Here is a 57,671-nt window from a genome sequence, read left to right as displayed (position 1 = left end):
ATGCTGAATATATCGAGTAGCCAGTCGTCTTCGCGTAGTGGCTGACGTTGCAGCACAAACCACTGCTTCATCGTGACTATTGGTCGTCGTAACCGAGACTGCGTAAAGCGCGTTCGTCATCCGACCAGTTGGATTTCACTTTCACCCACATGTTAAGCATGACTTTGCAGTCGAATAGCAACTCCATATCTTTGCGAGCATCTTGGCCAATTTGCTTTAAGCGAGAACCAGCCTCGCCAATTACGATACGTTTTTGCGAGGCACGCTCAACTAAAATAAGCGCACTGATTTCGATAATACGACCGTCATGTTTGAACTCTTCAATTTCTACCGTCATGGCATAAGGAAGTTCATCACCCAACTGGCGCATAATTTTTTCACGCACCAGCTCAGCGGCTAAGAAGCGCGAACTTCTATCCGTAATTTGGTCTTCTGGATAGAAATATTGATTTTCAGGCAAATAGCTTTCAATTAAATGCTCTAAACGGTCAATGTTATGACCCGTTTTCGCACTAATAGGAATAATTTGATCGAAGGTATGACGTTTACTGACCTTCTCTAAATACGGCAGCAAATCGTTTTTATCTTGAATAAAATCGACTTTATTCACTACGAGTACAATCGGTGCACGCTGTTGCTTAACCGCTTCTAGCACCATATCGTCTTCATCGGTCCAACGTGTACGGTCGATAATCATTAGAATTAGATCAACGTCTTTCACTGCGGTAGTGGCCGCTTTATTCATATAGCGGTTAATCGCTTTTTCTTGATTCTTATGAATACCCGGCGTATCAACATAAACAACCTGAACATCTTCTTCTGTTTTAATACCCAAAATTTGATGGCGTGTTGTTTGCGGCTTGCGCGAAGTAATCGATAATTTCTGACCAAGAATGCGATTGAGTAACGTGGATTTTCCCACATTAGGACGACCAACAATGGCCACAAAACCGGTACGTTGCGGCATTATTCTTCCTCCCCGTGGATTCCAAGATTAAGCAGCATTTGCTGCGCGGCGGCTTGCTCGGCAGCACGACGGCTACCACCAATCGCCACAACGGCATCGGCTTCTTCAGGTATGACGCATTCGATAGTAAATACTTGCTCGTTAGTCGGACCTTCAACACTCAATATCGTGTATTTGGGCAGACTTGAACGCTGCGCTTGCTGATATTCTTGCAAACGCGTTTTGGGATCTTTAATAGGATCTTCGAGGGTTAATGCATCGAGGCGATCGGCGTACCACGCCAATATACGCTCGCGCACCACTTCCAATCCAGCATCTAAATACATAGCGCCGATCAGGGCTTCTACGGTATCGGCCAAAATAGAATCACGGCGATGTCCGCCACTTTTCATTTCGCCGGAACCCAGCAATAAAAAATCGCCTAATTCAAATTCGCGTGCAACAAAAGCTAAGGTCTCGCCTTTAACCATTTTTGCCCGCAAACGGCTCAACTTGCCTTCTTTCGCAGTAGGAAAACGGCGAAATAAATCTTCACCGACGACGAAATTTAAAATGGAATCACCAAGGAATTCTAGTCGTTCGTTATTATGACCGGCTTTACTACGGTGAGTTAATGCGAGCGTGGCTAATTGCTCGTCGCGAAAGGTATAACCTAATCGCTGCGATAGTTTCAGGAGCGAATTATTCACTGAGTAAAATCTTTCCGATGGGTAAAGGTGAGCACAAAATCAATGTTACTGAAAAAATCATCTCGACGGTCGTAAGTATACGTCAGCACTAATCGATGCTCAGAACGATCGAGTTCTAGTTTATCAGTAGAAATATATAAATTATTGGATTGGAAACGTTTTTCCAGTACGCGCTTGGCATCACTGGTGGACGTTTTGCCAGTAATAGCTTTAGACTCTTGAACTGAGTCTAAAATACTACCCACCATGACATCATCCCAATACATAGGTATCAATGAAATAGCAGCTCGAAGAATCATAATGGCCAATACCATCAAAGCCAAAACTCCCGGCATTGATAATCCAAGCTGCTTCTTTTTCATTAATCATCTACCCTAAGGACCGCAAGAAACGCGGATTGTGGGATTTCAACGTTACCAATCTGCTTCATACGCTTTTTACCGTCTTTCTGCTTCTGTAGCAGTTTCTTCTTACGGCTAACATCACCGCCATAACATTTGGCAATAACGTTTTTACGCAAAGCTTTTACCGTCGTACGAGCAACCACTTGATTGCCAATAGCCGCTTGAATCGCGACGTCGAACATCTGGCGCGGAATAAGCTCTTTCATTTTTTCGGTTAGAGCTGCACCACGACGACGGACGCTATCGGTATGCATAATCGTTGCTAGAGCATCAACACGCTCACCATTCACTAATACATCTAAGCGTTGTAACGACGATGCTTGAAAGCGCGTGAAGCTGTAATCTAACGAGGCAAAACCGCGGCTCGCAGACTTCAAACGATCGAAGAAGTCCATAACGACCTCACCCATCGGTATTTCGTACTTTAACGCTACTTGCGAACCGGTGTACTGCATATCAATTTGCACACCGCGCTTTTCAATACACAACGTAATCACGTTACCGAGATACTCTTGCGGTACTAAAATATTACATTCTGCAATTGGCTCGCGCATTTCTTCAATCGTACCGGGATCGGGCAATTTAGATGGGTTATCGACCATCAATACGTCACCACGACGAGTCAGTACTTCATAAATTACCGTGGGTGCAGTGGTAATTAAATCCAAGTCGTATTCGCGCTCTAAGCGTTCTTGAATAATTTCCATATGCAGCATGCCTAAGAAGCCACAACGGAAACCAAAACCTAAGGCATCTGAGCTTTCTGGTTCAAAGAACAGGGAAGCGTCGTTCAGCGATAATTTATCCAATGCATCACGGAAGCTTTCGAAGTCGTCAGCGGACACAGGGAATAAACCTGCATACACCTGAGGCTTAACCTTTTGGAAGCCAGGCAATGCATCAACATCAGGAAACTTAGCGCTAACGATGGTATCGCCTACTGGCGCGCCGTGAATTTCTTTGATGCTACCCACCATGTAACCCACTTCACCGGTGCAAAGCTCACCGGTTGCGGTCATTTTTGGGGTAAAGATACCAATGCCATCAACTAAATGGTCACGACCGGTCGATTTCATGCGAATTTTGTCACCTTTTTTGATGCTGCCGTTCTTCACACGAATTAACGAGACAACACCCAAGTAAGGATCAAACCAAGAGTCGATAATCAGGGCCTGCAGAGGACCGTCAACATTTCCCTCTGGCGGAGGCACTCGAGCCACTAAATCTTCTAAAACATCTTCAATGTTTAAGCCGCTCTTAGCGCTACAACGCACCGCTTCGGTAGCATCTAAGCCAATAATATCTTCGATTTCTTGGGCTACTTTGTCTGGATCGGCTTGTGGCAAATCCATCTTATTCAGTACCGGAATTACTTCTAGGCCTTGCTCTATCGCGGTGTAACAGTTGGCGACGGATTGGGCTTCAACGCCCTGAGCCGCATCAACAACTAATAATGCACCTTCACAGGCTGACAACGAGCGACTCACTTCATAGCTAAAGTCGACGTGCCCTGGGGTATCAATGAAGTTGAGCTGGTAGGTTTCACCATTTCGCGCTTTGTAATCTAGCGTTACGCTCTGGGCCTTGATGGTAATGCCACGTTCACGCTCGATGTCCATCGAATCCAACACCTGCGCCTGCATTTCGCGGTCGCTGAGACCACCACACACCTGAATAAAGCGATCCGATAGTGTCGACTTGCCGTGGTCAATATGGGCAATAATGGAAAAGTTACGAATGTGGTCCAGTCGGCTCACAGAATATCATCCGGTAGATTATTGAAAATGGGTGGGGATTTTACTCGAATTACAGCCCAAACGCTATGTAGAGTGCGGGACTTGGGCAATCGGCTGCGCTCAGCAGAAGGCTGAGCGCATTTCTAGTCTTAGTCGGTAATGCGTAAAGGGATGAACATCGCGGTGCCACGACGCACAATACGCATAGGGACACTGCGATTTTTCGGTAAGTTGTTCACGACCTTATCAAACTCAGCAACAGAGTGGATCTGTTCGCCATAGATCATGGTAATAATGTCACCATTGATCAAACCAGCCATTGACGCAGGACCACGACGCACTTCTTTTACCATAACGCCATCGCCAGCGTCTTTACGTTGACGGTCGCTAAGATCGGTTACCAACACGCCCAAGCTATTGCTCAACCGCTCGGCTGTCGCTGGATTTTGCGCCAACTCCATTGCGCCGCTATCAGGGAGAACACCGATATTGACCGTTACTTTTTTGCGCTTACCATTGCGTACGATATCAAGAGTGGCATTTTCGCCCGCCGCTAATCGACCCACTTGGTGCGGCAAATCTGACGACAGATAAATATCTCGGCCATTGATGCGAGTAATGATGTCACCGTTTTCAATTCCGGCACTGGCCGCTGGGCTATTTGGAACAACCTGAGCAACCAAAGCGCCGGCAGCTTTATCTAAGCCAAACGACTCAGCTAGATCCTTACTGACCTCTTGGATCACTACGCCTAGCCAACCACGGCTTACTTTGCCATTAGCCTTTAGCTGCTCAGCAACATCCATTGCAACATTGATTGGAATCGCGAATGACACCCCCATAAAGCCGCCCGAACGGGTGTAGATTTGCGAGTTAATACCCACGACTTTGCCGTCAAGATTGAACAGAGGACCACCTGAATTACCAGGATTGATCGCAACGTCCGTTTGAATGAACGGAACATAATTCTCATTAGGTAAGCTGCGCCCTTTGGCACTAACAATCCCTGCAGTCACTGAATAATCAAACCCAAACGGCGAACCAATGGCGACCACCCATTCACCCACTTCTAACTTGTCGGAATTACCGAGTTCGACGGTCGGTAGATTCTTGGCTTCGACTTTCAAAACCGCCAAATCTGAACTTTCATCGGCGCCGATTAGTACCGCGTCGAGTTCACGACGATCACTAAGACGCACGACAATTTCATCCGCATCTTTCACAACATGGTTGTTCGTTAGAATATAACCGTCACGCGAAACGATAAAACCAGACCCTAAAGAAGCGCTTTCTTGTTTGCCACCGGGCGATGGAATTTGCTGACCAAAGAAATGACGAAAGATTTCTGGGACATCATCCGGTAAACCATAATGCTGTTGAAATGCGTTAGACCGAGCGTGTTGTACGGTACTGATATTCACCACCGCGGGAGACGTTTCTTTGACCAGCTCGCGAAAATCAGGAAGTTCTGCCCAAGCCCGACCAGTCGTCAGCACTACCAAGCAAACCACGAATAAACGAAGTATTACTGCCATGTCGATCCTCTCAACTATAATTTCATTCAACCAGTTTTGTGGAGATAACGCCGGCACAGCCATCAACAATTTGAGGATGCCATTGTTTTGTGAACTGTTCTGATAGTTTTTTAGCAACAATAAATCCAACCCCTAAGCCAGCGATGCCAACCGCGGCTGAAATAAGGTCGGTACCAAGACGTTGTCCAAGGATAGCACCCGCAATTAAGCCCACCAGCGGTAAGCCATAAAGCACCAGAGCACTGAGAGCTAAGCCACCTTGCGGTAGCGATAAGATCACCTGATCACCAACCTGATAATTGCGATCTGTAGGTATCCATAAACGCATCGGGCGACCAAGCTTGCTCAAGCTATGCTGACCACACCCAGAGCGCGCATTGCAACTTCCGCAAGCGCTGCGCTGAGTTGCTTCAACCCAGATACCGCCTTCACCTTGCTCAACCACTGCAACTACTTCTTGGCTCATCGTTTATTTATTCCAACTCATTAATTAACCCACTCGGCACTGCCGCTAGCATAGGCCGGACCGATAATGCTATTTTTTGTACTGTCGCTATGGGGACTTCACCCACAACCGTAATGCGATAACCATTATCGTTAAACTTCATATGTCGCACGACAGCGGCGGTTGCTCCCCAACGCTTGTTCATGTCGGGCATACGACCATCGGCAATATTATCCACAAACAAAGTAAAAGCTGCCAAGCCATCTGTATACATCACCATAGTTTGATGATGTTGAGCCGCTTGCTCTTGCTCACGGCGCGTCGTCATCATAAAGCCTCGCGGAATCCATCCCGGCTCCCATAGAGCCGGTTGTATCATCCCTGCCTTACTGGCTAAACCGTGCCCTTCGATCCGGTGCCCTGCATCAGTGTCATCAAATTCCGATATGGGAATATCGCCGTCTATTTCAACTTGGGCAAACTGGAAGCGTTCTAACACCTCTCCTCGTTCGGACATCAAGTCGCTGCGTAACAATAAACCGCTTTGCATATCCACCCAAAGACTGTAACCATAACGATATTTATCTTTAGGCGTCACGTTAATTCGTTGCGCTATACGATCCGCTATTCGTTCGTGTCCGCCTACCTGCAAATCGTATAGATTGGTAAGTTCAGAGCTACTAAGCACTAGGGATTGCGTTAACGGATTGGTGATATTTGGATCAGTACGAACGACATGATCACCCGGATGAATGCAGGTGATATCATGCCCACGCCGAATGATTTTACGCGGCAAGCCGGTGAGATGTTCTAGCTTTTCATATTCAGTGCCATCAATAACACTGTGCTTAATTGATAGGGTGTTCCAGGCATTGGGGTCGCCATAGATGAGAACACCCTGATAGTTACGCTCATTTAGAGCGCGCGACATTTTATCTAACCAAACGCGTGCGTTTTGCTCCTGCTGGATGTCGGAATCTGCATAAACAGAGACTGACAAACAGCAGAGTATCAACAGTAATCTGACAATCACTTGCCCTTCGCCTTCGCGGCGTCCTGTTCGAAGTTAGCTACTCTAGCATAAGGCATCATGCCGCTAGCAGTATTGAGTGAGGCATGTTCTGTATGCTGCAACACATACTCTTTCAGCACATTTTGTGCTTCTCGCAAAGTCTCGCTATCCGCTTGTGGCTGACGCTCAGTTGCAGCTATAGCAATATCTGAAATAGGCTCAACTGAAACCAAAGCCTCCGCGATGGCATCCGATGACCCCGTTGTATCGAGGCCCAACACTGTCGGCATTACAGCACTCAACGCTTGACCGTTAAGAGCAGAATTTTGCAGCTCAGAAGTGGCTCGCACGCCCACCAGCACGGCCAAGGTGACCGAAGCGGCAACCGCACCAGATGCTAACCAACTCCAGCGGGACGATTTCACGTCAAGAGCAGACGCTGACACCTCAAGGTTACTCGCCGTCGATACCGGTGTTACCACATCATCCATCGGCTCGCCATCTAGGGCTTGCATAATGCCGCGCGAGAGGTCAATGGTACTGGCTGGCTCGTTGCGTAATACCGAGCCAATAAGTTGATAACGACGCCAGGTTTGCAGCATTTCTGAGGTTTGATCAATTTGATTCATCACCCGCCGCACTTCGAGCTCATCGGTCTCGCCGTCCACTAATGCGGATAAGGATTCATTCATTTTATCGTTCATAGTTAATCCTTACGTCTCATCAGGCAGTCGCACTCAGCAGAGGCTGCATTTTTTTCTCAATGGCTTCACGAGCTCGGAATATGCGCGAACGTACGGTACCTATAGGGCATTCCATAACATCGGCAATCTCTTCATAGGTTAGACCATCAATCTCACGCAGCGTGACTGCGATGCGCAATTCTTCAGGCAAAGCATCAATAGCAGCAAATACCACATCACGTAATTGGTCTCTTTGCAGCAATCCATCCGGCGTGTCCATATCGCGCATATGGCTCTCATCGGCAAAGTAGGCTGCGTCATCTAAATCAATATCGTTCGTCGGTGTTTTACGACCACGGCTGATCAAATGATTTTTAGCGGTATTCACCGCAATACGGTACATCCACGTATAAAAAGCACTGTCACCACGGAACGATGGTAACGCACGATAGGCTTTGATGAATGCTTCTTGAGTGACATCCTGAGCTTCAGCGAAGTCAGAAACAAAACGGCCAACCAAGGCTAAAATTCTATGCTGATACTTAACCACCAGCAGATCAAATGCGCGGCGATCACCTTTCTGCACCCGAGCAACCAATTGCCGGTCTGAAATTTGTTGATCTGTCATGCCATTACCCGCTGTATCTCGCTGCTTCATCGCAGCCATCGCTAAGTTTGTCACACTCTGCCCTCCATTGTGGCTTTGTAATGTAGAGGGCGTAATGTTTAAAAAGTTCCTATCGAATTGTCCGGCTGACGCTTTATTACAGTTCCACATCAAAAGGTTAGATATCGTTAGCTTTATGACAAAACCTTTTCAAGGACAATAGGCTGGCATTATAGTGCGAGACGTTGCGATGCATACACTGCCCCCCCTACATTCCGTTCTCGGGTGACGAAATACGTCGTTTGTCATGTTCACAATCAAGGTTTCAGAAGTATGAGTCAGAGTTTTACCTACGATGTGCTGATTATCGGTAGCGGAGCTGCGGGTCTGACTTTGGGGCTATCCCTGCCCGAGCATATCAAGGCCGCGATCATTAGCAAGGACTCCTTAGACGCAGGCTCGACGCGCTGGGCACAAGGTGGTGTTGCTGCGGTATTGGATGATGAAGACAGTATCGATGCCCATGTAGAAGACACACTTATCGCCGGTGCCGGCCTCTGTCATGAGCCAGCTGTGCGCTACACCGTAGAAGAATCAACGGCGGCAATTGAATGGCTGATTGATATTGGCGTGCCCTTTACCCAAGATAGTCCTAATCACTTTCATCTAACCCGTGAAGGCGGTCATAGCGCACGTCGCATTATTCATGCAGCCGATGCCACTGGCCATGCAATTTCCGATACCTTGCTAGAGCGTGCTCGCAACTGCAAAAATTTGACCTTACTTCAAGATCATATTGCCATCGACCTCGTCACCCGCAACAAACTCGGGCTCCCTGGACAAGCCTGCGTTGGCGGTTATTTTCTAAATAACGAAACCGGCGATGTCGATGTTATTACGGCCCGAGCCGTGGTATTAGCCACTGGCGGAGCCAGCAAGGTGTATTTGTACACGAGCAACCCTGACGGCGCTTCTGGTGATGGTATTGCCATGGCTTGGCGCGCGGGCTGTCGCGTTGCCAATATGGAATTCAACCAATTCCACCCAACCTGTTTGTATCACCCACAAGCCAAATCGTTTTTGATTACTGAAGCCGTTAGGGGGGAAGGCGGTAAGTTACTACTACCAAACGGCAAACGCTTTATGCATCATTTTGACGAGCGGGCAGAACTCGCGCCGCGAGATATCGTCGCCCGCGCGATTGACCATGAGATGAAGCGTTTGGGTGCCGATTGCTTGTTCTTAGACATCAGCCACAAACCTGCCGACTTTATTAAAGAACACTTTCCCACTATCTATGAACGCTGCTTGCAACTGAACATCGACATTACTAAAGACCCAATTCCTGTCGTACCCGCAGCGCATTACACCTGTGGTGGTGTAGTAACAGATATTCATGGCCGTACCGACATTGAACGGCTATACGCAGTGGGTGAAACCGCCAGTACAGGGCTACATGGTGCAAATCGGTTAGCCAGTAACTCTCTACTCGAGTGCTTGGTGTTTGCTCGCTCTGCGGCTAAGCATATTGCCGAAAACTTAGATTTAGCAGCCTCGATTGAGAAAGTACCCGCTTGGGACTCCAGCCAAGTAACCGATTCAGATGAAGATGTCGTCATCGCTCACAACTGGGATGAGCTGCGTCGATTTATGTGGGATTACTTCGGCATTGTGCGCACAACTAAACGCTTACTACGGGCAAAACACCGCGTAAAACTGCTGCGCCAAGAGATACAAGAGTTTTACAGCAACCACAAAGTAACCAATGATTTACTCGAGCTGCGTAATTTAGTCGATGTAGCGGATGTGATTATTCGTTCGGCATTATTGCGCAAAGAAAGCCGTGGTCTGCATTTTAGCCGCGACTACCCAGAGCCGTTACCACGCGCATTCGATACCGTTTTAACACCGAAATATATCAAAGAATTGGGCGAGCTCTAGTTCGCCCTATCCGTTATTGCCGGTTAGATCTGCGTATATAGCGCGCGACGCAAACGGCGCAAGTCTTCGTCGTTTGCTAGGCTGTCAGCTCGCACTAAGATGTGCTGCCATGGCCAAAAGCCCCACTGTAAACGCACCAATTCATAGCGACGGATGCTGCCACTGCGCCAGCGCACCCAATGGCGCTGACCGCCCACAAGTATCCACCAGCCACGCGCATCGCAACCTATTCGCTCCACCGATACTTGCATTCGCTGGGCGAAACGCCAACTAAGAAAAGCGACCGCTAGCGCGATCATCAAAGAGAACCACCAAGAAAGTGGTAATAAGACAAGTAGCAGGCAACTACCTACTAACAACGCCGCAAAATCTAAGCGGCGTTGTTGTAATGAAGGACGCAAAGCCCATTCATAATATTCGCCCGTCTTATTTAGGGCTGCGGGCATACTCTAACACCACGGCCACGATACGCTCAAAATCAGCATCGTCTGGATTTTGATGTTCCATAAACCAAGCAAATAGATCAGGATCTTCGCATTCCAATAAATCACGATAGCGACGCTTATCGTCTTCCGTTAAATCACGGTATTTATTTTCCGCAAATGGCAATAGGATCACATCCAGTTCCAGCATGCCGCGACGGCTATGCCAACAGACACGTCGTGCATCAATATCGTTAAGTTCTTCTGACACGTTAGTCTCCTCTGATGGGAAGCCATTGTAGCAAAGCGATCTGCTAAAACGCTAATTACGTAGCGCAAGCAGACAGATAATCCCACAACTTCTATCCCGTATTTAGCCGTCGACTTTTGCCGTAGAATGCACAGGCTTGCAGATTCTACGCAGGCATAGTTTTGGAGACACCGACAATGAACCAGCTTACATCCTCGCTTGGCAGCAACGACGGCGAATATTTCATCCCGAATTCGACTAGCCTAGGCCGACCGGCTCGTACCTACTTAGTTGATATGGCCCTTATCCAGATTCAAGGACCTGATAGCGAGCGTTTTTTACAAGGTCAACTAACGTGCGATGTCAGTACTTTAAAAAATGGCATGTGGCAACTGGGCGCGTGCTGCACAGCGAAGGGGCGCATGGTGGCTAACTTTGTTATCGCCCGCCAAAACGATGATTTTTGGTTACGCTTACCCACTACGCAAGCAGCCGCTCTTCAGACTCACCTAAGTAAATATGCCGTATTTTTTAAAACACAATTAATGGAGCGCCAAGACTGGCTAGTGCTGGCAGAGCTAGGACAAGATTCCACACTGCAAGCCGCGCACACTGTTATTGCTGACACTAATGGCATCAGCGTGCAATGGCCCGACAACCGCCGCGAATTCTGGTGCAACATCGACCAAGCAGATACTTGGCTTACTGACCAACCCTTGTGCTCATCAAAAGACTGGCACTTAGCCGACATCAAGGCAGGGCTCGTTTGGGTCAACGATTACAGTCGCGAAGAGTGGGTGCCGCAGCATATCGACTGGCAACAGCATCAAGGTGTGAGCTTCTCTAAGGGCTGCTACACCGGCCAAGAAATCGTTGCACGTTTGCAGTATTTAGGTAAAAGCAAACGTGCTCTTTATCGCTTCAGCTTGTCGGAAAATACCGACATCAAACCCATGACAGCTATCAATAACGGCGATGGCAAGGCCATTGGCGAGCTGGCAAGCCTTTGTCTAAACATAGTGAATAGCGAGGGTTTAGCCGTAATCAATAGTTTAGAACAACAGCTAGATGCAGTGATTGGCAAAAACCCCGTCACTTTGCACAGGGTTTTCTATACTGAGAGTTCTGACAGCTAAATGCCCGGCCACGCGGGCAGAAAACTCAAAAGGCCCGCTCATGTCTCAGTCGTTAGTGCAGCAAGTAAAGGACGATATTGTTCAGCAGATTCGTGAAGACCGCTTGGTACTTCCGACCTTGCCTGAAATTGCCTTGAAAATTCGCGAGGTCGCAGAGGATGAAGATGCCACCATTAACGATATATCGTCCATCATAGGCCAAGACCCTGCACTCACGACCCGACTGTTACGAGTAGCTAATAGCCCCATGTTACGTAGCAGTATCGCCATTAACGACCTCACGACTGCCGTGTCACGCTTAGGCATTGATTACACCAGCAACCTTGTTATTGGCTTAGCCATGGCACAAATGTTTCAGGCTACTAACGATGCGATTGATGTTCGTATGCGAGAATGTTGGTCACGAGCGATTGAAATAGCCTCATCTGCCCAAGTACTGGCTCGGCATTTTACCAAGTTACCGTCAGATCAAGCATTGCTTGCCGGTTTGGTACATCAAATCGGTGTGCTACCTATTCTCGCCTATGCCGAAAACAACGAAGGTTTAATGAGCGATAGTATGTCGCTCGATCATGTTATCGAGCGGCTACATCCGCATATCGGTGCATATATTCTGAAAAGCTGGGATTTTTCTGACGAGCTCGTGCGCGTTCCAAAGCAATACCAAGACTTAACAAGAAAATCAGAACAAGTAGATTTTACCGACATAGTGCAAGTTGCCGTCATTCAGCACTTTGCCGGCACCGACCACCCTCTAGGGCAAGTTGATCGTGATAGTTTGCACTCATTCCAGCAACTAGGATTAGACGCCGATAATGTTGAGCCGCAATGGCAGGCACTTAATGAAGAGATCGACGCCACGCAAGCGGCTTTTGGTAGCGCCTAAGGGGCGCTATTTATATGTCAACATAAGGGTGCTCGTTAACCTTCCACGGTGAACGTAGCAACTCTTCCACCCAGCTATGTGGCACAGACTGAATATCGTTGTGTTGCCACTGGGGCTTAAAGTCTTTATCGATGACCATAGCGCGAACTCCCTCGGCAAAGTCGGGATGACGCACCGATTGCCATGCTATGTCCAGCTCCCATGCGACCACTTCTTTCAGGCTCATAAAACCACCACGCCGAATCTGCTCCATGGCTATGTGAGCAGTTGCTGGGCAACCGTGCTGTAAATTCTTTATCCCTTGCTGCAGCCATTCATCGCTGCCTTTATAGGCACTCATCCGCTTGGCGATTGCGACCAAGTCATCACCCGCTAACCAAGTGCTAACTTGCTCTTCATTGGCTTCTAATCGCGCAGCAGGAAGTTCGATGATCGTCATTTGCTCCAATTGATGCAAGCCTTGACGTAAATGCTGATGATTACGCGCTATGTTGTCTTGCCAAGGCAAATTAGTAACAAGTTCAAGCATATCCTGCCATTGCTCACTGCCCATCGCATAATGCGTTAACCCGAGCTGTTTGCATTCGCTTACATTCATGAGGCTACCGGTCAACCCCATCCACAAGCCCCATGGCGCACGCATATGGGATAAATACCAAGTCGCGGTGACGTCGGGAAATAGCCCAATCCTAACTTCCGGCCAAGCTAAGCGTAATGATTCAGTACCGATGCGATGGCTCGCACAGACAAACAAACCTAAACCTCCGCCCATCACGAAGCCTTGCCCCCAAGCGATCAAGGGCTTAGTAAACTGGTGAAGAACGTAGTTTTTCCGATATTCTGCGCGAAAAAAATCATCGGCATAGCGATATTGAGTTCGCCCTTTTAAGGTCATGCTGCGATACAGCTTGCGAATATCGCCACCAGCACAAAACGCTTTATCACCTGCACCGCGCATAATAACAGCAACGATATTGGCGTCGTCTTGCCAAGCTTTCATATGTTCATCAATGGTATTGACCATATCCAAATCGACTGCATTCATGGCTTTAGGCACATTCAGTGTTAATACACCAATACCTCGGCCAGATTGGGTTGGCAGTACTTCCGTTAAAATGGCTGGAGCTTTCGCCATGACAAAGCGTTCCTTAACATCAAGTTAGAAAGTAGGCATATTACACTGAGTAAGCTCATCAGGAGCCGCAATGGCCACCTTCGTTTTAAGCATTCTCATTATTGCCGTTATTATCGGCCTGCTAGTGCTACCAATGGTAGTCGACCGAGGTCGCAGAGGTGGAAAGTTACGCATTCTCGCTCATCAACAAGGCTATCGCTACGAACCCTACGTCGCCGCCGATAGTCGTATCCGCAGCGCTGACTTTTTAATTTTAACCTGCAGTCAGTATCGTCATTGTCCGCACTTTATTGAAGGTACGTTAACAACCGACCATGACACTAAAAAAATTACTGTATTCGACTGCACCATCATTGCGGCTAGCCAAACCTATACGCAAACGTTGATTATTGTAGAATGTCCGCTCGCCTTCCGCGGTCGTATCGCCTTGAGTCACAAGCGCTGGTTAGCCCTCGATACCTTCACCGATCAGCTCAAAGCACCGTTAAAAATCCATGATCGCGACGATAAGCCGAGCCAACTAGTTTCTTGGTCTATTCAATCTGAACCTGTGCATCATATGAAGCAATGGTTATCTTATGAGGCCATAGATTGGCTTTTGGCACATCCGCACCTTCACATTGAATGGTCAGATGGCATGCTACTCGCCTGCCAACCGGGAGTGTTACTGGATGCCGAGGATCTACTTGGCGCTATTCAGCAAGTAAATGAACTCTCTGCTGCACTGACAAAATAATAACCCGAGGACTATCATGAAACGCTTTAATCTCGCTCAATCACTATTTGGCTGCGCCATTTTTTTTGCCGTATTAACCACTGGGTGCACCAACAGCCAACAAAACGCTTTATATTCTAAAGTCATTGATTTGGGCCGCGGAGCCGTTCATCTAGAAGTCGAAAAGACACATACGGTAGATGTCGACATGACCTACCTTGAACGCAAAGGCAGCGGGCCCGCCGTTATGTTGGTGCATGGATTTTCAGCAAATAAAGATGCTTGGTTAAAATTCGCAATGGAATTACCCGATGATTATCACCTAATCATTCCAGACTTAGCTGGACATGGTGATACTCCCGCTCCAACAAGTGGTAATTACGATTTAGAGTTACAGTCACAACGCCTACACGCGCTGGTCGCTCACTTGGGTCTAAACCAATTCCATATCGCTGGAAATTCTATGGGCGGTGCTATTAGCGCTATTTATGCGGTCAATCACCCAGAGCAAGTTTTGAGCCTGACACTAATGGATTCCGCAGGTATCGATGGTGAGAACAAAAGCGAATACTACGAAGCACTGGAGCGAGGCACCAATCCGCTAATCGCAACTGATGAAGAGAGTTTTGAGAAGCGCATGCAAATGGTTATGGAAATACAGCCATTTTTGCCATGGCCTCTACGTCCAGCCCTTGCGCGTGAAACAATCAATCGTGCTGAAATTAACCAAGAGATTTTTACCGATTTACTCGCGACTCGCACCCGTATGAATGAGAGTAACTTCCCCGAAACCTTAGCCGCAAAAGCAACCATGCCAGTGCTAATTATGTGGGGAGAAAAAGATCGCATACTTGATGTATCGGCTGTTCCAGTATTTAAACAATACCTACCGCACGCGCAAGTTTCACTATTTCCGAACGTTGGTCACGCCCCTATGCTAGAAATACCGGAAGAAAGTGCTCACGTCTTATCCGAATTTATCGCCTCCACCAAATAATATGCTATTAGGTTTGGCCTCTATTGCAGGGGCCAACAAACTATACAAAGCCGCCGCATGTTCTGGGCGCGCCGCGCCTTCTGATTTACTGCCTGGCGTCTATTTAGAAGCCGAGTTAGTCAGCGTCGCACGCATTCAAATAAATCCCGAATATGGACTCATTCGCCATGTATGTACTTTGCCATTGCTGCGCAAGCAAGGTTATGGTACCCACGTCATAAGCCATGCCATAGACCTATGGGCAAGCCATCATGCGAACATCCCTCTCTATTTGCTACAATTACCACATCTGAATGACTGGTATCAACGCGGCTAGGCTTTATTCCTGTAGCAGATGCCGATCTGTCAGATATGCTAAAGAAAATCATCTTGCAAAGTCGACGTCGACACAAAGACGTAACGGCCATGTACACACTGCCGGCTGCGCGCTAGCCTATGGCCCAATACAACCTATAAACGAGTAACATATGAACCGTCTTAGCAAAGTTATGAGCAAAATCGAACGTCTACCTAGCGGCCTGCAACCTACCGTTCGTTCCTTTGTTTTAGGGAAAATTATTCGATTTGCAGGTACTGCATCGTGTCGAGTAGAAACACTGCGCCCAGAAACCTGTGTTATTCGTTTGAAGAATCGCCGTAAAGTGCAAAACCATATCGGTAGCGTTCATGCCGCAGCCATGGCGCTATTAGCTGAATCTGCGACTGGCTTTATGGCAGGCATGACCGTTCCCGATGATCGTATCTTAGTGATTCGTAGTATGGAGCTGACCTATTTAAAGCGTGCATCAGGTGATATGACCGCCGTTGCAAGTTTTAGTGACGAGCAACTTGAATACGTTCGCAACACACCCAAAGGCGACATTTCCGTTCCTGTGGTTATTACCGATGAGACGGGAACAGAAACCGTAAAAGCTGAAATGATCTGGGCTTGGACACCGAAGAAAAAGTAACTCTTCAAACCAGTAGCGCCAAAACAAAAATACCCCGCTGTACGAATACAGACGGGGTAAAAACATTGTCTTAAAGCCTAAGATTAAAGCTCTGAAGACGCCATATATTCTAAACGTTTACGTTCGCTGTCAATGTAATCTTCCCACTGACGAGCTGCGGCACTGGCCTCAGTGTACTCAGCCGCATCAGCAAACACAGCCGCAGCATGATCCAACTCGTTCAAATTGTATAAGGCTAGACCCTTGAGGATAAGTGCCTGAGAAGGTGTATTTAACCCACCCAACTTAATCGCCTTATCAACATTATTTAACGCTAACTCCCACTCTTGACGCTCGGTATGAATTTGCGCAAGTTTGTAGTAATCCTTACCACTTTGCGATTTTTCCGCAGCCTTACCCATAATTTCAATGGCTTTTTCGTATTCTTTAGCAAGCATCCAAGCATCGCCCAACAAAGATAAATTGCGTGCAGACAATTCAATCACGCCCTCATCCATGCCCGTTTTAATTACTATGGCGGCCTTAAAGGGAACATCCTGCCCTAGTAAGGCTTGAGCTAAATTAATACGCTCATTTTCACGCGTCAGTAGCTTTTGGTCGTAAGCCGTTTCGAGAGCGGATAGTTCCTTTTTAGGCTGCCCTAACTCGCTATATACTGCCGCTAGTTGTACCCAGTAATCACCTTTAGGATACAAAGATACTAAGTCTTTTAAACAACGTGCTAAGCCTTTAAAGTCTTTATTTTGATACAGCGCCGCACGCTCTAACAAAAACCAGTTTTCTGGTGGATTGCCTTGCTCTTTTTTCATGGCAATGGCTTTTTCTACATCCGGCAATGCCGCCGCATATCTTTCTAATTGAAAATTCATCTGCGCACGTAAGATAAAGGCTTCACTACCAGGTTCAGCTACCATGGCAAACCATTTATTCAAAGCTGAAATAGCCTTCTCGTACTTCTCCCCCATTAGATACAGCTTTGCTAAGCTGTATTGAGTGGTTTGCTCCAAGCTCTCCGGAATATTATTGACCGCTAGCACTTGTTCGTATGCCTGCGCAGCTTTATCCAATTGCTCTTGGTTAAAATAGACGTAGGCATACATGTTGTAAGTCATCGCCTGTTCGTAAGAGTTACGCTTACGCTTTTCAAGAGCGGCCAATGCATTGAGAGCTTCCGTCGGCCTGCCTTCATCTGCATGAACTCGTGCAGCTTCTAATTTCTCATAAATCTCAGGACGCAAGGTCTGAGTTCTACGCACCCGCTTAGAAGACGCTTCACTGGAACTTCCTTCTGCCGCTTGAGCAACCGAGATAATCGGTGTTGCAGCAATAGTGGCAGTCAAAACCATGCTAGATAATAAGCAAGTTAACGTTAATTTTTTCATAGCATTAGCCCTCTATCGGCTTTTATCCAACTCAAAACGGATGATGTTTCGTACACCGGGAACTTCTACCGGCGTACCGTTCACCATTTTCGGCTTGTACTTGAATTTACTGGCGGCATTAATAGCTGCGCTATCGAATACCCCTGGGGGGTCAGATTCAATCACTGTAGGATTAATCACGGTCCCTAAGGTCGACACCGTAAACTCAACTACCACATACCCTTCAATGCCGCGTTGGGCTGCACGACGAGGATACGTCGGCGCAACCTTAACAATCGGTAAATACTCACCGTCGCCTGTTCCGCCCGTTAATCCCGCATCAACGGTTAAATTATTCGCCATCTGAAAACCGCCCATATCCATGCTGGACGTATCTGCCTGCGACATTTCTGGCTTCGGCATATCGGGTTTCGGTGGTTCTTTTTGTGCTACTGGCGGCTTTTTCGGGGCGCGCTCTTTGGTCTGCACATCATCATCAGGCTTATCCATCACAAAGCTTTGAATACGACCAAAATCTTGTTCGTTTAATACCGACCCACCGGTACTAATTAAACTTTGCATCATCCAAAACACCGCAAAGGTGGCAACAACTGCCACCACCAGTGCAATAGCGAAACGCAATAAGGTTGCAGGCATCGTAGAGATTGCTGCAGACATAATCAGCGCTCCTCTGTAGCCAAGGATACGTCGTAAACACCTGCTTGACGTGCCGCATCCATAACCGCAACGAGAGTCTTGGTAGTCGCGTCTTCATCGGCCTGAATTACCACGGTTCCTTGAGGATTTTCCGCGTGCATACGCTCGATGTTAGCGCGTACCTGACTCGCATCAACGCGACGCTTATTGATCCAAATTTCATTCATATCGTTAATGCCGATCAAAATATTGGCACGCGGCTTAGATTGCGCTGTGCTTGCATCTGGGCGATTAACTTCGATACCAGATTCTTTAACGAACGATGCCGTTACGATAAAGAAAATCAGCATAATAAAAACCACGTCGAGCATTGGCGTGATATCGATCTCGCCTTCTTCTGCTGCTGGGGTCAAATTTGAGAAACTACGTTTCATAGCAAAAAGTCTCTGTTAATGGTCGAAGGTTAATTGGTCTTCGAGCCTAATTTTTTCGCGTTTGATATAACGATCAAGCAGCGACTGAGCAAATACACCAGTAAGTGCGCCAACCATCCCAGCCATCGTTGGGATAGTTGCCTTCGAAATCCCCGAAGCCATCGCTTTAGGGCTGCCATTACCGATAAAAGCCATCACATCAAATACTTCAATCATGCCAGTTACCGTGCCGAGTAAACCAAATAAAGGCGCTAAGCCAATAAGCATTTTGATGGTGCTCATATTCGCTTGTAAGCCAATATTTAGGCTTGTAATTAACTCGTGACGAATTTGATGAGCTGCCCAAGATGTGCGTTCTTTACGTGCTTCCCACTCTTGCTTAGCTGCTGCTAATGCAGCACGGTGAGAGAAAATAAAGTAACCAGCACGCTCTAGGACCATCAACCACAAGATCAGGATTAATCCGAAGATGGCGTAGAGGACATCGCCTCCACGCTCCATAAACAGATAAACCGGTTCGTAAAATTCACCGAACATAATGGTTACGCCGCTTTAGCTGGTGACTGAGTCTGTTCTGATTGGCGTGCCAAAATCCCTGTGGCGCGCTCTTCCAGAATCATCATTAATTCACGGCTACGGTTATTCGTTAATGTGTGTAAGAACACACAAGGAATCGCCGCAACTAGACCGAGAACAGTGGTCACCAAGGCTTGAGAAATACCACCCGCCATTAATTTAGGATCGCCAGTGCCGAATAAAGACATAGTTTCGAATACGTCGATCATACCGGTTACCGTACCCAGTAGACCCAACAGCGGCGCCACAACAGAGATGATTTTAATCCAACCAATAGCGCGAGTTAGGCGCGGAATTTCAGCCGCAATAGCTTCACCTAAATGCAATTCTAATGTTTCGGTATCGGCTTTATTATTGGCGTTATATACCGCCATAACACGACCCAACGCATTATTTTCGTTTGCACTTTCGTTATTCATTTGTGCACGAATGCGCATCGCTTCAAGGTTAAGAACAATCATGCGCCAGATAGCTAAAGCAATACCGATAGCGCCTAAAACAATAATGATGTAACCAACCACACCACCTTGATCAACACGATCTCCAAGCTCTGGTGATTGACCCATAATTTTTAATAACTGACCGCGTGATGGATCAATCCAAAAGCCAGTCATAGCCGAGCCAGTAGCCGCTTCTAATTCAGCCGCTGGGTCGGTGTAACGGCTACCCGGTTGCTTATCAAGCTCAACCAAGCGACCCGTTTCTAGATCCCAGTTTAGATACTTACCGCCAGACACAGCATTAAAGCCGCCAATGCGAACCACTGGACGTGCAACGGTTTCACCTGAAGGCAATACAACTTCAGCATTGTACTTAGAGATACGACCGCTATACGTTGCTTCACGCTGCATTTCGAACCAAAGCTTTTCTAGTTCTTCGATCGACGGCAACTTAGAAGTAGATCCCGCCGTTTGAATAAGGTCGGTTAAAAATGCTTCGCGACCAGGTAATTCAGAGCTAACCACAGAACCTTCAAAAACAGCTTTAGTATCGCCAGCCACTTGTTGCAGAACGCCGAATAACTCTTTCAAGCTACCCATACGGTTGGTTAAGCGCTCTTGGGCATCTGCAATTTTGGTTTCTTGGTCGCGAAACTGACCTTCTTTAGTCGCACTTAAATTTTCAAGGCGAGCGCGTTCTGCTTTGGCATCAGCCAGCATTTTTTCTTGCTGCGCACGCGACTGATTAAATTCATTTAAACGTGCTTTAAACGCTTTATCGTCACGCGCTTGCCCTTGCTCAACTAGGTTCAACAAAGAATCGACACCAACTGGCTCGGCATTCACTGAAGGAACTAAGCTAAGAGCTAAAGCTGCAGCTAGAAATAGGTTAGATAATTTCATTAGTAGGCCTCCTGTGGGGCGGCAACCGGTACTTTAATAAGATCTGGAGCGGCTTGTTCACGGGCGATACGAATACCCGCAATTAATTTACTTTTATAAGCCGCATCCATCGGCTCCCAAGCATTACTAGCGGTATTCCACATACCTAATTCTTGGCCATCCAATGACTGATACATTAAGGCAATACGTCCAACACGAAGGAAATCCACTTCGCGTTCAGTGCCGTTATTCGCTAGGCTGCCACGATACGATTCAATCGTGCGACCGTAGTCAACTTCAGCTTGGTAAGCTTCCATTACCTTGCGATATTTCTCGGCAACGGTAACGTCAGAACGGCCCATTAAATCTTTTAATTTAGCGACGCGCTTTGATCTTTCTTCTTTCAAAAAAGGTACATCTGCAGCGACAAATTGATCAATGGCATCAATCATACGCAACATCAAAGGCGTAATCTGGCGCTCGACCAAGGTCACTTGCTCAATACTGGTTTCAATATTAACCAGTTCGCTTTGCTGGGCATTTAATTGACGATCCAACTGGGAAACGTAGACGTTTAAGCCTTCAATTTCTTTGGCGATGGCACGGTATTCACGCTCAGCTTCACGTGTAGTGCTATCAATTGAATCTATTTTTTGCTGCGATTTCTGCGCGTTAGCAACACGCTCTACACCTTCGTTAAGGGCTTTATCTACTGTGTTTGCAGCGTATGCAGCCGAGCTGCCGATTACTGCGCTTGCACTAAGCAACGCAGTAACTAAAAGAGTTTTGGATCGCATTGGCTTGGCCATGATGGTTACCTATGGTGACGTCGGCCTACGCTAGAGCGGAGGCAACTACTTAAAAATTCTGAGACACCATACCCGCGTTTGATGACAGTTCTATTACATGACAAAACGACTTCATTTTTATGACAGGACTTTCTACGACAGCCAATAAATATGCGGCTTAGAGACTAATTAGAAGAAAAAATAAACAAAAAAAACGGCGCCCTTAGGCGCCGCTTTATTTCGAACTAAGTTCTTATTCTGGAGCGTTAACAGAAGTTAATGCATCCAAAGAACCTGGGATAATCCAGCCAGTAGTCCAATCGTCTGTACCATCTGGGTTAACCGCACCAGCATAAGTTGTTGCTTCGAAAGCGAAGTTTGAACCGTTATCTACTGCAGTAAAGTCAGCAGTAATACCGTCAGTTACTTCAGAGTTCAGTGCAGCGCCAGCAGCGTTAAACGTGATCGCAGCAGCTGATGATACTGGAGTACCAGAAGCTGGCTCATCATTTTTAGCAAGAGTCAAAGTACCGTCACAAATTAAGTCCTGAACAGAAACGTTAGTTTCTTCAGAATCTTTCATTTCATAACAGCCTGAAGTGAAACCAGTTACAACGATTTTAGCAAGATCCGCTTCAACTTGACCACGTAGTTTGATACCTGGCTGACCATCGTTGATTTCGCCACCGATCAAAGTCACGTTAGCAATTGCCGCGTGAGTTTGTGGAGTTTGTTCTGACTTAGCTTTGTCTGAGTTACCTTCGATACCGCGTGGGTCGTTTGAACCGCTATGCGTTGCACCAGGCGTTTGGTTTTTAACAACAATAGCGAACTGTACGTTACCCATGTAACCAGAATCGAAATCGATATCGTCGTCGTCGTTACCAGTTAATACCGCGTGAGTTACGTTAACTGTACCGCCGAACCACTCGATACCATCGTCCAAGTTGTTGTGTACTTGGATGTAGTCGATCGTAGTGCCGTGACCAACACCCATCAAAGTTAAGCCGTTAACTTCGTTATCCACACCTACTGATTTACCAGCTTCTGCGATACGAACGTATTTAATAACACCGCTATTATCACCTGGGATATTACCGCCGTATTTACCAACGCCGTCACCGCCTTCACCCGTTACGTTACATACTGCAGTTTCAGTATAAACCGCAGTATCATCTGGACCTTCAGCAAAACAAGCGCCAGTGTTACCTTGACCGTATTGTGGAGCGAAACCTTGCACGATCACGCCGCCCCATTCCGCCATACCGTCTAAGTTATCATCCACTGAACTGAAAGTAATCGGAGCAGCAGCAGTACCCTCTGCCATCAGCTTAGAACCACGAGTAACAACCAAAATACCTGAATTTTCGGCACGTACGTTAGAACCAGCTTCGATAGTCAGTGTTACACCGTCGTTTTGAGCCGCTGTTACGTCTGAAGGCGCTGTGAAAGCGATGTTACCGCGACCAACACGTACCAAACCTTCCAAAATGTATTTCACATCAGCAGACATAGTGAAATCTTCGTTGATGGTGCCAGTTACGTAGCACTCATCACCTGCTGTATTACAATCTAAAAAGCTATAGCTAGGGCTTGGATTAGTTGTGTTAGAAGAGCTGTTGTTGCTATCGCCACCACAACCCACAAGGCTTGCTGCTACCAAAGCAACCGCCAAATAATTCTTTTCGAACGTCATTATTAAATCCTCTTAAATCGAGTTACTAGCTTATTAAGTGCGTATAGTTTTACGCACTTATGTTGCAATTAAATTACAGCCTTAAAATTGATACTCAACGGAGGCACTAAAATCTGTACCTTCGTAATATTTTTCGTAATCAACACCATCTTGGGTGTAGCGTACGGCTTCATCGGTAATATTCGATACTTTCGCTTTTACAAGGAATGTCTCCGTCACGTCATAGCGATAAACGATGTCAAATGTCATACGTCCTTCCTCAATAATTGCACCACCGTCACCGCGAGATGTCGCATAAATGCGATCATCAAAATAATTAGCCAATAAGGTTAATGATTGACCGGTAGCCAATTCGTCGAAGCCGAGTTGTAAATTACCGAGATATTTAGACTGCCCCTGTAATTCGCGTGATGAAACGCCTTCTAAACGCTCGGCATCAGTACCTGCGAGATCCACTTTTGAATCAACGTAGGCCATGTTTCCAGACACAAATGCGCTTAATGAATCGGTTTCTAAATAATTCACGCGGAAATCTAATTCCAAACCACTCAACTCTGCGCTTGGTACATTGCGGAAGGTATAACCTTCGGCTGCCGAACCATCAGCATCAGGAACTCCACGCTCAATCGGGTCAGTAATGTTTTTATAAAATAGTGCAGCACTGACGCTTTCTTCATCAGAGAAGTAGTACTCGCCACGCAGATCGAAGTTATCGATATGTGAAATTTCTAAATCCGGATTACCGATTAATTCTTTATCGGTTTCTGGATCATACTGAACAGATTCCGAACGCTCGGTAATACCTGGGCGGGATACCGTTTGAGTAGCACTCGCACGCACCTGCGTATCTTCACTAACACGCCAGTTGGCAGAAATAACTGGCAAGACATAGCTGTTATCTAATTTGCTGGTCGAATTTTCTTCTTTACCTGGATAGGTTAATTCTTGTGCAACGCTTTCATAACGCAGACCAGCAAGAACACTGACGGTGTCCATGTCCAGCTCGCTAGAAAGATAGACTGCAGATATATCTTCATTGGCTTCATAATCGTCGGTCTGAGTTGTTGAACCCGCGAACGACACTAAGCCACTTTCAATATTTGCATCATTGAAGATTTCATCCGGTGTTTTGGTCGCATCAACCGGCGCTGTTACTGTATTGCTCGCATACCGAGCTAAATCAACTTCACGATCTTTAGTCGTAAATGAAAGACCTGCTTTATTACGTACCATCCAATTATCGAGCAATATTTCACTGGTATAGTCGACACCAAGATCGTAAGTACTTTCAGTTAGGTCGGAATAGCGACGTTCGATAGAACCTTCAAGAGAAAAATCACTTGCACCCGTTGTGGTACGGCTATAGCGATAAGCTCGACGATCCGGCTCGTAACGAGAGGTTTGCGCAACACCAAGACGCCATGCAACTGAGTCGTCACCGAAACCGTCGAAGTGGTGAGTACCCGAGAATTGTTGTCCCAGATACTGACGTTCCACCCATTGCAAAGTGGTTTTGGCGAATTCTTTATCGTTCGCTACGTCATTCGTTAAAGCAGTTTTAATCGTGTCATCGGTTTTACGTAGCAGTAATGTGCGGCTTTGATATTCAGAGTTCGCACCTTCGTAACCGTAGAAGAAGTAACCCGCCATATCGATTTTACGAGCCGTACGCTCATAACTTCCAACAACACCTGAATCGTTAGTTTCAGCGTCATGACGTGCCGTCCATTTATCGTTGTAGCTAAATGCACCGTAGGTTCCGGTGGCAGCGTCACCTTCTTCATTTAAAGTACCAAACGATACTGAAAAACCACGAGCAGGCTTAGCTTCAACCTGCTGTACGCCGTAGGTATGATCAAATGACTGAGTAAAATTAATTTTTTCGTCAGTAGTAGTGCCACGTGGAAACGCGTTACCGCCATCAGTAAAGCTTTCGGCAAACGACGGTTGCTCGCGCGTACCATCATCAACACCTAGAAAATCCGTACCGCCACCTTCATAGCCATTCACATCACTAAAGGTTGTGCGCGAGTTCATACCTAAAGTCGCACTGACTTTACCGCCGGTAACATCAGGCATTCCTTTGGTTGTCATACCAATAGAACCACCAGTCGAATCACCTGGTAAATCTGGAGTGAAACTCTTTTGAATATCAATGCCACCCAACACGCTAGCTGGGAATAAATCTAACGGCACGTCACGACGCATGGGATCAGTACTAGGCATAAGGCTGCCGTTAAGCGTCGAGGAGATATACCGACCTGCCAGACCGCGTACAACCGCAAATTGCCCGCCGACAACAGAAACACCAGCAACACGAGTAAGCGCTGAGGCCGCGGAAGAATCACCAAAGCGTGACATTTGCTCAGAACCGATGGCATCTAATACCGCAGAGGAATCACGCTCTTGGGCTGTCGCGGTAGAGGGAATATAAGAACCAACGGCTACCACTTCTTCAATTACGCCGTTGCCAGACAAGCTCATGGTCATATTGACGCCAGTCGTAACTCCGCTCATAACACGTAGGCCGCTAACATCGCGTTTGCCGTAGTTAGGATGAGCAATCGTTAATGCGTATTCACCACGAGGAAGTTCGAATGCATATTCACCATTTTCGTCGGTCATGACCGCTTGATCAGTGCCGTCGATAGCAATACGCGCGCCGCTCACTGGGCCACCGGTTTCATCAGACATCAAAGTACCAGCGATTTGGCCGACGGCCGTCGCATCGACCTGACCAGGTAAATACACTTTGACCTCTGGCATGGCTTCGCCACCGACGATGTCGACTTGAACTTCAGCATTCTCATCGCTGCTGGCGGTGTCGAAATCAAATTCGCCCAACCATTCTCCAAATTGAGAAAGTTCTACTTTATGAGCACCAGCAGGAATGTCGAATGTAGCGAAACCAGCACTATTCACTAGTTGCTTCTGACCATTGACGCTCACGGCTATATCACGCATGGCATTGCCGTCTTCAGTTACATAAAAGACGGCTTCGCCTGCCATAAGATTTGAAGCCAGCAAAGACGACGCCGCAGTTAGCAGCACTCGAGTTGGTTTCATGATGTCCCCCAGAGGATGTAAATTTAAACGCACACTGCAATCAGACGATCACAGCCAAAAGATGAGTGTGGGCAATTTACTACGAACTTATGACAGCTTTGTTACAGAGAGGAGTCAGACAGAGAAGAGGATTTAGTTAGAAAGAAAAAGCCGCTATTGGCCCAGCAAGTGTGCTCGAAATGAAGATAATTGTTCTTCGGGAGTCTCTAGTTTTTGAATGATTTTGTCGACTTGCGCTAGCTCATCGACCATGAAATCAATAAACAAACGAACTTTTTTTGGTAAGTACTGACGCGATGGGTAGGCCAACGAGATCGGCTGTGGACGTATCTGCCAATCGCGCAATAAAGGTATCAGGTGCCCAGAAAGAATTTCTTCACCGGCTAATAAATAAGGTACTTCACCAATCCCCGCTCCATGAACAATGCTATTCACGGCCCCAGCAATTAAATTAGTCACCATATTAGGTTCGATATCAACCTCAACCGTCTCCCCCGTGATCTTGTGGGTTAGCGCTAGATGCAAAGGCTGTTTGCCCTCACCGATTTTAACCGAACGCAAAGCAGCTAACTCTGAGGGAACTTGCGGAACACCATGCTCGGCTAGATAAGCAGGGCTAGCACAGATAACAGAATTGGATTCCGTCAGTATGCGCGAAACTAAGGAAGAATCTGGCTGAAGACCAATATAAACCCCTAGATCAAAGCCATCTTGAATAAGGTTAAATTGTCTATCAGTGTATGTAACTTCGATACGCACATCGGGATATAAGCGCTGATAACGAGCAAAGTAATGCCCCATTAATCCACTACCCGCAATAACGGGAGCTACGATACGTAATAAGCCGTGAGGGCTGGCTTCACGATCAGCAATCATGCGATGCGCTTCGTGTATTTCTTTGACACTCTGCGAGCAACTGGAGTAATACGCATGGCCAACCTCAGTAAGGTGAAGCTGGCGCGTTGTTCGCTGTAACAAGCGAACGCCTAATGCTTCCTCCAGTTCGGCGACCATACGACTCACTCGAGACTTAGTCATCCCAAGTGATTTCGCTGCCGCAGTAAAGCTCCCTTCATCGACCACTCGAATAAAAACACTTAACTGGTTTAGATCAAGCATTAAGGAATCGCTGGTTGTTGCAACACCATAAATTGATTGGCATCGACGTCAGTTAACTCAGTCACCGTGCCGTTTGGCCATTCAACTCGTAAAGTATCGACTTTAGAATGCGCTGCCAAACCAAAATGTAATTCAGGCGCATTATTCGAAATAAAGTTATTTTCAAAGCGCATTTCACGGTATTGATTTAATTCACCTAAGCCAGCGAGATCGCCAATGAGCCCCCCTAAAATGCTTGCTGCATTATAAACGTACACTTTAGCACCATAAGCAAAGCGATTGCCGCCATCGCCGCGCAACTGCAAATTCAGAAAATTGTCCCCAAAATTGGCTATTCGACGATGATGATTTTCATAATATGTAGGCTTACCTGTATTGTTGATAATTAAAATATCAACATCGCCATCACGATCAAAATCATTGCAGACGATACCTCTTCCTTCTCCTGAATCATTAACCTGTTTTAAAGCTGCTTCTTCACTAAAGGAGCCGTCTTTATTATTCATAAATAGATGAGCCGGCTTATTTTGGAATTCAGACCATTTTGATTCAGTATTCTCAATTGCGAAAGCAGCTAAATAGAACTCAGACAACCTCGAAATAAGCGTTGCATCTGATCCTAAATCAAGTCCAAAACGACTCAAAAAATCTGAATAACCACCAATAGAATCAAGTACAGCGGATACAAACTCATCAGCAGATTGATAATCAGCCGCCATCAAGTCCTCTATATTGGAAATGCCGATATCACCTAGTAGAGGTAACAGCTCATAGTCAAACCCGTCATATTTATAACCGTAACCATTTACCTGATAGATATCGAGCCAACCATCGTTATTGAAGTCCTTGATACAAGTACCCCAAGCCCAGTTACCGTTGCGAACACCGCTGGACTCAGTTATGTCACTGAGAACAATGCCCTCGCCAGGAACAGAATCATTGCGATACAGTCGATTACCAGTGGCGCCCCAATTAGACTCCGTCTCAGTTTCAGCGCCACTCATTACTTCTTCGTCATAAATACTGCTAATAAACCAATCGAGATCACCATCGTTATCGATGTCACCTAACGCCGCACCCATACCGTTTTCATCGGTGATAACGGCAGGATCGGTGACATTGCTAAAACTACCATCACCTTGTTTTTCATAAACTTGTGTCCGCAAAAAATCCGCAGCGCTTAACAAATCTGTCAAGCCATCACCGTTCATATCAGCAAAGTTAGGAGTGAAAGTGAAATCACGCTCACCAAATTGACCGGAGAAACCATATTCGCTTCCCGCAGGTGTGAAATACCCCAAGCCGTCATTCAGCCATAAATGCACTTCTTCGAGCGGTGCGCCCAGATCCCAATGAGATAGGAATACGTCTAAATCACCATCTCCATCCACATCCGAAAAAGCCCCACTTAAAGTCTTACGACTCACCTGAAAGCCAGAGTCTGTTTGCGCAATAAACTTGCCTTTACCATCGTTAAACCAAATACGAGGAGTACTGCCTAAAATATTGCCGACAAACAAGTCAGGCCAAGCGTCTCCATTTAAATCAACCAGAGCAACAGGGGCTAAATCCTCGATAAGTGGCAACCCGAAGTTATCGGATGCCAAGGTAAATACCCTACCATCGTTGAGATAAATACCAACACCGTTAACATCACCACTATCAATTACTAAATCTAAATCACAATCGCCGTCCAAATCCGCTGAAGCGGCAGATCCAGTATTTAAAACAGGTTCATAATTGGAATAAAAATTCGCCAACATCTTGCTGGAAATAGTTCGTTGAACATCAAAGCCAACATTAGTTCTTTTACGAAATTGATAGATGATGTCGGCTTCCACTGGAGTCGCGACATTAGAAACCTCACATCCGCCCACCTGATAGGTTGGAACAACGCCTAAATCGGGCGAATTTCCAGTGCCAACCTCAGTAACATCAGGCACAGAAATATCAAATACGGCAGAGTTGTCGAACGCTAGCAACAACTCAGGATCTAAACGATGCCCATCGACACTTGGGGTTGTGTAGTCTGGCATCCACTTACTAACGCAAGTAAAGTCCTGCAAACAGTTGGAACTTAAGGTTTGCAAGAAGGCAACCATGTCCGCTATTTCGCTGCTATCTAAAGCACCCTTGGTATATTTTGCCCTGCGTGTAGGGCTAGTTAACTGTAGCGCTATAGAATCAAGTGCTTCCGCTGTATTGGTCGAATACTTACTGGTATTGACTCCCAAACCTGAAAATTGAGGTAACGAATCTAAGGAGTAATCATAGTTAGCAGCGCTATCACTTGGAGTGTAGTGCCACTGAATAGCAGTTTCTAAATCAGGTAAACTTCCAGCATGCATATAAGGTGAGGTCAGTGCCACATTGAGCAAGCTAGGCGTTCTAAATGCGTGCCTATCCATAATCGAACGAGACACGTTATATCGACCAAAATCTTTAGCATTAGCATTCTTACCTCTTCCTATTTGAGGAGTAGCAAGAACATAAAAATTCTCGTCTGAAAAATGCGAGCCGCTATGGCACTGATAACAGCCTCCATCTTCAAGATCAGAGAAGAACTTTGCCGCACCGCGTTTAGCCGAATCAGAAATGGCCGCAGAATCGCCTGCAACATATGCAAAAAAAGGATTATCCAAAGCCACCTGAGAGCGCTGATATTCCGACAAGGCTTTAGCGATATTAGAATAGCCAACAATTTCTTCACTAGAACTCACATAATCGTTATAGGTTTCGCGAAAATAGGGTTCCCAGCCGCGATCAACAAGCCGTTGCGTTAGTAGATCTCGGCTGTCATGCGACGTTGAACCTGAATTCGAAGCAAAACCTCGCATTTCAGTGGTCGACGTTACCGGAAAACGAGCTTGAGCTTCCGTCAAATTACTTCCAGCTAAGGGATCAGGCCCACTAGCGAAGCTATCCGGTGTACGAATAAGTGTATTTTCACCATTTTCTACCACAGGCGAAAGACGAATGTAACGATCATAATCCAACATTACGGCTTCAATACGACCATCCCAAAACATAGCAGAGTCGTAAAAAGCAATATTGAACGTTGTCGGGCTATTACGCGGTACGTTAGGTCCAAAGTCAGACTTCGGATCAATGTAGAAATTGCCATCATGCCGACGACCAGGGCCAACGACATCAGGATCATGAGCACCCACACCTACAGGCAAAGACAAATTATCAGTGCCCGCTAGACGGGGATCATGGCAAGAAGCACAAGCGACATCATCACCAAAACTCAACGATTTACTAAAAAATAGCTCTTTGCCTAATACTGCTATGGAATCTGTCGGTGAAGGAAGTACACGCGCGGTCAGCTCTGACACGTCAAAAGACTTGTTCAGTAGGAGTATTCGTAATTCAGTATCAAGAGCATTAGCGGTATCTGTACCCGAGCCAGCATCCGTACCGGTGCCCGTACCCGTGCCGGTATCTGGGCCAGTGCTGGTATCTGTGCCGGTATCTGTGCCGGTATCTGTACTAGTGCCTGCTCCTCCACCGCCACACGCTAGGAGAATAGAGGACGCTATTATTATTAGAAACGCCTTCATTTTTATCCCTGTATTAATTTAACTACAACCACACAGTCAACAAGACTGTCTCTAGATACACAACTTGGCTCAATTAGAATAACCAGCATCATTTTGAGCCAAAACCAAACGTCTGTCGCGACATTAATATCTAAATACTGCCGGAAGTGTAGTAGATGTCTAAGGTATATAAGGTAAGAAGTTTGTCAGGTATATGGCAAGGACCCTAAGAGTCAGATTAGAAGAAAAAAAGGTGACATACCGCGAAGTACATCACCTTTTGATAGCGCTAATTGAATATAGCGGCTTTAACGCGTTACTGATTCATTAGCCTTGAGAGAGAAGCTCACGTAGATCAATGATCGCTGCGTTAGCACGTGAAATATATGAGGCCATAACCAAAGAATGATTAGCAAATAAGCCAAAACCGCTACCGCTCAAAATCACAGGTGAACCTAAAGGCTCTTGGGTACCTTCCAGTTCGCGAATGATCTGACGAACACCTACCAAGGCGTTCTTCTTCTCTAGCACTTCTCTAAAATCGACTTCAATCGCATGCAATATTTGCAGTAAAGCCCATGAGGTACCGCGAGCTTCATAGAAAACGTCATCAACTTCAGTCCAAGGCGTTTTCACTTCTTCTTCGTCAGGAGTCGGAGTCGACTGCTGAACACCAACATCGGTATTCAAACGACGTCGTGCTACAGAAGCACTCAAACGCTGAGACAAGCTTCCTAAACGAGTTTCCACATCAAACAACCACTGACGCAGGTTATCGGAACGGGCATAAAACTGTGCCGTCGGTTCTTGCGGATCAGATAAACGGGCTAAGTAGCTATGAAGAGCTGCAATACCGCGTTCGTACTCGCCTTCAGTGTCTGGAATAAATGTACTGTTCGCATCAAAATGCAGTTGCGGTTCAGCTATAGCTAAATCTTTATCTTCTGTTGATTGGCTTTGCGAGCGGCTGAAATCCTTACGCAATGCTCGAGCAAAATCGCGCACCTGAACCAACACACCAAATTCCCAATTAGGAACGTTATCTAACCAAACACCTGGAGGGGTAACATCATTGCTAAGGTAGCCGCCGGGCTTATGCAAAAGAGTCTCTGTTACTTTGATCAAGGTCGAAGTGGTCGTAAAACCCGTAACGACTTTCACACCCATTTCTTCCGCACGCTTTTCAGCGACTTCGGTAACGGAAAACTGCTCGGGTTCTGTACTCCAAAAATAGCCAACCACTACGGCAACGAGTAAATAAACCACTACCACAGCGACAATTAAGCGCCCCGTTGAGCTACCGCCACTGCGATCGGCCCACCAATCCTGCAAGCGCTCTTTCGTATCTTGGATTCGATCCTGAAACTGACCACTCATACCCTTTTATTCCTTAATGCCTGAAATAACTTAACCAACGTATTGGAATGCAAGCCTAAACGCCTTGCTCTGTTGGTACAAGACGATACTCGAAATCACAGAACTTAGCTGGGTGATAACAAGCCAGACGTACAATGACAGTATTGTCACATAGGCATTTTAGTGCAGCCATGACCGTCGCGCCGCCACATACAACAAGGCCGGTCAACCCTTCGATTTACCGGCCTTATTGTCTTGCCCTAAGAGAATCGTCGCTTACATGCGATAGTTCATCTGCAAGGATACGCCGAGGGCATCCACGTCGTAGGTGCCTTGGGCGTTTTCAACACCGGACACTTGATCGTTAAGGTCGTAGTCGTATTCATTTAACTTTGAATCATCAATCAACAAGTACGCGATACCCAAATCAAAACTGATATCGTTATTAAGGTCATAGCGAGCACCCGCCGTTAGCCACTGGCGATCCGTATCAGGAACACGAGCGGTACGATGATCGTCACTTACTGGGGCTTCGTCATAGGCATAACCGCCACGCAACAGCCAACGCTGATCAATACGGTAGCTAGCGCCAACAGCCCAAGATAGTGTGTCGTGCCACTTTTCAACGATGTGGCCAATATAGTTATCACCTAAGCCACTCAGGTCATCAATCAGACCCGGCTTAGTCGCAATGATGTCGAAGTACTTAAATACCGACCAATCCGTCCAAGTAGCGCCAGCCTGCAACTGCAAGTTATCGGTCGCTTGATGCGCCAAACTCAAAGTAGCAGAACGCGGTGTGGTTAATGGTACGCGTGATGCCTGAGAGTCGACTTGGCCGGTTGCACCATCGACAGGATAAATACCTGCGGGGTAAGGGCCTGCGTCGCCATCAGGATCGGTATAAGCCACCACGCCTGATGATTGAATAAACTTAGAATCGCCCACTAATTCTAAGTCCACTTCTGACCGGTAGGTAAAGCCTAACGTCGTGCGCGCCGTGACATCCCAAATCAAACCTAAGTTCCAGCCGTAACCTAAGTCATTACCTTCTACTTCAAAGTTGTTTTCGTAGCCTTGATAGTCGGTATTACCTAATTGCGGATGACCTGGTACATACGGCACTAAGTCTAATTGCTTAGAGAGCAAACCATGGGCGTACATGATGTCGATACCGCCACCAATGGCTAAAGTATCACTCACACGATAAGAAAACGTTGGCTGAAAATCGATGGTGGTTAATTCAGTTTCATCGGCAAACCCACCAACCAAAGCATTGCTGGAATAATCCGTGTGCGTTCCAAAGGGAGCGAAAATACCAAAACCAAACGCTACCTTGTCGTCCACGGGGTGCACATAATAAACAAATGGAATCGTCGCATTTGGGACGAAGTCGCCACCATCGTCATAGGCATTACCCTCAGCAGCGTCGGGTACACCAGCAGGGTTAGTACGAGTACCTTCAAAGCTACCTTTAACATCGATATAAGTAGCACCAAAACTTAACTCAGAGCGCTTCAGCTTACTCATAGCTGCAGGGTTATAGAAAACAACAGATGCATCATCAGCAACGGCTGCTCGTCCCGCATAGGCAGTGCCGACACCGCTAGCGCTTTGCTCGTTTACTTTATAGCCCGACGCGTATGCAGTACTCATCAAGACAATAGAAGCGCCGGTAAATCCCGCACGCAAAAGAATAGCTTTCATATCACTCCCCGAACCAAACACATGACCAAATGGGCCAAATTTGCGCGAGTATGCCAGCCAAAACAAACTCAATATGTGTTTTTGTTGGATGTTTATGTAATTTTATGAAACAAACACGTCGTAAATAGACTAGAAAAAGCATGAAAAGGCAGCATGACGCCAGTAATCACGGGGCTTATAATGACAGCAATCGATATTGGACCTTCCTATGCAACGCTCTGTGCACCTCGCTATCCACCCTATCGCTATCGCTCACACACCCTTTAGTGAGAAATTTTCCATTCCGCGCCAGCCTGGATTAGCACCAGCCGCCATCGCTAAAATTGAATTGCTCCCACCTTATGATGATCCATTGGCGTTTGAGGGTTTAGACCAAGTGTCGCATGTTTGGTTGCTATTTCATTTTCATGGCGTCCCCAGTGCTCAGAGTGATACTCGCTTGCGTGTGCGCCCACCGCGCTTAGGCGGAAATGAAAAAATCGGGGTATTCGCTAGCCGCAGCACGCATAGGCCGAATGGCATTGGCCAGTCCTTAGTGAAGGTAGAACGGATCGAAGGCTGCTGTTTATGGGTGAGTGGCGTCGATCTACTTAATGGCACGCCTATTATCGATATAAAGCCCTACGTCCCCTACGCCGATTGTTTAGCAAGCGCATACAACCATATCGCGCCAGACACACCCGCACTTATAGAAGTGAACTGGTGCGAAAGCGCTTTGCACGCAGCAAACCAACAAGCCCAGCGTTTACAGCAAGAAGTGATCGCATTAATCGAGCAATGTTTGGCTCAAGACCCGCGTCCTGCTTACCAAAAGCACCAGCCTGAACGTGAATACGGCGCACAGTTCTGGGACATCAATGTGCGCTGGCGTTACCCAACCGCCACCAGCATTGAAGTGATCAAGGTAACTCAGGTGAGCCCTAGCCAAGTGGATAGCAGCCACGTAAATAGTGAACACGGGAATGACGGGAAATAAAAAGCCCACGAGTATGTGGGCTTCATAGAGTTAGGCTGCAATAAACAAATTGGTCTATATCACGATTTTATAGCGACCAATCGATGCACGGTTTGCATCATGGAAGTCAAACCACGATCTCGAAAACGCACCTCTTCATTAATCTGCTCGCGACATTCCATCTCATCAATCTGATAGCTAGCGGCGTAGTGATCATTTACTTCGCTGGTCGAAATTGCGAATGGCGGGCCATCCATAACGTCGCGATCATAGTCAACCGTTACTAACAACTGAGGAGCCGAATGGGTAATCGCCATTAAGTGCCGAGCATAGTCTTGACGCATTTCTGGCGGCAAAGCAATCAGTGCAGCACGATCATAAATGACATCCACAGGACCAATATCCCGCGCTGTTAGCTTAAAGAAGTCGCCCCCGATCAATAGAATTCCGGCGGCACGATATAGGATCAAACCATCCACCGTTTGCTTGTCTACTGCCAAACCAAATTCGCCTTCAATTTGATCTGCCAAGGCATCCAGTGCAACCTCGCTCAGCTCCGCAGCTACCACTTGATAACCCGCACGCAGTATCCAGATGATATCGACAGTTTTGCCGCATAAAGGGACAAATACACGGGATCCAATATCCACTGGCATGGTATGCCAATGGTTCACTAGCGCCGGATTTGCCTTGTCTTTGTGAAAGCCAATTTCATTACGCTGCCAGCGCTCAAGCCAAAAATCTGTTTCCATAAGAATTCCTCAATCATTACGGCTCACATCGAAGTTCGATATGGGCGGGCAACATTGTACGTGATACGTCCATAAAAAAATCCTCCAAGATTTTACTCGTGGAGGATGTTGATAATCCAAGCAAGCGACACGATTACGCTTTCTTGCAGTAGGCCGCAATAATCACAATACGGCTACCATTTACGCGTCCTTCAATGTGCAAAGGATTATCAGACAAAGAAATACCGCGAACTACCGTGCCACGTTTAGCGGTAAAGTTGGCACCTTTCACATCCAAATCTTTAATCAGAGTCACGTTATCGCCAGCCGCTAGCGCAGCACCGTTAGAATCTAGCGTCACTTCACGATGTTCTGCCGCAAGGCTGGTTTCAGCCCACTTACGCGTATCTTCATCAAGATACATCATCTCTAGCGCATCTTGCGCCCAAGACTCAGTCGATAATTTGGTTAATAGACGAAAGGCAGCAACCTGAACTGCGGGGACTTGGCTCCACATGCTGTCGCTCAAACAACGCCAGTGATTCGCATCTAAATCACCTGAAGTGATCTGACCTGCACAGGTGTCACACACCAAAATATTGTTATCCATACTCGCCAGCGCAGACTCAGGTGGAACTTGGTAGGCCGTCAAATTGTTAGTCGACGTGCACAGTTCGCAGGCACTATTACTACGTTGACTTAACGTTTCTTCGAGAGACATGATAAATACCCATAAAAATTTGCGGGCTATTATGCACTATTATGGAGAATCGAGCCACGGGAGCTATTAGGCCAAAACGCAGATAGCAAAACGCCGATGCTCGGCATCGGCGTTTTGAAGATCATTGAATAGCGATGCTATCGCTCTCAGCCTACCTGTAGCTCTGCTACGTCCGGATGACGTTTTTCCCAATCGTTAATCAAATAATTTTGATCAATATCCGATGGATGAAAACCGGTATGAAAAAATTCGCGTAGGCCTTTTAGATTATCGCGCAAAATACCTTTTTTACCCCAAAAGAATTGCGTCGCTTCTTTCCATTCACGCCAGCTAGGAAAATGACGATCTGACTTTAATAGTAGAAACTGGTAATAAGCCAAGCGACAAAACAAGCCGCCCACTGCAACCACCATAATGCGCTTGCGCATAAATTCTTTATTCACAAAAGCGCGATAAACATCAAAGGCGACCGCTTTATGTTCTATTTCTTCCACCGCGTGCCAAAGCATCATTTTACGCACTGTCGGATCGACAGTATTCATCGCCTCAGGATTCTTTAATAAAAACTCAGCCAACGATGCGGTAAAATGCTCCATAGCAACCGTTAACGCTAACTGGCGCTCACGACTCAGTGTTTTTAGAAAAGCGACTCGCTTGTGCAAACGGTCGGTGATCGCTTGCATCGGAAAGCCCATATCACCAATGGCTTTATTTAACGCTTCATGTGAGATGCCATGATGGGCTTCTTGTCCTATAAAACCTTTAATATCGGCCTTCATTTTCTCATCAGTAATGTCGTCTTTGAAATTACGAACCGAGTGAATAAAAAAACGCTCACCATCTGGAAATAGCGCCGATAATGCATAGAAAAACGTACTAACAAGTGAATTATTGTTAAACGTGTATTTTTTCATAGGGGTTTCTGTATCAAACGCCATACGACGAGGCTTGATGCCGATCGATTCAGAATTATTGTTCGCATTAGTCATAATAAACTCCCTCAAAGGGCTATCGGGCAAATCGGTCTGCAATAACAATAGCAGACTCTTTTGTTATATTTTGTCATTCGTTATGGCCAGATAGAACATACCTGACGTGCAACCACTATGACATACTGCCCCATCGGCAAGCGGGTGCTAAGCTTGCAGCTTGTGGTTCTAAACTAGCAATGTGAGTCGTATGACTATAAAAACAGTCGGTGTTGGCGATTACCGAATATCGTCAGATTACTTGATACTTCTGACCGAACTCGGCTTCGAACGCGGAATATCCGCATCTGAACTACTGAAGGATACCGGCCTACCAGAGACCCTGCTGTTTCAGCCCGACGTATCAGTAGGCCACGAGTCAGCACTAAAAATGCTGCAGCGTTTTTGTGACCTAACCAACGATTTATCCATTGCCTTGGAATACGGCAAGCGTATGACATTATCCAAACATGGAGCACTTGGATTTGCCGCGCAATATAGTGAAACCATGGTCGATGCCGCGCAAAAAGTCGTCCTCTATATTGAAACCCGAATCCAATTATTTGATATGGAAAGAAAGCTAGATGACAAGCATCGTCATCTATCCATCACCCCCAAATTTGACCATCCTGCAGGCCAGTTTTTAGTACTCGCTTTTCTATCGAGTGTCGAAACCATTTGCCGCACATTGGTCGCACCAAGCAGTAAAACAGCACAAAGCACCATATACATCCAAGACAACACGGACCTCAGTAACCAAACCATTCTTGCAAACTGCACTATCGAATCGGGCTCAAGTCTAAACCGTTTAACTTGGCCAAGAGCGGCGCTTGAAGGACAGCTATCCTTCTTCAACCCAAATTTAGAGAACCTTGCTGAAAACGAACTAAAGCAAGCCCTCCATTCCGTTGCCGAAAGTGCCACGTTATCGGCCCGAGTCCGTGAAATATTGCTCGAACACATCGCTGAAATGCCAACCGTAGACAGCGTTGCCTCGACCTTATGTATGTCTGCTGCCACGCTAAACCGCAAGCTTAAAGCTGAACAACGCAGCTTTCAGCAAATTAAAGACAGCGTCCGTTACACCCAAGCACAGCGTTTGCTTAAAGACGGCATACTATCCATCGACATTATTGCCGAGCAATTAGGCTATAGTGATGCCAGCAATTTCGCTAAAGCGTTCAAAGGCTGGGCGGGACAATCTCCCTCCCTATATAGGCAAGAGCACCGCCAAGAGCAGCGCAAAACCAACTGATTTACGGCATAAACACAGTTCACCTTTTCACTGCACGGTGAAATGGTTATGCTGCGCGGTTTTCTGCTGTTAATCGCCTGATCCGGAGTTCCGCATGTCTTCTGCCCGCCAAATCATAACTTACGAACAACTGCACTCTCTGTGGTTGCGTTGGCAGGCCATGTCGCCGCGCCCACCGCTTGATCGTTGGCTAAAGCAACATGCCGCTGGCTGGCGTCGTCATCAGGGCGAGCCGATGCCAATGGCCGTCAGTGATGCCATGATCCAAGGCGTGCGCTACATGCAGCTTGCCTGTGCATTAGAAGCCGTGCAGCGCCAAGGCGCGAATATTGATTGGATGACTTGGGATGATACCTGGCAGCCAGATGACAGCGATCAATTAAGCCGCAATAACTTCTGGTACTGGATTCATCAACGCTGTGAAGGTCGCTGGCGGGTACCGCAAGACTGGAATAGTGGCTCGCGCAAGCAATGCTTTATCGACTTCCAAGAACGCGCGATGAGCAACCCGCTCTCGCCGGAATGGATGCTATGGCACGGTTTGCGTCCACAATGGTTACCATTATTACAGCAACGCGCAGAACGCAGCCGTTGGAGCGACATGGATCTGCAACGCTTTGTTGAACAGCAAAGCGCCCGCCCACCGCTCTGGTTGCGCATTAACACCAACGAATCACCAGAAGCTATTTTGCCGCAATTGCTGGATGCCGGAATTCAAGCCGATATCCGTAATGGCACCTTATGCGCTCAAGGTGGCAACGGCTTACAGCAAAGCGAACCTTACAAAGCAGGCAAGGTAGAGATTCAAGATCTAGCCAGCCAACAATTATCCAATATGGTTGCTGCTCGCAAAGGCGATAAAGTATGGGATTGCTGTGCCGGAGCCGGTGGTAAAACCTTAGCGATTGCTAGCCGCATGGAACAAAAAGGGGTAGTCGTTGCGACTGACTTACACCAATTCAAGCTAGATGAGCTTAAACGTCGAGCCAAACGCGCCAGCTACCTGAATATCCGTACCTTTACTTGGGATGCCGAAGCGCCGCTGCGCTTACCTGCAGAGGTTGCACGTCAGCAAGGTTTCGATTGGGTACTGATTGATGCACCTTGTACTGCATCAGGTACGTGGCGTCGCAATGCCGATGCTCGTTGGCGTTTTGATGCTTCCGACAGTGCAGAGATGGAAGCATTACAGCAAAAAATTCTAAACAACGCATGTGCTGCGGTACGCAAAGGCGGACACATGGTGTACGCAACGTGTAGCTGGCAGCTAAGCGAGAACGAAGAAGCTGTGGCTACTTTCCTAGCAAATCATCCTGAGTTCACTTTAGAGTCGCAACAAATGGTCGGTGCACCACAACAAGATGCTGACTGTATGTTTGTCGCCAAGATGACTCGAATGGCCTAATCGTCAAACTACGATCCTTCTTCTATACTCTGATGGCAGGCGACTCTGCTCCAAGAGGTGAAGAAGGATGGTAATTTCAAGCAAGCGCTGCACTCTTCTAAGCGCAGTGTTGATAGGTTTATTCAGTGCAATCAGCGCTGCAGATACCGTTCGCATCACAACCATTACTGATAACCCTCTTACTCCCCTCGGTATGAGAATCATGAGCCATGCTTACGGCGAACTAGGCTACGATGTTCAATACATTGAGGCCCCATCCGCCCGTTCACTTGAGCTTCTCGATAGCGGTCTAGCCGATGCTGAGCTGGGTAGAATAGATGGTCAGCAACTGGAATATCACAACCTCGTTAAAATCCCCGTGTCTCTAACCATGATTCGAATAGGTGCTTTCACACACAGGCACGACGTAACTGAAGCAAGCTGGGAATCCTTTAAAAACCTTCGCTTAGGTGTTGTACGTGGCTCTAAATTCTATAACTCCGCACCATCCGAATTAACAACCTACTTTGTCGACCGAGCGCCACAATTACTGGACTTACTGATGGCCAATCGCATTGATGTTGCCATTATGGAGCAATCCGTAGGACGGTATTTAATCAAAACCGGCGGATATACTGGGATCAAGCAACTACAGGGAGAGCTTGGTCATTTTGACGTGTATCACTACATCCATAAACAGCGCGCGAATCTTATTCCTCAGATGACTGACGAACTTACAAAGATGGAAAAGGAAGGGATGTTGAAGCAAATGCGAGAAGAATTTGATCGAAGAATACTGGGGCCCTCCTCACTTAACTAAACAAGGAGAGCACCCGCATTAAGCAAAAATACTTAGATGCAGTAAATCTTCAACGGCGGGAAGCCATTAAATTCCACAGCACTGTATGTCGTGGTGTAAGCACCGGTAGAGAACCAGTACATACGATCGCCGCTCGCCAAGTTTAACGGCAACTCATACTTGTACTGTTCGTACAAAATATCAGCGCTATCACACGTTGGACCAGCAATAACCACTTCTTCGCACTCACCTTGTTTTTCAACATATAGCGGGTACTTAATGGCTTCGTCCATCGTTTCGATGAAACCACCGAACTTACCGATGTCGGTATATACCCAACGATGCAAACCTGTACGGTTTTTACGGCTGACTAAAACAACTTCACTCACTAGAATACCGGCGTTAGCCGCTAGCGAACGACCAGGTTCCAAAATAATTTCTGGCATGTCGTCGCCGAAGTCTTCTTTCAAGAAACGAGTAATCTCTTCTGCATACACTTCTAAAGTATTGGTACGGCTAATGTAGTTAGCAGGAAAGCCGCCACCTAAGTTAACCATTTTCAGATCAATACCGTCTTCGTCTTTGAGACGCTCGAAAATCCACTTAACTTTCGCAATAGCCGAATCCCAAACGCCGATATCACGTTGCTGAGAACCCACATGGAAAGAAATACCGTAAGGTACTAAGCCTAAATCGCGCGCCATGATGCAAAGATCCAGTGCCATATCCACTTGGCAACCAAATTTGCGTGATAATGGCCAATCAGCAGTTTGTGAGCCTTCGGTTAAAATACGCACAAATACACGAGCGCCTGGTGCTGCTTTGGCAATATTGCGCAAGTCAGCTTCAGAATCGGTCGCGAAAAGATTTACGCCCTTCTCAAAGAAATAACGAATATCTTTAGCTTTTTTGATGGTATTACCATAACTAACGCGATCGCCAGTTACACCCATCGCCAACACTTTGTCTAACTCGTAGCGAGATGCCACGTCGAAGTTACACCCACGATCACGCAGAATTGCCAGCAACTCGTCCGCTGGATTCGCTTTGATCGCATAATACGTTTTCGCGTACGGAAAACAGCCCATCAAATTATCTAATTGACGAGTAAATGTAGCGGTATCAAACACCAAACACGGTGTCTCTTGTTGATCCGCAAAATTCTTAATGCGTGCAAAGGTCTCGGCGTCGTAGTAATCCTGGGGTTTGCTCAACATCGGTTTCGCTACCTCCTGAGGTAGAGTGGGTCAGAGAAAGGCGCAAAGATAGGCCGTTTTTCTGACGAGTACAGTGATAAAATTTTTCCTTTACGATAACAAAACATAATGAAAGTTTCATAAGCATCCATAGCTGCAACACTGAGGTGCAAGCCACGACCTTACAATTTCATCATCAGTCCGTTATCGTTGTGAGCATCCTACCGGAATATAGTTACAACTTCATGCTTAAGTTCTTCGAAAAACTCATACAACCTTACCCTGAAAATCAACCAGAACAGCCGCCAAAAGGGCTTTATGCGTTTTGTCGACACTACACGCGAGGGTTAGAAATACCCCTACTTTTAATGTCGTTTTTTACCGCCATGCTCGCCATATTAGAAGTTACTCTGTTCAGTTTTATGGGCGATCTGGTTGACTGGCTGACAGTACACACACCTGATAGTTTGCTCCAAGCGGAAGGTAAACATCTGATTTTTATGGCGATGATGGTGCTTGTCGCCCTGCCCGTAGTGGTACTTCTGCATGCTCTGCTGGTACATCAAACGTTACTCGGCAATTACCCGATGCGCATCCGCTGGCAATCACACCGCTATTTACTGAAGCAGAGCCTAGGATTCTATCAAGATGATTTTGCTGGCCGCTTAGCGCAGAAGGTAATGCAAACCTCTTTATCAGTGCGTGAAACCGTCATGAAACTACTCGATGTATTGGTTTACATCTTGGTCTATTTCACCTCGGTCCTTGTCATTATTGCCATCGCCGATATTCGGTTAATGTTCCCTATGCTGATTTGGCTGGGGCTATACATCGGCATTCAGTTTTACTTTGTACCACGTATGAAACAGGTCGCTACCGAACAAGCCGACGCGCGCTCAATGATGACCGGACGAATTGTCGACAGTTACACCAACATCCAAACGGTAAAGCTCTTCTCGCATACAGAGCTTGAAACCGAATATGCGCGACAAAGCATGGATGGCTTCTTGAATACGGTTTATCGCCAAATGCGTTTAGCCACAGGGCTTAACTTCAGCGTTAACCTAATTAACTATTTATTAGCTTTCACCATCGCCGCACTCTCGATTGCGTTATGGATGCAAGGTGCCATCAGTGTCGGGGCCATCGCCATCGCCATTAGCCTTGCCTTGCGTATCAACGGCATGGCGCAATGGATCATGTGGGAAATCGGTGCTCTATTCGAAAACATCGGCACCGTTGTCGACGGCATGAACACCCTATCCAAGCCGCAACAAATTACTGACGTTGCGAATGCACCTAAATTATCGGCTGAAAAAGGACGAATCGAATTACGCGACGTGTGTTTCTCTTATCAAGGCAACGACGACCAAATTCATCCCGTGTTTGAGCACCTAAACCTTGATATCAAACCGGGTGAAAAAATTGGTTTAGTTGGACGCTCGGGTGCAGGTAAATCGACCCTCGTTAATTTGTTACTGCGCTTTTACGACATTAATGACGGCCAAATCCTTATCGACGGACAAAACATTCGCCACGTTGAACAAGAAAGCCTGCGCGCTCAGATCGGCATGGTGACCCAAGATACCTCGTTACTGCATCGCAGTATCCGCGAAAACATCTTGTATGGTCGCCCGAATGCAACCGAAGCAGAATTACTAAGCGCAACCAAAAAAGCCGAGGCTCACGAATTTATAGCTGACCTGCATGATCCGCACGGCAATAGCGGCTACGACGCACAAGTCGGCGAACGTGGCGTTAAACTGTCTGGCGGCCAACGCCAACGAGTTGCCATTGCACGGGTGTTATTAAAAGACGCACCTATTCTTATTTTAGATGAGGCGACATCGGCGTTAGATTCGGAAGTTGAAGCGGCTATCCAAACCAGCCTCTATCGTCTGATGGAAAATAAAACGGTAATCGCCATTGCGCACCGTTTATCCACCATTGCCGCCATGGATCGTTTAATCGTCATGGATAAAGGCAAAATAGTAGAGCAAGGCAGCCACAGAGAACTGATAGAACAAGGTGGGATTTATGCGCAATTATGGGCACATCAAACCGGTGGGTTTATTGGTGATGCGTAGACTATTATTTTTCTGTCATTAATTTCACATTGAAATGTAAAGTTTAAGTCACCAGCCTGTCACTATTACTATCGACTATACATCCCCGATTGGGGAGCTCTAATAATTTTATAAGCGCAGTTTAGTGCGCACATGTTCCCCAAAACACAAATTTAATTTTGGGGAACGACATGAAAATCAAAGCTGTATTTCAACTCACAGCACTAGCTTCAGCCGTGTTTGCTGCATCTACTTTTGCTGCTGAAAACGTCACTGAAGAAATCATTGCCGTAGGGCAACCGATTGCTCAAGCCAACAACGTCACCGACGATAGTATGAAAGAGCAGCAGTCGGCCATGACAAGCGTATTTGCCAGCGTCGACAACTTACCTGGTATCTCAATTTCAGAAGGTGACACATTCGGTTCCGACGATTGGTCGACCACTGTTTCCATGCGTGGTTACAGCATCAACTTAAACGAGCAACAACTGGGTATGACCGTAGACGGCATTCCTAACGGTGGCTCGAACTATGGCGGCGGTACCAAAGCTAACCGTTTATTAGACGGTGAAAATATGCAGGGTATCGAGGTATATCAAGGCTCCGGTGCCATCTCTTCTGCATCACTCGACGCCCTTGGCGGCGTATTTAACTTCGTATCAAACGATCCTATGCGCGAAGAAAATGTGCGCGTAGCGTTGACCAATGGCGACTATAACGCCCGTCGTTATTTTGTTCGTGCCGACAGCGGTGAGCTCATGGCGAATACCTTCGGTTATGTATCCATGTCCGACTCCTACAACAATCGTTGGATTGGTGACGGTTCTAACGGCAATACACGTCGTCAGCACATCGAAGCAAAAGTGGTTTCCGAACAGAAAAACATGAACATGATGGGCCGTATCGTTTTTGATAATGCCGAAGAAGATAACTACAACGGTGTTTCTATTGCCCAGTTTGAACAGAACCCAGAATGGGACCGTTTAACTTGGCAGTGGACTGGCGACCCAGTTATCGATCAAAACTATGCAGAAGCTTGGTCAACTCTGCGTAAAAACTTAATGGCTTATGGTTCCGTTGAGTTTTTTGCGACTGAAAATTTGACCGTAACCTTAAAACCTTATTATCACTGGATGAAAGGCCGTGGTGATTGGATACCGCCTTACCTCGTAAATACTACGGGTAAAAATGGTGGTGCCTATGTAGATCGTTACACCTATGTCGATGACAGTGGTAACCCAGTAGCCGATGGCAGCTGTGTGGGAAGCGCCAGCGCAGGTTGTAACCCCGTGTCGTCTTATCGCCACACACATTATGATAAAGAACGCTTTGGCTTATTAACGGATGCCGACTTAATCATCAGCGATGCAAACAAAGCGAAAGCCGGTATTTGGATTGAAGATAGCCACCGTCCTGAAAGCCGCGATTGGCACGAAGTGCTCGACTCGCGTGTATATCACTACAACGATTTCGAACCATACTGGATTCAGTACAAGAACACATTCGACACCTTTACGGTTATGCCATACGTCCAAGACACCATGACATTAGGTGATCTCGAAGTAACCCTTGGGGTGAAGAAGTATTTCGTCGATATGGAATACACAAATGAATTTACTGGCGACAAAGTCTCAACCGACAGTAACTCAGATATTCTGCCGCAAGCGGGTTTTATTTATAACCTCACCCCTGAATTGGAACTGCACGGTAGTTATGCCGATAACTTTGCAGCCTTCCGTGATGAAATGTTGACTGGAAGCAAGGAATCTCTAAAGGAAGTAGAACCCGAAAAATCGACTAACGTCGATTTAGGTTTGCGTTATAACACAGGCGCGACTCAAGCTACGGTGGCGATTTATCAAGTCGATTTTGCTAACCGCATTACCTATATCTCAGGCGCAGCAGCCGCGGGAATTGACTACCTTAATGAAGCCAGCGGTGCTTATCTCAACGTCGGTGGTATCGACTCATACGGTATTGAAACCAGCGTGCGTCAAATGCTGACGACTAATTGGGATGTTTATGCGTCTTACACTTACAACAACTCAGAATACAAGAAAGATGTCGACACCGATGGTGATGGCAACTTGGATGTTGTTGGCGGTAATAAGGTTGCGGCATCCGTCAAAAACTTAGCCGTGCTGAGCTTAAACTACAGTAATGAGCGTTATCACTCTTCGTTGAGCACTAAGTATACTGGCTCTCGTTACGGTGACTTTGCCAACGCCGACCAACTAGACGCATACGCAGTGGTTGATTTCAGCCTAGGTTATGCCAAAGAAGTTGACGGTGGTTTATTCAAACGCGCAGCAATCGATTTAGTTATTAACAACCTCTTAGACGAAAGCTATCTCGGTGGTGGTATTGAAGGTTCTTACTTCATTGGTGCAGCCCGTACAGCCTCAGCTACTTTAGCTCTAGACTTCTAATTTAGACCATCGAAAAAGCCGGTTTTATAACCGGCTTTTTTTGTTGTTAATTACCGCGAGATTCTAGTGATGAAAACAATATTCTCTACTTTGATATTTTTACTCTGTGCTCATTCGAGCTATGCCGCTGAGAATTTAATACTCATATCCGTCGATGGTTTGCGCTGGCAAGAAACCTTTACTGGTGCAGATAAAGACCTCATTGAAAATAAAGAATTCGTAAAAGACAGCGAGATATTAAAAACTAATTTATGGCGAGATAGCGCCGAAGAACGCCGAAAAACACTCATGCCCTTCTTATGGAATACCATCATTCCCAATGGTGTCATCATAGGTAACCGTGCCAATGGCAGCTTTATGGACGTCGCGAATCCTTGGTATTTCTCTTATCCGGGTTACAACGAGATGCTTACCGGTGCCGCTGATCCTGAAATCAATTCCAACAAAAAGATAGCCAACAAAAACGTTACCTTTTTAGAGTGGGCCAATAATCAGCCGCAATACAAAGGTAAGGTTGCAGCCTTTGGTAGCTGGGATGTGTTCCCGTATATTCTCAATACTAAGCGCAGCCAATTACCAGTTTACGCCGGTTTTATGCCTGCAGAAGGAAAAAAAATAACAGCAAAAGAACAATTCTTGAATGAACTGCAAGCAGAAGTTCCAAGCCCATGGGATAACGTACGTTTAGATGCCTTCACCTATGGTTTTGCGGCAGAATACATCAAGCGTGAACAGCCCAACATTATTTATATCAGCTTAGGAGAAACCGACGATTTTGCGCACGATGGCGATTATGACCATTACCTATATTCAGCGCAAAGAGACGACGCCTTTATTGGCAAGCTATGGGCACTTCTGCAGTCGTTGCCTCAGTATAAAAATAACACCAATTTGCTCATCACTTCGGATCACGGTCGCGGCAAAACCGCAGCCGATTGGCAGCATCATGCATCCAAGCGTGCGGTTGAAGTTTATATGAAAGATCTATCGGAAACGTATCCAAACGGCATCGAAGGTTCACAAAGCACTTGGTTCGCTGCCATGGGGCCGGATATTCGTACTGCCGGTGAAATAAAACCAGAAAATACAATTCACTTACAACAAGTAACTGCTACTGCGCTGCGTACTTTAGGTATTAACCCAAAAGATTTTAGCGCGTCAGCAGCCCCAGCTATCACCGAAGCACTTAAGTAAGGAATTTATTATGTTGTTACGCTCAATCGTAATAATCGCGGCTTTATCCAGTACTTCCGCATGGGCGCAAGAACCAACACGTATTTTGTTTGGTTCTTGCATGCATCAAGACAAACCCACCACCATTTTAACAGCCATCAATAAAGTCGATGCCGATCTATTTGTTTTTTTAGGAGACAATATTTACGGCGATACAGAAGACATGGCTATTTTAAAGAAAAAATACACCAAACTAGGTAGCAAACCAGAACTCGTAAAACTGCGTGAACGTATGCCTGTTATCGCTATCTGGGATGACCATGATTTTGGTGAAAACGACGCTGGTATAGAATATCCGAAGAAAGAAGAATCGCGCCAAATCATGTTAGATTTTTGGGGCGCTGAACCAGACGATATTCGTCGCACTCAAGCGGATGGTATATACACCAGTTACTGGCTAAAAAAAGATGGGAAACGCGTTCACGTTATTCTTCCCGATTTACGCTGGAATCGTGAAGCATTAACGTCTGTCGATCGTGTAACCTACGATAAAGAGAAAGCACCGAAACATCTGGGGCCTTACCTTCCTGCAGTTGGCCGTTCTATGCTGGGTGAACATCAATGGCAATGGCTCGAAGCTGAGCTACAAAAGCCTGCTGACCTAACGATTATGGGCTCTAGTATTCAAGCACTTTCAGATTTTACTGGCTGGGAGTCGTGGGCCAATTTCCCCGATGACCGTAATCGGTTGTTAACATTGGTGGAAGAGAAGAATCTGCATAACCTAATTCTTATCAGTGGTGATACGCACTGGGGCGAATTTAGCAAAGTAGACGTGAATGGCATACCACTATGGGAACTGACCAGCTCAGGTTTGGATATGGAATGGAAGCAAGTGAGTCCGAACCAAAATCGCATTGGAAAAGACTATAGCTCGGTCAACTTCGGTGACATTTTAGTCGACTGGGACAATCGTTTAGTCACCATGACTCTAAGAGACGAAAAAGGTAACTCTTTCGCTAGTCACGAGTTAGCGCTAAGCAAATAATCACTGCGGCGGATAATTAGAAGAAGCTAAGCTGCCCCTGCATTTATACAGGGGCAGTTTTTAGATGCAGTAAAAAATAATTACTTAAAACTCGTACGATCAATAAACGGCTTCGGCTCTGTCCCTTTCGCTCGTAAACCATTCTCGATAGCTATTCTATTGTTTTTGCGCACTAATAAACGACCCTGTACCCAACGTTCCCAGCGCAATGCTTTGTTGGTATCGGCCTTCCATGTTTTCTTAAATAGATATTTGGTTGCAGCAATGGCATCTGGGGATTTTTCGCAGATGGTATTCGCCAGTGCTTCTGCTTCTGCCATAGGGTCATCGGCTAACTTACTGATCAGCCCATACTCGTGACCTTCAATTGCGCTGAACTGACGTCCCGTCATGGTGAGCTCTTGCGCAATATCGACGCGGGTTAAACGCGATAATGTTACCATGCCGCTCATGTCAGGGATTAAGCCCCATTTCATTTCCATAATGCACAGGTTGGCATCTGGGGTCGCAATGCGGTAATCCGTCGCCAAAATGATCTGCATACCACCGCCAAAGCAGTTGCCGTGAATAACGGAAATAACCGGCACAGGTAAGTCGCGCCAGCAATGGGCAATCTCTTGCGCTAAGTTTTGCTTGCGCCACGGCCAGCGTAAAAACAACTTAGGCAGCATGCTTGGACTTTTACTCACCGATTTAAAATCTAAGCCAGCACAGAATGACTCTCCGCGAGCAGCCAAAATCACAGCTCGCACAGAACGATTTTTACGCAGTTTTTTTGCTGTTGCGACCATGTCATGAAACATCGCCATATCTAGGCCGTTAAGCTTATCGGGACGATTAAGATACACATAAGCTATGTGTCCACGAATCTCGCATTCAATGCGTGACTGCTGAGCGCTGGCTGAAGTCATAAAATAGGCCTGCTGATTATCATTGATAAAAATAGGGGATCATAATTTCACACGCATAGAACGGGTGCTATGACCAAAGCAGACGATTTGATGTTCAATCAGCTCAAATAGAAAGATTAGGAGAGAAGATAGCCCCGCAATGATTCACGCGGCTATCTCGCAAGCGTTAGTTCGACGTCCAACCCGCGGCGTTTTCGTTTACCAAGGCGGCCATCATGGCGATATGATCAGGCCGATCATTTAGGCATGGAATGTAGTGATAATCTTTACCACCGGCGTGGATGAAGGTTTCACGGTTTTCGACCTCTAATTCCTCTAGAGTTTCTAAGCAGTCCGCCGCAAACGCTGGGCTAATCACATCAACGCGCCCAACGCCTTCTTTACCCCAAGCAATCAAGGTGTGATCGGTATAAGGTTTCACCCACTCTTCACGGCCAAAGCGCGATTGAAAACTGCAGATCCAAGCGCCTTCTTTTAAGCCTAGCTCTAACGCCAGTGCCGCCGCAGTTGCACGGCATTGGCTAGGGTATGGATCGCCCTTCTTTTCATACCGCTCAGGAATACCGTGAAAGGACATCATCAAGCGATCACCTTGGCCATGCGCTTGCCAATACTCGCGCACCGAATTCGCTAAGGCTTGGATATATAGAGGGTATACATGGTAATCGGTAATCCAACGCGATGCCGGAATGTGCGGGCAAGGCCCCAATGCATTGGCATAACGATCATGCACTGCCGCCGTTGTTGAAGAGGAATTCTGTGGGTACAAGGGCAAAATAACTAAGCGTTCCGCACCGGCTTGACGCAATTGCTGCCCTGCTTGCTCCATAGTGGGCTCTCCATAGGTCATGGCTAGCGCCACTGGAATATCCTGTCCGTATTCGTTACTCAAATGCTTAGCCAGCGCTTTTTGCTGATCCTTCGAGATACACATCAACGGTGAGCCGTCTTCACGCCAGACACTCGCGTAGGCCTTGGCAACGCGACGAGGACGAATACGCAGAATAACGCCGTGCAAAACTAACCACCATAACCAACGCGGAGCGTCGACCACACGACGATCACCCAAAAATTCCGCTAAGTATTCTCTAACGGCCTTAGGGGTGGGCGCTGTCGGCGTTCCAAGATTGACCAGCAACACACCAAAAGGGGGCTTTTTCACGGACATTTCCTCCTGCTTTGCAGAAAATAGCTTTTGTATCAGTCTTGTCTAAGTTTATCCGAACCTGTTGATCAGGTCATCTTGAATCCTTTCGGTTCACTCCGCCCTTTTTTAGGTCGCAACTCACATCAATAGTGCATCTCTGCACAGCTCTGGCTCAATATCCTTAGTAAATCTTTAAATATCGATAGAATTCTAGCGAATTCGAATAGTGGCATATGCATTGCAAAACCTATCTAACGAGATCATGCAGACACTATCATGCACCAACAATATTCTGCCCCAAACCTCTACGATGAAATGTTTTCCAGTGACGGTAACTGTCGCGCCCATTATCAAGCCTTTGCAGATTGGTTGAGCGATATAACGCCCGAACAATTACAACAGAAAAAACAAGAAGCCGATTTACTCTTCCACCGCGTTGGTATCACCTTTAATGTCTATGGTGAAGATGCGGGAACCGAACGCCTAATCCCCTTCGATTCAGTGCCTCGCATTATTCCAGCATCAGAGTGGGCGATGTTAGAACGCGGGATGCGCCAACGTGTAGCCGCACTCAATGCGTTTTTATACGACATTTATCACGATCAAAATATTATTCGCGCAGGCATTATTCCCGCAGAACAAGTATTTGCTAACGATCAGTTCCAGCCCTGTATGCAAGGTTTAAATTTACCCGGTAATATCTATGCGCATATCACCGGGGTCGACTTGATCCGCAATGATGCTGGCGACTATTTTGTATTAGAAGACAACCTAAGAACGCCATCGGGTGTTTCTTATATGATGGAAAATCGCAAGATGATGATGCGATTATTTCCCGAGTTATTCAGTCGTCACGCCATAGCGCCCGTATCACACTACCCAGCATTATTACTCAAAACACTACGAGAAAGTTCTGCAGTCGATAATCCCTGCGTCGTAGTTCTAACGCCCGGTAGATACAACAGTGCGTATTTTGAGCATGCTTTTTTAGCGCAGCAAATGGGCGTGGAATTAGTCGAAGGCCAAGACCTATTCGTGAAAAATGGCTTCGTATACATGCGTACCACGCTTGGGCCTCAGCGTGTTGACGTGATTTATCGACGTTTAGACGATGCGTTTTTAGATCCGCTAACCTTTAATGCTGGGTCTATGTTGGGTGTTCCTGGGCTAACATCTGTTTATCGTGCCGGTAATATCGTTCTAACGAATGCTATCGGCACCGGCGTTGCTGACGATAAATCAATCTACCCATTTGTTCCCGATATGATTCGCTTTTATCTCAGCGAAGAACCCATTCTAAACAATGTACCAACCTACCAATGCCGTAAAGCCGATGATTTAAAATATACGCTCGATAATTTAGATAAACTCGTCGTAAAAGAAGTACATGGCGCTGGCGGCTACGGCATGTTGATTGGCCCTAAAGCGACGAAACAAGAAATCGAAAACTTTAGAGCACAACTTAAAAGCAATCCGGCCAATTATATATCTCAGCCAACTTTATCTTTGTCGTCATGTCCTACATTTGTTGATGAAGGAGTGGCACCTCGGCATATAGATCTACGCCCTTTCCTTCTTACCGGAAAAGAAACTCATCTAGTACCAGGAGGATTAACTCGAGTGGCATTAACAGAAGGTTCACTCGTTGTTAACTCCTCCCAAGGCGGAGGCACCAAAGACACTTGGATTCTGGAGGATGAATTATGCTAAGCCGGACTGCGAGCGAACTTTACTGGTTATCACGCTATTTAGAGCGTGCGGAAAATACGGTACGCATGCTCGACGTTAGCTTCACCGTTTCCATGATGCCAAACAAAGAAATTGCCGAACAAGAATTAATAGCGCCACTGAAAATATCATCCACCTATGAAGATTTTATGGAACGCTACGGCATCGTTAATCGCGATACTATTTTGCAATTTTTCGCACTAGACACATTAAATCCAAGTAGCGTTATTAGCTGTATCAATAGTGCCCGCGACAACGCTAAGTCAGTGCGCGGTAAAATCAGTAGCGAAAGCTGGGAAGCCATTAATTCAACCTGGATTGAGCTTCAAGCCATGAAGCGCTCCGGTAGCGTTGGCGATGCCAGTCGCTTTTTCGATTGGGTAAAAGAACGCAGTCATTTGTATCGCGGCGCTGTTTATGGCACCAGTTTGCGTAACGATGCTTTTCGCTTTCTGCGCTTAGGAACATTTTTAGAACGCGCGGACAACACCGCCCGAATTCTCGACGTTAAATATCAAATCGAAAACCAACAAGATGACGAAGGTTCGCTTGAATATTACCGTTGGGTCGCCGTACTGCGATCACTCGGAGCTTACGAAGCCTACCAAGATATTTTTGGCGACCGCATAACCCCAGAAAAAGTCGCGCAGCTACTTATCCTGCGCGCAGAAGTACCACGATCTATTCGAGCATGCTTAGAAGCCACCAACGATATTCTGCAAGACATCGAAGGTAAATCAGGGCAAGCCGCCAAACGCTTAGTAGCCGTGCAGTATGCACGCATTCAATTTGGTGACAGTGACTATATTTTTCGCGAAACAGGATTGCACTCCTATCTAACCGATTTTCTCGCACGCATAGAAACCATCGCCAACAGCATTCATACCGCTTACATGGAAGCGGTATAAACGGAGAAAGCCTATGAAACTCGCAATTGAACACACGACACATTTCGAGTTCGACGAAAGTACACGCCACAGCGTGCAATATTTACGACTCACCCCTTTCGATAGTGGGCGACAAAAGGTTTTGAACTGGTCTCTATCCTTGCCGACAGACGCCAGTGAAATTACTGATGGATATGGCAACGTCATGCATGTTTTCACCATCGACGAACCACATAGCAACTTTGATATAACCGTTTCTGGAGAAATTGAAATTATGGACGACTTACTCGAAGACGATGATCACGAACTATCCCCGTTTGTGTACCTGCGCCAAAGCGATCTGACCAAACCAGATAAAGCCTTGCGCGACTACATGACCACAAGCCCACAATTTACCAGCACACATGATGGCTTATGTGGACTCATCAACGATCTGCAAACACGCTTACGCAAAGAATCGACCCCGAACACGGATCCTTCAAGTGCAGCCGACGCCTTTGCACACTTGTGGGGTGATAGCATCTCTGCCACTCATGTATTCCTATCGTGCTGCCGTTATACCGGTGTTCCAGCTCGCTATGTCAGCGGCTACCTGTATAGTCCAGACGCGAAAGAGATGAAAAGTCATCAGTGGGCTGAAGCTTGGTTAGACGACGGCTGGCATACATTCGACGTACAACTCGGTTTGACGACTCCGAGCCGTCATCTAAAGTTAGCCGTGGGATTGGATCATCTCGACGCCTGCCCGCTACGCAGTGTAAAATCCGGCCACGGCACGGAAGCATTTTCTGCGATACCTAACAGGCGCAAAACCGGATAGGAATACCGGCTAATCATCTAGCAGGCTAAGTTATGACATATTGTGTTGCGCTCAAACTTCGAGAAGGTTTGGTTTTGTGCTCAGATTCTCGTACCAATGCGGGCGTTGACCACATTGCGAGCTTTCGTAAACTGAGCGTATTCGACATCCCCGGTGATCGAGTCATTTTTCTGCAATGTGCAGGCAACTTGGCCAGTACGCAAAGCGTAATCAACATCCTGCGTCATGGTATTCAGCATGAAGAACGCCACATACTCAATGTTAGTTCGCTATTTGAAGTAGCCGAACTGATTGGGCGAACGATTCGCCACGTTATTAGCCGCGACGAAGGCCAGAATCAGGGGATCGATTTTGGTTGCAACATATTGGTAAGCGGTCAAATCAAAGGCGATGAGCCAAGTCTTTTTCATGTTTACCCACAAGGTAACTTTATTGAAGCGACTGAAGACACACCATATTTTCAGATTGGTGAGAGCAAGTATGGCAAGCCGATTCTTGATCGGGTTATTACCTGGGAAACTCCGCTAGCCAAAGGCATCCAATGCGCGTTGATCTCAATGGACTCAACGTTACGCAGTAACCTGTCAGTAGGTATGCCACTCGATACGATTTCATATCCGGCCAATCTTCTCGACAACCCTGGCATTCGCCGCTTAGATGAAAATGACGAGCATTTTCTAAAGCTACGCACTGCTTGGTCCGATGGCTTGAAGAATCTTTTTAATGAACTGCCAGAGTTTTTCTAAGCAGACTTGGAATCCAAAATGAAATTTCTATTGTTGTCGGGTAGCTTTCGCAAAAACAGTTACAGCCTTGGTTTATTAGATGTCGTTAGCGAGCTATTAATTGCTCACCAAACCGCGCGACCACAGCTTGATAACTTGCCGTTCTATTCCGACGACATAGAGATAAATGACACAGCAATGAGTGCTCTCATCGCTCAAATCGAAGACGCAGACGGCATTATTGTCTGCACCCCAGAATACAATCATAGTATTCCGGCGGTACTTAAAAACGCGATTGATTGGGCGTCACGTCCGGCTTTTAATTCTTGTTTAAAAGATAAGCCAGTCACTTTTATTACCCAAGCGGTTAGCCCAGTTGGAGGCGCTCGTGCACAAGCGCATTTAAAGCTGGTGTTCGATGCTTGCCTATCTAAACTACATAACAGCCATGAAATGATGATTGCCGGAATAAATCAGAAGTTTAATGCTGAGATGCAACTTACTGATGAGCAAACTCGCCAACGTCTGCAACGACATCTAGACGGGTTTATTCAGTTTATCGAGCGTTAAAACGCTTACAGGTAAAATCAAGAAACCGCTCTACTCTTTCTCTGCAGTCAGGGGTTAGCCCAACTAGGCGCACGCGTCTGTCTGCACTCGATTCATGTTCCATTATCATGCCCAAATCAATGGCACGTTGAACATACTTTACTGCCGTTCTACGGCTGATCTCGGGCATAAACTCATACAGTTCTGTCTTCGTTAGAGCCAATTCACGCTTTAACCACATCTTAGTGAAAAGATCGTAATAGTTAAGATCGTGCAGTGAGATATCAGAAAACACACCCGCCCAAAAGACATCAATATCTAAAATCGCCAAGGCCGCTTCGGTGCGTGCGCTTTGGCTGAAACTAGCCCCCATAAATAAATTCCCTCTGACTAAATATGGTGCAACTTAGAATTCCTCCAGCACCTCAATGGCGCAATATTAGCAGAGCTAATGAACAATTCCTAAAACAGTAAACCTCACATTTACATGCAAAGCTACACTATATGCAACTTTGCACTTAATGGCATAGACATTGCTAAATCAATCACTATCGCCAATTGCCTTGGATTTTATGCATGAAATTTTCTTTGTTTAAAACACTGTGGGGACACAATGATTCAATTGCATCCGGTGCTTTATTGGCTCAAGAGGCCGGCTTCCAAGGAATTGAAGCACCAGCATCAATCAACCCGGATATATTCAACCAACTAGCGAACGCATTGGATGAATATCAGCTCGACTACATTTGCGAAATTTGTACTGCTGGTAGTTATGTACCTGATCGCCACGCAACACCCGAAGAGCACTTAGCCGATCTTGATAGAAAAATTAAACACGCAAAATCACTCAATCCACGCTTTTACAACGTGATGGGCGGTTGCGATGCGTGGCCTTTAGCTGTGCAAATCGATTTTTTCAAACGCGCACAAGAAGTCGCTGATAAAAATGAAGTGATCTGTAGTTTCGAAACCCATCGCGGCCGGTCTTTCTTTAATCCTTGGGTAACCCGGGATGTCCTCGAACAACTACCAGACTTGCGCATAACTTGCGACTTTAGCCACTGGGTCGTGGTGTGCGAACGCTTAATGGATAGCGAATGGGACATCATATTACAAGCTGCGCAACAAGCTCATCACGTGCATGGACGCGTTGGCTACGATCAAGGCCCACAAGTTCCTCATCCGGCCGCGCCAGAATACGCAGAGGCTCTCGCTTCTCATGAGCGTTGCTGGCAAGCCATTTGGGCAGCACAGAAAAATAGAGGCTACGACACCACAACCATGACACCCGAGTTCGGCCCCGACGGCTATTTGCACTGCTTACCCTTTACCAATGCACCAGTGGCCGACTTATGGGAAGTCAATCGTTGGATTGGCGATCGTCAACGTAATAATTTTGAACAATGGGCAACAAGCTCTAACAACACACGATGAACAGCGTAAACGAATAAAAGAGGCGTCTTAGTTATGGTATCAATGAAATCTCTATTGCGTGATCCTGATGGATTATGGCCTACCATTGCGGCGATATCCTACATCGCCGTAACCTACGTCGGCGGATGGATTGCATTATTTCAAGAAAGCATTTTCTTCTTTATTTTAGGTACTCTGGCATTAGCGCATAGCATGACGATTGCTGCTTACTTAATGCACGATTGCGGTCACAACTGTATTTTCAAAAAGACTGAATACAACACTCTATTAGGGCGCATGTTAAATGCTATTTGTGGTAGTAACTATGGTACTTATGAAGACATGCGCTACAAACATATGCGCCATCATATCGACAACTGCGAACCGCTCATTTTTGATTATCGTGCTTGGCTAAATCGAAATCCAAGAATTGAAAAAGTTATCAACGCACTCGAATGGGCTTATATTCCCGCAGTTGAATTTCTTATGCATGGCATGCAAGTTATTGCACCGTTTGTATACGACGATAAAAGAGATCAACGTACTCGAGTAATCATAATTACAGCCGTTCGCGTAAGTCTATTTACAGCTGTTCTTTGGTTTTCACCTTTAGCAGCGCTGGGCTACTTTTT

Annotated in this window: 54 protein-coding genes (1 of these 54 running past the window's edge); 22 read left to right on the top strand and 32 right to left on the bottom strand. The window is 46.5% G+C overall.

Annotation, left to right across the window (positions count from 1 at the left end; translation table 11 throughout):
- From recO to rpoE, 10 genes are all read right to left on the bottom strand, one after another.
- Window positions 1–71: the 5' end (the start) of a DNA repair protein RecO gene (gene recO, locus UXZ23_RS11990; RefSeq protein WP_320820801.1), read on the bottom strand. It extends 571 nt beyond the left edge of the window; only the first 71 of its 642 coding nucleotides appear in the window; the start codon lies at window positions 69–71; its stop codon lies off the left edge, out of view.
- A gap of 5 nt (window positions 72–76) precedes the next feature.
- Window positions 77–967, bottom strand: coding sequence for a GTPase Era (gene era / locus UXZ23_RS11985; protein WP_320820800.1), 891 nt, complete (start codon window positions 965–967; stop codon window positions 77–79).
- The gene (gene rnc, locus UXZ23_RS11980; protein ID WP_320820799.1) at window positions 967–1,656 is read right to left on the bottom strand and encodes a ribonuclease III; all 690 of its coding nucleotides are present in this window, start codon (window positions 1,654–1,656) and stop codon (window positions 967–969) included. The genes era and rnc overlap by 1 nt, the downstream gene beginning before the upstream one ends.
- Complete coding sequence (locus tag UXZ23_RS11975) at window positions 1,653–2,018, bottom strand: DUF4845 domain-containing protein (protein WP_320820798.1); 366 nt, start codon at window positions 2,016–2,018, stop codon at window positions 1,653–1,655. The genes rnc and UXZ23_RS11975 overlap by 4 nt, the downstream gene beginning before the upstream one ends.
- Window positions 2,018–3,817, bottom strand: a complete 1,800-nt coding sequence (lepA, locus tag UXZ23_RS11970; protein ID WP_320820797.1) for a translation elongation factor 4 — start codon at window positions 3,815–3,817, stop codon at window positions 2,018–2,020. The genes UXZ23_RS11975 and lepA overlap by 1 nt, the downstream gene beginning before the upstream one ends.
- A 128-nt stretch (window positions 3,818–3,945) precedes the next feature.
- Window positions 3,946–5,331 carry a DegQ family serine endoprotease gene (locus UXZ23_RS11965; protein WP_320820796.1) on the bottom strand — a complete coding sequence of 462 codons (1,386 nt, stop codon included), beginning with the start codon at window positions 5,329–5,331 and terminating at the stop codon, window positions 3,946–3,948.
- Between the two features lie 22 nt (window positions 5,332–5,353).
- On the bottom strand, window positions 5,354–5,797 hold the full coding sequence (locus UXZ23_RS11960; RefSeq protein WP_320820795.1) for a SoxR reducing system RseC family protein: 444 nt from the start codon (window positions 5,795–5,797) through the stop codon (window positions 5,354–5,356).
- A 7-nt stretch (window positions 5,798–5,804) separates the two neighbouring features.
- Window positions 5,805–6,809: a MucB/RseB C-terminal domain-containing protein gene (locus UXZ23_RS11955; protein ID WP_320820794.1), complete on the bottom strand. Its 1,005-nt coding sequence runs from the start codon at window positions 6,807–6,809 to the stop codon at window positions 5,805–5,807.
- Window positions 6,806–7,492, bottom strand: a complete 687-nt coding sequence (locus UXZ23_RS11950; protein WP_320820793.1) for a sigma-E factor negative regulatory protein — start codon at window positions 7,490–7,492, stop codon at window positions 6,806–6,808. Before UXZ23_RS11950 ends, UXZ23_RS11955 begins: the two co-directional genes overlap by 4 nt.
- A gap of 19 nt (window positions 7,493–7,511) precedes the next feature.
- Window positions 7,512–8,099, bottom strand: a complete 588-nt coding sequence (rpoE, locus tag UXZ23_RS11945) for an RNA polymerase sigma factor RpoE (protein WP_025266064.1) — start codon at window positions 8,097–8,099, stop codon at window positions 7,512–7,514.
- 312 nt (window positions 8,100–8,411) lie between these two features.
- Here rpoE and nadB point away from each other — a divergent pair, with 312 nt between their 5' ends.
- A complete protein-coding gene (gene nadB / locus UXZ23_RS11940) occupies window positions 8,412–10,019 on the top strand; it encodes an L-aspartate oxidase (protein WP_320820792.1) in 1,608 nt (535 codons plus the stop codon).
- Between the two features lie 23 nt (window positions 10,020–10,042).
- Here the strand turns inward: nadB and UXZ23_RS11935 are convergent, their stop codons facing one another.
- Together UXZ23_RS11935 and UXZ23_RS11930 are read right to left on the bottom strand one after the other, a co-directional pair.
- Window positions 10,043–10,465, bottom strand: a complete 423-nt coding sequence (locus UXZ23_RS11935) for a hypothetical protein (RefSeq protein ID WP_320820791.1) — start codon at window positions 10,463–10,465, stop codon at window positions 10,043–10,045.
- Window positions 10,446–10,712, bottom strand: coding sequence for a succinate dehydrogenase assembly factor 2 (locus tag UXZ23_RS11930; RefSeq protein WP_320820790.1), 267 nt, complete (start codon window positions 10,710–10,712; stop codon window positions 10,446–10,448). The genes UXZ23_RS11935 and UXZ23_RS11930 overlap by 20 nt, the downstream gene beginning before the upstream one ends.
- A 176-nt stretch (window positions 10,713–10,888) precedes the next feature.
- Between UXZ23_RS11930 and UXZ23_RS11925 the strand changes: the two genes are divergently transcribed.
- Together UXZ23_RS11925 and UXZ23_RS11920 are read left to right on the top strand one after the other, a co-directional pair.
- Window positions 10,889–11,827 (top strand): hypothetical protein, encoded by a 939-nt coding sequence (locus UXZ23_RS11925; protein ID WP_320820789.1) that lies wholly within the window; start codon window positions 10,889–10,891, stop codon window positions 11,825–11,827.
- A gap of 40 nt (window positions 11,828–11,867) precedes the next feature.
- Window positions 11,868–12,713 carry an HDOD domain-containing protein gene (locus UXZ23_RS11920; protein ID WP_320820788.1) on the top strand — a complete coding sequence of 282 codons (846 nt, stop codon included), beginning with the start codon at window positions 11,868–11,870 and terminating at the stop codon, window positions 12,711–12,713.
- A gap of 10 nt (window positions 12,714–12,723) precedes the next feature.
- Here the strand turns inward: UXZ23_RS11920 and UXZ23_RS11915 are convergent, their stop codons facing one another.
- Entirely contained in the window at window positions 12,724–13,848 is a 1,125-nt protein-coding gene (locus UXZ23_RS11915; RefSeq protein ID WP_320820787.1) for an enoyl-CoA hydratase/isomerase family protein, read from the bottom strand.
- Between the two features lie 70 nt (window positions 13,849–13,918).
- Between UXZ23_RS11915 and UXZ23_RS11910 the strand changes: the two genes are divergently transcribed.
- The 4 genes from UXZ23_RS11910 (at window position 13,919) to UXZ23_RS11895 (ending at window position 16,510) form a co-directional block, all read left to right on the top strand.
- The gene (locus UXZ23_RS11910; RefSeq protein WP_320820786.1) at window positions 13,919–14,584 is read left to right on the top strand and encodes a hypothetical protein; all 666 of its coding nucleotides are present in this window, start codon (window positions 13,919–13,921) and stop codon (window positions 14,582–14,584) included.
- A gap of 16 nt (window positions 14,585–14,600) precedes the next feature.
- On the top strand, window positions 14,601–15,560 hold the full coding sequence (locus UXZ23_RS11905) for an alpha/beta hydrolase (RefSeq protein ID WP_320820785.1): 960 nt from the start codon (window positions 14,601–14,603) through the stop codon (window positions 15,558–15,560).
- A 1-nt stretch (window position 15,561) separates the two neighbouring features.
- Complete coding sequence (locus UXZ23_RS11900; protein ID WP_320820784.1) at window positions 15,562–15,876, top strand: GNAT family N-acetyltransferase; 315 nt, start codon at window positions 15,562–15,564, stop codon at window positions 15,874–15,876.
- 151 nt (window positions 15,877–16,027) lie between these two features.
- Window positions 16,028–16,510: a DUF4442 domain-containing protein gene (locus UXZ23_RS11895; protein ID WP_320820783.1), complete on the top strand. Its 483-nt coding sequence runs from the start codon at window positions 16,028–16,030 to the stop codon at window positions 16,508–16,510.
- Window positions 16,511–16,593: 83 nt separating this feature from the next.
- On the opposite strand, the gene UXZ23_RS11890 is transcribed toward UXZ23_RS11895, so the two are convergent.
- The 12 genes from UXZ23_RS11890 to UXZ23_RS11835 all read right to left on the bottom strand — a co-directional run bounded on the left by UXZ23_RS11890 (window position 16,594) and on the right by UXZ23_RS11835 (window position 34,134).
- Window positions 16,594–17,892, bottom strand: a complete 1,299-nt coding sequence (locus tag UXZ23_RS11890) for a tetratricopeptide repeat protein (RefSeq protein ID WP_320820782.1) — start codon at window positions 17,890–17,892, stop codon at window positions 16,594–16,596.
- 12 nt (window positions 17,893–17,904) lie between these two features.
- On the bottom strand, window positions 17,905–18,549 hold the full coding sequence (locus tag UXZ23_RS11885) for a TonB family protein (protein WP_320820781.1): 645 nt from the start codon (window positions 18,547–18,549) through the stop codon (window positions 17,905–17,907).
- A gap of 2 nt (window positions 18,550–18,551) precedes the next feature.
- Window positions 18,552–18,962, bottom strand: coding sequence for a biopolymer transporter ExbD (locus tag UXZ23_RS11880; protein ID WP_320820780.1), 411 nt, complete (start codon window positions 18,960–18,962; stop codon window positions 18,552–18,554).
- 15 nt (window positions 18,963–18,977) lie between these two features.
- The gene (locus UXZ23_RS11875) at window positions 18,978–19,499 is read right to left on the bottom strand and encodes a MotA/TolQ/ExbB proton channel family protein (RefSeq protein WP_320820779.1); all 522 of its coding nucleotides are present in this window, start codon (window positions 19,497–19,499) and stop codon (window positions 18,978–18,980) included.
- Between the two features lie 5 nt (window positions 19,500–19,504).
- Entirely contained in the window at window positions 19,505–20,881 is a 1,377-nt protein-coding gene (locus tag UXZ23_RS11870) for a MotA/TolQ/ExbB proton channel family protein (RefSeq protein WP_320820778.1), read from the bottom strand.
- Window positions 20,881–21,669 (bottom strand): DUF3450 domain-containing protein, encoded by a 789-nt coding sequence (locus UXZ23_RS11865; RefSeq protein WP_320820777.1) that lies wholly within the window; start codon window positions 21,667–21,669, stop codon window positions 20,881–20,883. The genes UXZ23_RS11870 and UXZ23_RS11865 overlap by 1 nt, the downstream gene beginning before the upstream one ends.
- A gap of 232 nt (window positions 21,670–21,901) precedes the next feature.
- Window positions 21,902–23,344, bottom strand: coding sequence for a hypothetical protein (locus UXZ23_RS11860; protein WP_320820776.1), 1,443 nt, complete (start codon window positions 23,342–23,344; stop codon window positions 21,902–21,904).
- Between the two features lie 81 nt (window positions 23,345–23,425).
- Entirely contained in the window at window positions 23,426–26,410 is a 2,985-nt protein-coding gene (locus tag UXZ23_RS11855) for a TonB-dependent receptor (protein WP_320820775.1), read from the bottom strand.
- Window positions 26,411–26,563: 153 nt separating this feature from the next.
- On the bottom strand, window positions 26,564–27,529 hold the full coding sequence (locus tag UXZ23_RS11850) for a LysR family transcriptional regulator (protein WP_320820774.1): 966 nt from the start codon (window positions 27,527–27,529) through the stop codon (window positions 26,564–26,566).
- Window positions 27,529–31,092, bottom strand: a complete 3,564-nt coding sequence (locus UXZ23_RS11845; RefSeq protein WP_320820773.1) for an FG-GAP-like repeat-containing protein — start codon at window positions 31,090–31,092, stop codon at window positions 27,529–27,531. Before UXZ23_RS11845 ends, UXZ23_RS11850 begins: the two co-directional genes overlap by 1 nt.
- Window positions 31,093–31,398: 306 nt before the next feature.
- On the bottom strand, window positions 31,399–32,448 hold the full coding sequence (locus UXZ23_RS11840; protein ID WP_320820772.1) for a DUF2333 family protein: 1,050 nt from the start codon (window positions 32,446–32,448) through the stop codon (window positions 31,399–31,401).
- Between the two features lie 255 nt (window positions 32,449–32,703).
- Window positions 32,704–34,134: an OmpP1/FadL family transporter gene (locus tag UXZ23_RS11835; RefSeq protein WP_320820771.1), complete on the bottom strand. Its 1,431-nt coding sequence runs from the start codon at window positions 34,132–34,134 to the stop codon at window positions 32,704–32,706.
- 208 nt (window positions 34,135–34,342) lie between these two features.
- Between UXZ23_RS11835 and tsaA the strand changes: the two genes are divergently transcribed.
- On the top strand, window positions 34,343–35,110 hold the full coding sequence (gene tsaA, locus UXZ23_RS11830) for a tRNA (N6-threonylcarbamoyladenosine(37)-N6)-methyltransferase TrmO (RefSeq protein ID WP_320820770.1): 768 nt from the start codon (window positions 34,343–34,345) through the stop codon (window positions 35,108–35,110).
- Window positions 35,111–35,169: 59 nt separating this feature from the next.
- On the opposite strand, the gene tmpT is transcribed toward tsaA, so the two are convergent.
- The 3 genes from tmpT to UXZ23_RS11815 all read right to left on the bottom strand — a co-directional run bounded on the left by tmpT (window position 35,170) and on the right by UXZ23_RS11815 (window position 37,530).
- Window positions 35,170–35,841 carry a thiopurine S-methyltransferase gene (gene tmpT / locus UXZ23_RS11825; RefSeq protein WP_320820769.1) on the bottom strand — a complete coding sequence of 224 codons (672 nt, stop codon included), beginning with the start codon at window positions 35,839–35,841 and terminating at the stop codon, window positions 35,170–35,172.
- A 133-nt stretch (window positions 35,842–35,974) separates the two neighbouring features.
- The gene (locus tag UXZ23_RS11820) at window positions 35,975–36,541 is read right to left on the bottom strand and encodes a PhnA domain-containing protein (protein ID WP_320820768.1); all 567 of its coding nucleotides are present in this window, start codon (window positions 36,539–36,541) and stop codon (window positions 35,975–35,977) included.
- 146 nt (window positions 36,542–36,687) lie between these two features.
- Entirely contained in the window at window positions 36,688–37,530 is an 843-nt protein-coding gene (locus UXZ23_RS11815; RefSeq protein WP_320820767.1) for a metal-dependent hydrolase, read from the bottom strand.
- 190 nt (window positions 37,531–37,720) lie between these two features.
- Here UXZ23_RS11815 and UXZ23_RS11810 point away from each other — a divergent pair, with 190 nt between their 5' ends.
- The 3 genes from UXZ23_RS11810 (at window position 37,721) to UXZ23_RS11800 (ending at window position 40,968) form a co-directional block, all read left to right on the top strand.
- Window positions 37,721–38,764, top strand: coding sequence for an AraC family transcriptional regulator (locus UXZ23_RS11810; RefSeq protein ID WP_320820766.1), 1,044 nt, complete (start codon window positions 37,721–37,723; stop codon window positions 38,762–38,764).
- A gap of 94 nt (window positions 38,765–38,858) precedes the next feature.
- Entirely contained in the window at window positions 38,859–40,169 is a 1,311-nt protein-coding gene (locus UXZ23_RS11805; RefSeq protein WP_320820765.1) for an RsmB/NOP family class I SAM-dependent RNA methyltransferase, read from the top strand.
- A 67-nt stretch (window positions 40,170–40,236) separates the two neighbouring features.
- On the top strand, window positions 40,237–40,968 hold the full coding sequence (locus UXZ23_RS11800; protein WP_320820764.1) for a transporter substrate-binding domain-containing protein: 732 nt from the start codon (window positions 40,237–40,239) through the stop codon (window positions 40,966–40,968).
- 32 nt (window positions 40,969–41,000) lie between these two features.
- On the opposite strand, the gene UXZ23_RS11795 is transcribed toward UXZ23_RS11800, so the two are convergent.
- Window positions 41,001–42,164, bottom strand: a complete 1,164-nt coding sequence (locus tag UXZ23_RS11795) for a type III PLP-dependent enzyme (RefSeq protein ID WP_320820763.1) — start codon at window positions 42,162–42,164, stop codon at window positions 41,001–41,003.
- 224 nt (window positions 42,165–42,388) lie between these two features.
- On the opposite strand from UXZ23_RS11795, the gene UXZ23_RS11790 reads away from it, so the two are divergent.
- From UXZ23_RS11790 to UXZ23_RS11775, 4 genes are all read left to right on the top strand, one after another.
- Window positions 42,389–44,230 carry an ABC transporter ATP-binding protein gene (locus UXZ23_RS11790; protein WP_320820810.1) on the top strand — a complete coding sequence of 614 codons (1,842 nt, stop codon included), beginning with the start codon at window positions 42,389–42,391 and terminating at the stop codon, window positions 44,228–44,230.
- 170 nt (window positions 44,231–44,400) lie between these two features.
- Window positions 44,401–46,638 carry a TonB-dependent receptor domain-containing protein gene (locus UXZ23_RS11785; protein ID WP_320820762.1) on the top strand — a complete coding sequence of 746 codons (2,238 nt, stop codon included), beginning with the start codon at window positions 44,401–44,403 and terminating at the stop codon, window positions 46,636–46,638.
- A 69-nt stretch (window positions 46,639–46,707) separates the two neighbouring features.
- Window positions 46,708–47,832: an alkaline phosphatase family protein gene (locus UXZ23_RS11780; RefSeq protein ID WP_320820761.1), complete on the top strand. Its 1,125-nt coding sequence runs from the start codon at window positions 46,708–46,710 to the stop codon at window positions 47,830–47,832.
- A 10-nt stretch (window positions 47,833–47,842) separates the two neighbouring features.
- Window positions 47,843–48,859 carry an alkaline phosphatase D family protein gene (locus UXZ23_RS11775; RefSeq protein WP_320820760.1) on the top strand — a complete coding sequence of 339 codons (1,017 nt, stop codon included), beginning with the start codon at window positions 47,843–47,845 and terminating at the stop codon, window positions 48,857–48,859.
- A gap of 80 nt (window positions 48,860–48,939) precedes the next feature.
- On the opposite strand, the gene UXZ23_RS11770 is transcribed toward UXZ23_RS11775, so the two are convergent.
- The gene (locus UXZ23_RS11770; protein ID WP_320820759.1) at window positions 48,940–49,770 is read right to left on the bottom strand and encodes a crotonase/enoyl-CoA hydratase family protein; all 831 of its coding nucleotides are present in this window, start codon (window positions 49,768–49,770) and stop codon (window positions 48,940–48,942) included.
- A gap of 166 nt (window positions 49,771–49,936) precedes the next feature.
- The gene (hemH, locus tag UXZ23_RS11765) at window positions 49,937–50,932 is read right to left on the bottom strand and encodes a ferrochelatase (protein WP_320820758.1); all 996 of its coding nucleotides are present in this window, start codon (window positions 50,930–50,932) and stop codon (window positions 49,937–49,939) included.
- A 261-nt stretch (window positions 50,933–51,193) separates the two neighbouring features.
- On the opposite strand from hemH, the gene UXZ23_RS11760 reads away from it, so the two are divergent.
- The 5 genes from UXZ23_RS11760 to UXZ23_RS11740 are packed head-to-tail and all read left to right on the top strand — an operon-like array spanning window position 51,194 to window position 55,647.
- Entirely contained in the window at window positions 51,194–52,627 is a 1,434-nt protein-coding gene (locus UXZ23_RS11760; RefSeq protein ID WP_320820757.1) for a circularly permuted type 2 ATP-grasp protein, read from the top strand.
- Complete coding sequence (locus UXZ23_RS11755; RefSeq protein ID WP_320820756.1) at window positions 52,621–53,553, top strand: alpha-E domain-containing protein; 933 nt, start codon at window positions 52,621–52,623, stop codon at window positions 53,551–53,553. Before UXZ23_RS11760 ends, UXZ23_RS11755 begins: the two co-directional genes overlap by 7 nt.
- A 13-nt stretch (window positions 53,554–53,566) precedes the next feature.
- Window positions 53,567–54,352 carry a transglutaminase family protein gene (locus tag UXZ23_RS11750; RefSeq protein ID WP_015486046.1) on the top strand — a complete coding sequence of 262 codons (786 nt, stop codon included), beginning with the start codon at window positions 53,567–53,569 and terminating at the stop codon, window positions 54,350–54,352.
- Window positions 54,353–54,384: 32 nt separating this feature from the next.
- Window positions 54,385–55,098: a proteasome-type protease gene (locus tag UXZ23_RS11745; protein WP_320820755.1), complete on the top strand. Its 714-nt coding sequence runs from the start codon at window positions 54,385–54,387 to the stop codon at window positions 55,096–55,098.
- Window positions 55,099–55,116: 18 nt separating this feature from the next.
- Window positions 55,117–55,647 (top strand): NADPH-dependent FMN reductase, encoded by a 531-nt coding sequence (locus UXZ23_RS11740; RefSeq protein ID WP_320820754.1) that lies wholly within the window; start codon window positions 55,117–55,119, stop codon window positions 55,645–55,647.
- On the opposite strand, the gene UXZ23_RS11735 is transcribed toward UXZ23_RS11740, so the two are convergent.
- Window positions 55,634–55,999, bottom strand: a complete 366-nt coding sequence (locus UXZ23_RS11735; RefSeq protein WP_320820753.1) for a MarR family transcriptional regulator — start codon at window positions 55,997–55,999, stop codon at window positions 55,634–55,636. The genes UXZ23_RS11740 and UXZ23_RS11735 overlap by 14 nt on opposite strands.
- Before the next feature lie 203 nt (window positions 56,000–56,202).
- Between UXZ23_RS11735 and UXZ23_RS11730 the strand changes: the two genes are divergently transcribed.
- Both UXZ23_RS11730 and UXZ23_RS11725 read left to right on the top strand, forming a co-directional pair.
- Window positions 56,203–57,060 carry a sugar phosphate isomerase/epimerase family protein gene (locus tag UXZ23_RS11730; RefSeq protein ID WP_320820752.1) on the top strand — a complete coding sequence of 286 codons (858 nt, stop codon included), beginning with the start codon at window positions 56,203–56,205 and terminating at the stop codon, window positions 57,058–57,060.
- Window positions 57,061–57,093: 33 nt separating this feature from the next.
- The coding region (locus tag UXZ23_RS11725; RefSeq protein ID WP_320820751.1) for a fatty acid desaturase at window positions 57,094–57,671 on the top strand (578 nt) is incomplete at its 3' end.

Source organism: Thalassolituus sp., assembly GCF_034111725.1.
GTDB lineage: Bacteria > Pseudomonadota > Gammaproteobacteria > Pseudomonadales > Oceanobacteraceae > Thalassolituus.
Note: the sequence above shows the minus strand (reverse complement) of the source record. Positions and strands in the feature narration are given on the sequence as shown.

Bases quoted from the DNA above. Each gene is read 5' to 3' on its own strand.
- era (WP_320820800.1), bottom strand. From the start codon at position 967: ATGCCGCAACGTACCGGTTTTGTGGCCATTGTTGGTCGTCCTAATGTG.
- UXZ23_RS11975 (WP_320820798.1), bottom strand. From the start codon at position 2,018: ATGAAAAAGAAGCAGCTTGGATTATCAATGCCGGGAGTTTTGGCTTTG.
- UXZ23_RS11965 (WP_320820796.1), bottom strand. From the start codon at position 5,331: ATGGCAGTAATACTTCGTTTATTCGTGGTTTGCTTGGTAGTGCTGACG.
- UXZ23_RS11960 (WP_320820795.1), bottom strand. From the start codon at position 5,797: ATGAGCCAAGAAGTAGTTGCAGTGGTTGAGCAAGGTGAAGGCGGTATC.
- UXZ23_RS11950 (WP_320820793.1), bottom strand. From the start codon at position 7,492: ATGAACGATAAAATGAATGAATCCTTATCCGCATTAGTGGACGGCGAG.
- rpoE (WP_025266064.1), bottom strand. From the start codon at position 8,099: ATGACAGATCAACAAATTTCAGACCGGCAATTGGTTGCTCGGGTGCAG.
- nadB (WP_320820792.1), top strand. From the start codon at position 8,412: ATGAGTCAGAGTTTTACCTACGATGTGCTGATTATCGGTAGCGGAGCT.
- UXZ23_RS11935 (WP_320820791.1), bottom strand. From the start codon at position 10,465: ATGCCCGCAGCCCTAAATAAGACGGGCGAATATTATGAATGGGCTTTG.
- UXZ23_RS11925 (WP_320820789.1), top strand. From the start codon at position 10,889: ATGAACCAGCTTACATCCTCGCTTGGCAGCAACGACGGCGAATATTTC.
- UXZ23_RS11920 (WP_320820788.1), top strand. From the start codon at position 11,868: ATGTCTCAGTCGTTAGTGCAGCAAGTAAAGGACGATATTGTTCAGCAG.
- UXZ23_RS11915 (WP_320820787.1), bottom strand. From the start codon at position 13,848: ATGGCGAAAGCTCCAGCCATTTTAACGGAAGTACTGCCAACCCAATCT.
- UXZ23_RS11910 (WP_320820786.1), top strand. From the start codon at position 13,919: ATGGCCACCTTCGTTTTAAGCATTCTCATTATTGCCGTTATTATCGGC.
- UXZ23_RS11905 (WP_320820785.1), top strand. From the start codon at position 14,601: ATGAAACGCTTTAATCTCGCTCAATCACTATTTGGCTGCGCCATTTTT.
- UXZ23_RS11900 (WP_320820784.1), top strand. From the start codon at position 15,562: ATGCTATTAGGTTTGGCCTCTATTGCAGGGGCCAACAAACTATACAAA.
- UXZ23_RS11895 (WP_320820783.1), top strand. From the start codon at position 16,028: ATGAACCGTCTTAGCAAAGTTATGAGCAAAATCGAACGTCTACCTAGC.
- UXZ23_RS11890 (WP_320820782.1), bottom strand. From the start codon at position 17,892: ATGAAAAAATTAACGTTAACTTGCTTATTATCTAGCATGGTTTTGACT.
- UXZ23_RS11885 (WP_320820781.1), bottom strand. From the start codon at position 18,549: ATGTCTGCAGCAATCTCTACGATGCCTGCAACCTTATTGCGTTTCGCT.
- UXZ23_RS11880 (WP_320820780.1), bottom strand. From the start codon at position 18,962: ATGAAACGTAGTTTCTCAAATTTGACCCCAGCAGCAGAAGAAGGCGAG.
- UXZ23_RS11875 (WP_320820779.1), bottom strand. From the start codon at position 19,499: ATGTTCGGTGAATTTTACGAACCGGTTTATCTGTTTATGGAGCGTGGA.
- UXZ23_RS11870 (WP_320820778.1), bottom strand. From the start codon at position 20,881: ATGAAATTATCTAACCTATTTCTAGCTGCAGCTTTAGCTCTTAGCTTA.
- UXZ23_RS11865 (WP_320820777.1), bottom strand. From the start codon at position 21,669: ATGGCCAAGCCAATGCGATCCAAAACTCTTTTAGTTACTGCGTTGCTT.
- UXZ23_RS11860 (WP_320820776.1), bottom strand. From the start codon at position 23,344: ATGACGTTCGAAAAGAATTATTTGGCGGTTGCTTTGGTAGCAGCAAGC.
- UXZ23_RS11855 (WP_320820775.1), bottom strand. From the start codon at position 26,410: ATGAAACCAACTCGAGTGCTGCTAACTGCGGCGTCGTCTTTGCTGGCT.
- UXZ23_RS11850 (WP_320820774.1), bottom strand. From the start codon at position 27,529: ATGCTTGATCTAAACCAGTTAAGTGTTTTTATTCGAGTGGTCGATGAA.
- UXZ23_RS11845 (WP_320820773.1), bottom strand. From the start codon at position 31,092: ATGAAGGCGTTTCTAATAATAATAGCGTCCTCTATTCTCCTAGCGTGT.
- UXZ23_RS11840 (WP_320820772.1), bottom strand. From the start codon at position 32,448: ATGAGTGGTCAGTTTCAGGATCGAATCCAAGATACGAAAGAGCGCTTG.
- UXZ23_RS11835 (WP_320820771.1), bottom strand. From the start codon at position 34,134: ATGAAAGCTATTCTTTTGCGTGCGGGATTTACCGGCGCTTCTATTGTC.
- tsaA (WP_320820770.1), top strand. From the start codon at position 34,343: ATGCAACGCTCTGTGCACCTCGCTATCCACCCTATCGCTATCGCTCAC.
- tmpT (WP_320820769.1), bottom strand. From the start codon at position 35,841: ATGGAAACAGATTTTTGGCTTGAGCGCTGGCAGCGTAATGAAATTGGC.
- UXZ23_RS11820 (WP_320820768.1), bottom strand. From the start codon at position 36,541: ATGTCTCTCGAAGAAACGTTAAGTCAACGTAGTAATAGTGCCTGCGAA.
- UXZ23_RS11815 (WP_320820767.1), bottom strand. From the start codon at position 37,530: ATGACTAATGCGAACAATAATTCTGAATCGATCGGCATCAAGCCTCGT.
- UXZ23_RS11810 (WP_320820766.1), top strand. From the start codon at position 37,721: ATGACTATAAAAACAGTCGGTGTTGGCGATTACCGAATATCGTCAGAT.
- UXZ23_RS11805 (WP_320820765.1), top strand. From the start codon at position 38,859: ATGTCTTCTGCCCGCCAAATCATAACTTACGAACAACTGCACTCTCTG.
- UXZ23_RS11800 (WP_320820764.1), top strand. From the start codon at position 40,237: ATGGTAATTTCAAGCAAGCGCTGCACTCTTCTAAGCGCAGTGTTGATA.
- UXZ23_RS11795 (WP_320820763.1), bottom strand. From the start codon at position 42,164: ATGTTGAGCAAACCCCAGGATTACTACGACGCCGAGACCTTTGCACGC.
- UXZ23_RS11790 (WP_320820810.1), top strand. From the start codon at position 42,389: ATGCTTAAGTTCTTCGAAAAACTCATACAACCTTACCCTGAAAATCAA.
- UXZ23_RS11785 (WP_320820762.1), top strand. From the start codon at position 44,401: ATGAAAATCAAAGCTGTATTTCAACTCACAGCACTAGCTTCAGCCGTG.
- UXZ23_RS11780 (WP_320820761.1), top strand. From the start codon at position 46,708: ATGAAAACAATATTCTCTACTTTGATATTTTTACTCTGTGCTCATTCG.
- UXZ23_RS11775 (WP_320820760.1), top strand. From the start codon at position 47,843: ATGTTGTTACGCTCAATCGTAATAATCGCGGCTTTATCCAGTACTTCC.
- UXZ23_RS11770 (WP_320820759.1), bottom strand. From the start codon at position 49,770: ATGACTTCAGCCAGCGCTCAGCAGTCACGCATTGAATGCGAGATTCGT.
- UXZ23_RS11760 (WP_320820757.1), top strand. From the start codon at position 51,194: ATGCACCAACAATATTCTGCCCCAAACCTCTACGATGAAATGTTTTCC.
- UXZ23_RS11755 (WP_320820756.1), top strand. From the start codon at position 52,621: ATGCTAAGCCGGACTGCGAGCGAACTTTACTGGTTATCACGCTATTTA.
- UXZ23_RS11750 (WP_015486046.1), top strand. From the start codon at position 53,567: ATGAAACTCGCAATTGAACACACGACACATTTCGAGTTCGACGAAAGT.
- UXZ23_RS11745 (WP_320820755.1), top strand. From the start codon at position 54,385: ATGACATATTGTGTTGCGCTCAAACTTCGAGAAGGTTTGGTTTTGTGC.
- UXZ23_RS11740 (WP_320820754.1), top strand. From the start codon at position 55,117: ATGAAATTTCTATTGTTGTCGGGTAGCTTTCGCAAAAACAGTTACAGC.
- UXZ23_RS11735 (WP_320820753.1), bottom strand. From the start codon at position 55,999: ATGGGGGCTAGTTTCAGCCAAAGCGCACGCACCGAAGCGGCCTTGGCG.
- UXZ23_RS11730 (WP_320820752.1), top strand. From the start codon at position 56,203: ATGAAATTTTCTTTGTTTAAAACACTGTGGGGACACAATGATTCAATT.